The organism is Georgenia sp. Marseille-Q6866 (assembly GCF_965111665.1).
The window spans coordinates 1-57,671 of the sequence record NZ_CBCOOR010000018.1 but is presented as its reverse complement, the minus strand read 5'-3'; the positions used below and the strand labels follow the sequence as shown (position 1 = coordinate 57,671).

Below are 57,671 nucleotides of genomic sequence, written 5' to 3'. Positions count from 1 at the left end.
CGGGCTCGCCAACGTCGTCAGCGTGCAGTCGCTCGCCATCGACGACCCCAGCTTCGCCGCGCTCGCCTCCTGGAGCATCCAGTTCGGAGAGGGCAGCAGCCTCTGGCGGATCAACTCGAGCATGGTCGTCGCCGTCGTCGTCCTGCTCCTCGCGTTCTACCTGCTCCACTACACGCGCTTCGGCCGCACCGTCTACGGACTGGGCAGCGGGGACGACGGCTCCGCGGTCCGGCTCATGGGGCTGCGCGGTGAGCGGACGCGGATCCTCGTCTACGTCATCAGCGGTACGTGCGCGGGCATCGCCGGCGTCCTGTTCGCCTTTTACACCCGCTCCGGGTTCAACCTCACCGGCATCGGGATGGAGCTGGACGCGATCGCCGCTGTCGTCATCGGTGGCACGCTCCTCGCCGGCGGCGTGGGCTTCGTGCTCGGCACCGGCGTCGGCGTGCTCGTCTACGGCCTCATCCAGGTGCTCATCGCCCGCGAGGGGCTCGACTCGTGGTGGACCCGCGTGTTCATCGGGATCGTCCTGCTCGCCTTCGTCATCCTGCAGCGCGCGATCTCGGTGCGACGCAAGAGCTGACCCCACCCAGTAGGTACGCGGAAGGGGCCGGCCCACCTGGGCCGGCCCCTTCCGTGTGGTCTAGTCAGAGCGCCTCGACGGCGGCCCCCACGGCCGCGAGCCCGGCGCGGTAGCGCTCGAGGAAGGCCGCGTAGCCGGCGACGTCCTGCGGGTCGGGCTGCGCGGTGTCGAAGGAGGCCTCTGCGAAGACCTGCTCGTCGAGGTACCCGGCGAGGTCGGTGCCGTCCGCCGCGGAGAGGTAGGAGGCGAGGACCGCGATGCCCCAGGCGCCGCCCTCGGACGCCGTCTCCCCGACGGCCACGGGCGCGTCGAGCGCACCGGCGAGGAAGCGCTGGGCGACGCCGGCGGTGCGGAACATGCCGCCGTGGGCGAGCATCCGGTCGATCGCCACACCCTCCCCGGCGAGCACCTGCATCCCCATGCTCAGCGTGCCGAAGACGCCGTAGACCTGGGCGCGGACGAAGTTCGCCAGGGTGAGGCGGCTGTCGGGCGTCCGCACCACCAGCGGGCGACCCTCGGTGAGCCCGCCGATCGGCTCCCCGGCGAGGTAGTTGTAGGCGAGCAGCCCGCCCGCGTCCGCCTCGCCCTCGAGCGCCTCGGACAGGAGCGTGGCGAAGACGGCGTCGCCGCTCATCGGGGTGCCGGCGGCCTCCGCGAAGCGCCCGAACAGGCCCGCCCACGCGCCGAGCTCGCTGGCGCCGTTGTTGCAGTGGACCATCGCGACCGGGTCGCCCGCCGGGGTGGTGACGAGGTCGATCTCGTGGTGCATCCCCTCCAGCGGCCGCTCGAGGACGACCATCGCGAAGATGCTCGTGCCGGCGCTGACGTTGCCGGTCCGGGGGGCGACGGCGTTCGTCGCGACCATCCCGGTGCCGGCGTCGCCCTCGGGCGGGCACAGCGGGACCCCGGCCTGCAGGGTCCCGGACGGGTCGAGGAGCGCGGCGCCCTCGGCGGTGAGCTCACCGGCCGGCCGGCCGGCGGCGAGCACCTCGGGGAGGAGGTCGACGGCGTGGTCGATCGGCAGCCGCCCGGCGAGCCGCGTGTCGAGACGCTCGAGCATGCCGGCGTCGTAGGTGCCGGTGGCCGGGTCGATGGGGAACATGCCCGAGGCGTCGCCGACGCCGAGCACGCGCTGCCCGGTGAGACGCCAGTGGACGTACCCGGCCAGGGTGGTGAGGAAGCGGATCTGCGGGACGTGCTCCTCGCCGTCGAGCACGGCCTGGTGGAGGTGCGCGACCGACCAGCGCAGCGGGATGTTGACGCCGAGCAGCTCGGAGAGCTCGGCGGCGGCCGGGCCGGTGGTCGTGTTGCGCCACGTGCGGAAGGGGACGAGGAGCTCGTCGTCGCCGTCGAAGGCGAGGTAGCCGTGCATCATCGCCGAGACGCCCATCGCGCCGAAGGTCGTGGGACGCACGCCGTAGCGGCGCTCGACGTCGGCGGCGAGGTCGGCGTAGGCGGCCTGCAGGCCCGCCCACACCGACTCCAGCGAGTAGGTCCACGTGCGGCCCGAGAACTCGTTCTCCCACTCGTGGGAGCCGACGGCCAGCACCTGGGTCGGGTCGGGGCCCACGAGGCAGGCCTTGATCCGGGTCGAGCCGAGCTCGATGCCGAGCGAGGTGCGGCCCTCACGGATCGTGTCGGCCAGGTCCTGGGAGTGGTCCATCGGTGGTCCTTCCATGCGTACGGGGGCGGAAACTGCGACGAGGGGCCGCCCGGGTGGACGGCCCCTCGTGTGCGCGCGGGCTCAGCGGGCCCCGGCGCGGCGCTTGTTGTAGACGTCGAAGGCCACGGCGAGGAGGAGCACGAGACCCTTGACGATCTGCTGGGTGGAGGTGGGCACGCCCATGAGCTGCATGCCGTTGGTCATGACGGCCATGATCAGCGCGCCGATCATCGCTCCGGTCACGCGACCGACACCACCGGTGACGGCGGCGCCACCGATGAAGCAGGCGGCGATCGCGTCGAGCTCGAACATGTTGCCCGCAGCAGGCTGCGCGCTGTTCATGCGCGAGGAGTACACGACGCCGGCGATGCCGGAGAGCAGGCCCATGTTGACGAAGATCATGAAGTTGACCTTCTTGACCTTGACGCCCGACAGCTGCGCGGCCGGCAGGTTGCCACCGATCGCGTAGACGTGACGGCCGAAGACCGAGCGCTGCGTGATCACCGTGTAGACGATGATGAGGATCGCCAGGATGACGAGGACGTTCGGCAGGCCGCGGTTCGTGGCCAGCTGGTAGCCGAACCACATGACGACCGCGCCGACGACGACGATCTTGAGGATGAACAGCGGGAACGCCTCGACGGCCTGCTTGTAGCGCAGGGCGCCCTGGCGGGCACGGACCTGGGTGAAGGCGTAGCCCGCCACGGCCAGGCCGAAAACGATGAGCGTGAGCGCGTCGTAGCCGTAGCCGCCGAGGAGACCGTTCTGGAAGCCGTTGGCGATCTGGTAGTACGTGCCACCGAACGGGGACAGGGAGACGTTGTCGAGCACCTGGTAGGTCATGCCGCGGAAGAGCAGCATGCCGGCCAGGGTGACGATGAACGCCGGGATCCCGATGTAGGCGACCCAGAAGCCCTGCCACACGCCGACCGCCAGGCCGACGCCGATCGCGGCGAGGACGCCCACCCACCACGGCATCCCGTTCTTGACGACGAGCACCGCGGCGACGGCGCCCGCGAGGGCGACGACCGAGCCGACCGACAGGTCGATGTGGCCACCGATGATGACGATGACCATGCCGATGGCGAGGATGAGGATGTAGGAGTACTGCAGGACGATGTTCGTGAGGTTGCCCGGGCTGAGGAAGCTCGGGTTGAGGATGGTGAACAGCGCCACGAGCGCCACCAGGGCGATGAGGATGCCGCTCTGTCGGATGTTCCGGGACATGAGTTCCCGGATGTTCGTGATGCCGGTCATTTCGCCGTTTCCTTCTCCATGGTCATGAGTGCCATGAGCTCTTCCTGCGTCGCCTGCTCGACCGGGAGCTGCCCGGTGATGCGGCCGAAGGCCAGGGTGTAGACGCGGTCGCAGATCCCGAGGAGCTCGGGCAGCTCGGAGGAGATGACGACGACCGCCTTCCCCGCCGCGACCATGCGGTTGATGATGGTGTAGATCTCGTACTTGGCGCCGACGTCGATGCCTCGGGTCGGCTCGTCGAGGATGAGGACCTCCGGCTCGGTGTAGAGCCACTTCGACAGCGCGACCTTCTGCTGGTTGCCGCCGGAGAGGTTGCCGACGGTGGCGAGCACGGACGGCGTCTTGATGTTGAGGTTGGTCCGGTACTCCTCGGCGACCTTGAGCTCCTCGTTCGCGTCCACCCAGCCGCGGGGCGCCAGCTTGCGCAGGCCCGCGACGGAGATGTTGCGGCGGATGTTCTCGATGAGGTTGAGCCCGAAGCGCTTGCGGTCCTCGCTCACGTAGGCGATGCCGTTCTCGATCGCCTCGCTCACCGTGCGGACCTTGATCTCCTTGCCGTGGAGGAAGACCCGCCCGGAGATGTCGCGCCCGTAGCTGCGCCCGAACAGGCTCATCGCCAGCTCGGTGCGCCCCGCACCCATGAGGCCGGCGATGCCGACGACCTCACCGGCCCGGACGTCGAAGCTCGCGTTGTCGACGACGACGCGTCCCGCCTGCGTGGGGTGGTGCACGGTCCAGTCCTCCACCCGCAGCACCTCCTCGCCGATCTCCAGCGTGCGCTCGGGGTAGCGGTGCTCGAGGTCCCGGCCCACCATGCTGCGGATGATCCGGTCCTGCGTGGCCTCGGGGGAGGCCATGTCGAGGGTCTCGATCGTGCGGCCGTCACGGATGACCGTGGTGCGGTGCGCGATGTCGGCGATCTCGCCCAGCTTGTGGGAGATCATGATGCAGCTCATGCCCTGGGCGTTGAGCTGGCGCAGCAGCCCGAGCAGGTGCTCGGAGTCGGTGTCGTTGAGCGCCGCCGTCGGCTCGTCGAGGATGAGCAGGCGGACGTCCTTGGACAGCGCCTTGGCGATCTCGACGAGCTGCTGCTTGCCGACGCCGAGCTGGCCGACGGGGGTGGTCGGATTCTCGGCAAGGCCGACGCGGTCGAGGAGCTCGGCCGCCCGGGAGTTCGTCTCGTTCCAGTCGATCAGCCCGGCCCTGCCGCGCTCCTCGTTGCCGAGGAAGATGTTCTCGGCGACGGACAGGTGCGGGACGAGGGCCAGCTCCTGGTGGATGATGACGACGCCGTGCGCCTCGGAGTCGTTGATCGACCCGAACTGCACCTCCGCGCCGTCGTAGTAGATCTCGCCCTCGTAGGTGCCGTGGGGGTAGACGCCCGAGAGGACCTTCATCAGCGTCGACTTGCCGGCGCCGTTCTCCCCGCAGATCGCGTGGATCTCACCGCGCCGGACCTCCAGGGTGACGTCCTGGAGCGCCTTGACACCGGGGAACGTCTTGGTGATGGAGCGCATCTCCAAGATGTTGTCGGTCATGCCGCCTCACTTCTCGTGGTTGTGCGGTGTGGAGGGGTGTGCGGGGCCGGGCGCAGCGCCCGGCCCCGCACCGTCAGGTCAGGAGCCCTGCTCGACCTGCTCGGCGGTGTAGTAGCCGGTGTCCACGAGGAGCTCGGTGATGTTGTCGGCGTAGACGATGTCCGACTCGAGGAGGTAGGACGGGACGACCTTGACGCCGTTGTCGTACGTGTCGGTGTCGTTCGCCTCGGGCTCGCTGCCCTCGAGGAACGCCTGCGCGGCGCGGACGGACTCGGTGGCGAGCTTGCGGGTGTCCTTGAAGATCGTCGCGAACTGCACGCCCTGGTCGATGAGGGAGACCGAGGCGATCTCGGCGTCCTGGCCGGAGACGACCGGCAGGCCCTCCTCGAGGGTCGGGCCGTAGCCCGCACCCTGGAGGGCGGTGATGATGCCGCGGGAGATGCCGTCGAAGGGCGAGAGCACCCCGTGCAGCTCCTCGCCACCGGTGTAGGTGGAGGTGAGGAGGTCCTCCATGCGGCGCTGGGCGGCCTCCTGGCTCCAGCGGAGCGTGGCGACGGTGTCGAAGTCCGTCTGGCCGGAGGGCACGACGAGCGTGCCGGCGTCGATGAAGGGCTTGAGCGTGTCCATCGCGCCGTTGAAGAAGAACCCGGCGTTGTTGTCGTCCGGCGAGCCGGCGAAGAGCTCGATGTTGAACGGGCCCTCGGGGGCGTCGGGGTTCTCCGAGCCGTCCGCGTTGAGGAGACCCAGGCCCACGAGGAGCGAGGTGGCCTGCTGGACGCCCACGTTGTAGTTGTCGAAGGTGACGTAGAAGTCGACGTTCTCGCTGCCGTTGATGAGGCGGTCGTAGGCGATGACCGGGATGCCCGCGGCGCCGGCGGCGTCGAGCTGGCTGGTGAGCGCGGTGCCGTCGATCGAGGCGATGATGAGGAGGTCGACCTCCTGCAGGATCATCTGGTCGATCTGCTGGGTCTGCGTGGGGATGTCGTCGTTGGCGAACTGCAGGTCGACCGTGTAGCCGGCCTCCTCGAGCTGGCTCTGGACGGCCTCGCCGTCGGCGATCCAGCGCTCGGACGTCTGCGTGGGCATGGCGACGCCGATGGTCTGGTCGCCGGCGGCGGCGGTGTCGCCGCCGTTGCCCGCGGGCTCGGTGGTCTCGTCGCCGCTACCGGCCCCGCCGCCACCGCAGGCAGCCAGGGCGAAGGTCATGGTGAGCCCCGCTGCTACTGCTGCGAACTTCCGTGTGCGCAATGTTCTCTCCTTCGAGAGTGGAGGTTGTTCTGGCCCGCCGGACGGCGGGCCCTGTCTGTGCCCGACTGCGTAGTCGGGCGGTGAGGCCGCTGCGCCCTCAGGTGCCGCTGGTGCGGCGAATGTTCACGCTAACATTCTCATCCCAGATGGCGCTGGATGTCACATCCTTGGTCCTAGGCCGGGTTGCGATTAGGTAACACCGGCGACTGGCTGTGGCTCGTCCGGCAGGCCGGCTCGCGGCCCGCCGGGGCTGTCGAGAGCGGGGTCCGGGCGGCTTCGGCGCCGGCGTCCGCTCTCGTCGTCGCGCCACCGTAGCCGCCTCACGCGCTCGATCACAAGCCCCCACACTCGCGCGGCTGGTCCAGCGGGGTTGGGCGCCGCCGTCACGCTGCTCGCGAGGCGGGCTGCCGGTGCTCGCGGGGTGCCGGGCGAGGGTGACCGGCGGCGGGGGACCTTGGGCCCTGGCCGCCTGCACGGCAGGGGGTCAACCTTGAGGGAAGGGGAGGTGGGACGACGTCACCCGCGCCACCGTGCCGGTTGTCCACGTCACCCAGGGCACTGCGAACGTCGACCCCCGCGACCTCATCCTGCCGGCGGTCGAGGCGCTGGCGGACCGCGACGTGCTCGTCGTCGTCGGGCTCGGCCACCGCACGCCGCCGCTGCCCGGGCGCCTGCCGGCGAACGTGCGCGTCGCGCCGATGGTCCCTTACCCGCACCTCCTGCCGCTCACCGACGTCATGGTGACGAACGGCGGGTTCGGCGGGGTGCTGCAGGCGCTGCGGCACGGGGTCCCGCTCGTCGTCGCCGGTGGCGACCTCGACAAGCCGGAGATCGCCGCCCGGATCGGCTGGCACGGCGCCGGCGTCAACCTCCGGACGGGGCGTCCGCGTCCCGCCGCGATCGCCGCGGCCTGCGACGCGGTGAGCGCCGACCCGCGGTACCGGGCGACGGCGGGCCGACTCGGCGCCGAGCTGCGTGCGCTCTGCGGCACCCGCGCCGCCGCCGACCTCCTCGAGGGGCACCCCGGAGCAGGTCGGCTGACACCCCCCTCCCCACCGTGCGCCCGAGTCGCCGGTGCCGCCTCAGGCGTCGCGCCGGCGCAGCACGACGGCACCGGCGAGGAGCGGGACGACGGCGTAGGCGGCGACGACGAGGACACCGGTCCACGCGGTGAGGTCGCTCGACTCGGTGAGCGTGGAGTCGCTGACGGTGACGAAGGCGGCCGCCGCCGGCATCGGGAGGTGGGCGACGATCGCCTCCACCCAGTCCAGGGTGATGAAGCCGAGGAAGCCGGGCAGGAGCAGCAGGACGGTCAGTGCGATGGTGACCGTCGCCGCGGTCGAGCGGACCAGGGTGCCGATGCCGAGCGCGAAGAGGGCCGCGACGACGAGGACGTAGGTGACGCCGCCGTAGATCTGCCACGTCCGGGGGTCGTCCAGGGCCGGGACGAGGTCGTGCCCGGCGAGCAGCGACCGGGTGACGAGCGAGGCCAGCACGAGGCTCAGCGCCGAGGTCCCGACGGTCAGCACGACGAGGGCGATGGCCTTGGCCGCCAGCACGGGCCACCTCGTGGGCACCGCGGTCAGGGAGGAGCGGATCATCCCGGTGGAGTACTCCCCGGTGATGAGCAGGGCACCGAGCACGGCGATCGTCACCATGCCGAGCGGGTATCCGCCCGAGACGATCTCGGCACCGTGGATCATGCCGAGCGCGGCCGCCTCGGGGGAGTCGGCCAGCATGTCCAGCGACATGGACTGGCCGAGGGCGAAGAGGGTCATGAGCGCGACGGCGAGGGCCAGCACCCACCACGTCGAGCGCAGCGAGAGCAGCTTGATCCACTCCCCGCGCATCGCGCCGGTGAAGCTGAGGTGGGCGCCCGCCGCGGGAGCAGTGGCCGGCTCGGATGAGATCGGCACGAGCGTGGTGGGCTCGGGGGTGCCCGGCTCGGTGCGCAGGACGGTACTCATGGGGTGCCGGCTCTCTGGCTGGTGTGCGGGGTGGTGTCGGAGTGGTACTCCACCGCGTCCTGGGTGAGCCTCATGTAGGCGTCCTCCAGGCTCGCGGACCGTGGGCTGAGCTCGTGCAGGACGATGCCGTGCGCGCCGGCCGTCTCCCCGACCTGCTCGGCTGACAGCCCCTGCACCTCCAGCCGCCCCGCCTCCGTGGCGGTGAGGACGACGCCGTCGGCGCGGAGGAGGTCTGCGAGCTCTGACAGACGCGGGGAGCGCACGCGGACGGTCGAGCCGGTCACCGACTCGATGACCTCCATGACCGGCCCGGCGGCGATGATCCTGCCGCGGCCGATGACGAGGAGCTGGTCGGCGGTCAGGGCCATCTCGCTCATGAGGTGTGAGGACAGGAAGACCGTCCGTCCCTCGGCCGCGAGCTCTCTGACGAGGTGGCGCACCCACTGCACGCCCTCCGGGTCGAGCCCGTTGACCGGTTCGTCGAGGATGAGGGTGCGCGGGTCGCCCAGCATCGCGGCGGCGATCCCCAGGCGCTGCCCCATGCCCAGGGAGAACCCGCCGACGCGCTTGCCCGCCACTCCGGCGAGCCCGGTCATCTCGATGACCTCGTCCACCCGCCTCCTGGGGAGGTGGTGGGTGGCGGCCATGGTGCGCAGGTGCGAGCGGGCGGTGCGCCCCGAGTGGAAGGCCTTGGCGTCCAGCAGCACGCCGACCTCGCGCAGCGGTGAGCGGTGGCTGGCGTACGGCTTGCCGTTGACCGTCACCGTCCCGGCCGTCGGCCGGTCCAGCCCCACGACCATCCGCATCGTGGTGGACTTCCCGGCCCCGTTGGGACCGAGGAACCCGGTCACGGATCCCGGGGCGATCGTGAAGTTGACGTCGTCGACGGCGGTCTTCTCGCCGTAGCGCTTGGTGAGCCCGAGTGCCTCGATCATGGCCGTGCCCCTTCCGGGTCTGTGCTGGCCGGTGTGCGGGCTGCTGGCTCGCCGAGCAGGGGTGAGGGCCGGAAACCCTTGACGACCAGATAGACGCCGAGCGAGAGCTCCCACGCGAAGATGAGCAGGATCGCGAGCAGCGCGACCAGACCGGACCGGTCGATGACGCCGAACACCGTCAGAGTGACGGCGGTGAGGTGCAGCGGAGCTCCGACCAGCCCCATGACGGGCAGCACCCGGGGGACGAGGCCGGACCGGTACAGCAGGGTTCCTAGCAGGATGGCGTTGAGCCCCGGCACGAGACTCTGGCCGAGGGTGAACGCCCAGTCGTAGGTCGCCACGTGTGACGCGCCCGTGGCGAGCAGCGCCGCGGCGTCGCCCCCGGCCGCAGTGCCGCTCCGGTGAAGTGTCACGAGCGAGAGGATGCTCGCGACACCGACGAGGATCATCGCGGCCTCGAGCGTGCGGGCGGCCACGAAGCCCAGCGCCAAGGTCTCGTTCTGCCGCTTGACGACGGGGAACAGGACGATGGCCGTGCCGATGCCTGCCAGCGCGACGATCACCTCGAGGAACGCGGCGACGAGGATGCCGGTGTCGCTGCCGCCGCCGGTGAGGTAGCCGGCCTCCCGCACCGGGCCGTAGAGGATGAGGGACGGGATCGAGACGAAGGTGAGGAGGTAGCAGACTCCTGCAACGAGGGCGGTCTTGCGTGACGGGTCCATCGGGACCCCGCGTGCTGCGGGGGTGGTTCGGACGGTGGTGCTCATGTCGATCTCTCTCGGTGGAGGGTGGAACATCGACCTGGAGCGGGCTAGGACGACGGTTGTGCGGGTGGGGGCGGGGCGCCCGGAGGTGGTTCGGCGGACAGCGTGAGGCTCTCGTGCTCGCCCATGTCGAGTCGGAAGGGCGGGTAGACGTCGGTCATGAGGCCGGCGTAGGCGGCCACCCGGATGACCCACCGGTTGAGCCCGAGAAGGAGGTCGAAGAGTCCGCGCGGGTACGTGCCGGTGAAGAGCAGGACGACGCCGACGACGAGGACGAGGAGGCCGATGAGGCCACCGTCCCAGCGCGCGTCGTCGTTCGTCACCTGGTGGGTCGCCGTGGCCGCTCCGCCGACGAGGATCCCGACGACGATGTAGTGCGGGATGGCCAGCAGCCACCACTTCACCAGGGCGAGGCCGCGGGAGAGGTGCTCGGGGTAGTCGACGTGCAGGCGGGCCGGGTAGTCGACCACCTCGTCGAGGGTGAAGGGTGGGTAGCGGTCCGTGGCCAGGGCGCCGTAGGCGTAGTAGCTCACCCGCCAGTTCCAGCGGAGCACGCCGACGTTGAAGTCGAAGAGCGCGCGGGGGTACCGGCCGGTGATGACGATGGCCACGAGCGCGACGATGCTGACCGCGACGAACGCGACCCACAAGGCGGCCAGCACGAGGAAGTGCGGGATGGCCAGCACCCACTTCACCAGCCAGAGCCAGCGGGAGAGTGCCGGTGCTCGGACGCCGTCGACGTGGACGGGGAAGGGGCGGGGCGTGAGTGGGGCTGCGGTGGTCATGACGACCGCCTGTTCCGCTCCGGTCTCCCGAAGCTGTGCTCGGTGAAACGGTGTGGTGCGGGGGTCCGGCGTCGCGGCGCTCAGATGGTGACGGCGACCTTTCCTCGGACGTCGCCCGCCTCCAGGCGGCGCATGGCGTCGGGCGCGTGCTCGAGCGGGTAGGTGCGGTCCAGGGCCGGCGTCAGCGTGCCGGCCTCGATGTACTCGGTGAGCTGCTCGAGCTCTGCGGAGCGCACGGTGCCGACGAACGTCGTGAGCCGCTGGCGGAGGAAGGGGGAGAGGGCGACCGCGCGCAGCTGCCGACCCATGCCGGTGAGCCGGCCGCCGTCCTCACCACCGGTGATCACGGCCGTCCCGGTGGGGGTCAGCGCGCGGCGCAGGCGCGCGATCGACGGGTTGCCGGCGATGTCGAGAATGAGGTCGTAGCGCTGCGGGGCGTCGGCGAAGTCCTCGCGCGTGTAGTCCACGACGTGGTCGGCGCCCAACGAGCGCACGAGGTCGAGCTTGGCGGTGCTCGCGACGGCGGTGACCTCGGCCCCGAGGGCCTTGGCGAGCTGGACGGCGTAGCTGCCCACGCCGCCGGACGCCCCGGTGACGAGCACGTGCTGACCCGCGCGCAGCTTCCCGGCATCGCGCAGGCCCTTGAGGGCGGTGACGGCTGAGACGGGGACGACGGCGGCCTGCGCGAAGGACAGGGTCGAGGGCTTGGGCGCGAGGCTGCGTTCCGGCACGACGGCGTACTCGGCGAAGGTGCCCTTGCCGAAGCCGTACACGTCGTCACCCACGGCGAAGCGTGTCACCGCGGGGCCGACGGCGACGACGGTACCGGTGACGTCGAAGCCGAGGACCGCGTTCCGCGGGCGCCGTAGTCCGAACGCGAGGCGGCCGGCGTACGGCAGTCCTCGCATGACGTGCCACACGCCGCGGTCCAGGCCCGCGGCCCGCACCCGGACGAGCACCTCACGGTCGGCCACCTCCGGGCGTGGGACGTGCGCCAGGTGGAGCACCTCCGCGTCGCCGTAGCGGTCGTGCGCGATCGCGCGCATCGTGCCGGTGTCCGGAGCCGTGACCGACACGTGCTGGCCCTCAGTGGCCATGAGCGTTCCTTCCGAGCAGGGGAAGCGGTGTCGTACTTAGTACGGTAAGATTAGCGTACTAAGTACGGGAGCGGAAGGGGCGGGGAGTGGCGGAGGTCGGGCGAACGAGCGAGGTGGATCGTGCTCCGCTGAGCAGGGAACGTGTGCTGGACCGTGCCATCGCGGTGGCGGACGCGGGAGGCCTGGGGTCGCTCACCATGCGCTCGCTGGCCACGGAGCTCGGGGTCAAGCCCATGGCGCTCTACCACTACGTGGCGAACAAGGACGAGATCCTCGACGGCATCGTCGACCGCGTCTTCGGGGAGATCGAGCTCCCTGCGGCTGGCGGTCACTGGCGGGAGGAGGTCACCCGCCGGGCGGAGTCCGCACGCGGGGTCCTGCGGCGCCACCCCTGGGCGATCTCGCTCATGGAGTCGCGGTCCGCCCCCGGCCCCGCCACCCTGCGGCACCACGAGGCCATGCTCGACACCCTCCGTAGTGCGGGCTTCTCCCTGGCGATGACCGGGCACGCCTACGCCCTCCTGGACGCCTTCGTCTACGGGTTTGCGATCCAGGAGGCGGCGCTGCCCTTCGACCGGGACGCCGCTCCCGAGGTTGTGGCGGACATCGCGGCACAGCTCCCGGCCGAGGAGTACCCGCGCCTGCACGAGTACGCCCACGGGCGGGTAATGGCCCCGGGCTACGACTTCGGCAACGAGTTCACCTACGGCCTCGGGGTCGTCCTCGACGCCCTCGAGCGTTCGCTCGGCGACGGCGACGGCGACGGCGACGGCGATGGCGAGGTGCCGACCCCCGGGATGTCGCCGGCGCGATGACCCGGGCGCTCGGTCGGCTCAGCCGCCGAGGGTGATGCCCAGCTCGCGAGCCAGCGCGGGCAGGAGGGCGATCGCGTCCTCCTCGGCGACGCGGGCGCCGCGCAGCCCGCTCACCCCGCCGACGCCGTCGAGCCGGCAGCCGCGCAGCTGGACGTCGCGGCAGCGCAGGCCGGACAGCTGGGCGCCGCTGAGAGTGCAGTCCTCGAGGAGGACGACGTCCATGACCGTGTCGGTGAAGGTCGCCTCGCGCAGGTCGCAGCCGCGCAGGACGACCCCGCGCAGCTGGGCGCCGTGCCAGCTCGTCAGCGTGCCCTGCACCCCCTCGAGGAGCACCGAGCGCAGCCGCACCCCGGCCAGCAGGGCACCGGTCATCCGGGCCTCGCGCAGCGAGCAGCGCAGCAGCGAGCCGTCGCGCCACACGAGGTTGGCGAGGTCCGCGCCGTCGAGCCGGCAGTCGGCGAGCGTCACCCGCTCCCACTGGCCACCGCCCGCCCGCATGCGGGACAGGTCGCTGTTCTCCACCTGCGCCTCGTGCAGGCCGGGCAGGACGGCGCCGGTGAGGTCGACGCCGGCGGTGGTCGCGTCGTCGAGCGTGGTGACGTCGCCCGCTTCGAGGTGCGGGGGGACGTCGGGCTCGGGCACGGTGTGCCGGGCGCGGCTCACGGCCGTCCCACCCGCGCGGTCGTGGCGCCGGTGAGGGCGACGAGGTCCGCCGGGGCGAGCTCGACGTCGGCACCGCGGCGGCCGGCGCTGACGAGCACCGTCCCGTGCGCCAGGGCCGACTCGTCGACGACGGTGGGGAGCCGGCGGCGCTGCCCCAGCGGGGAGATGCCCCCGACGACGTACCCGGTGGCGCGCTCGGCGGCCGCCGGGTCCGCCATGGTGGCGCGCTTGCCACCGACGGCGGCGGCGAGGGCCTTGAGGTCGAGCTCGCCGGTGACCGGGACGACGGCGACGACGAGCGCGCCGTCCACCTCGGCCAGCAGCGTCTTGAGGACGCGCGCGGGGTCGACGTCGAGCGCCTGGGCCGCCTCCATCCCGAAGGACAGCTCGCTGCGCGGGTCGTGGACGTACTCGCGCACGGTGTGGACCACCCCGGCCTCCTGGAGGACCCGCAGGGCGGGCGTGCCGGACGGCGCGGCCCGGCGGCTCACCGCGGCCCCACCCCGAGCACCCGGACGACCGCGCCCTGCGCCGCGTCGCTCGCGTCGAGGTCGACGACGGCCCAGATGCCCCAGTCGTGCTCGCCCTCGGGGTCGTCCAGGGTCTGGCGCACGAGCCACAGGCGACCGTCGCCCGCCAGCGCGAGGGCGGCGTCGTCGTCCTCGGGCAGGCCGGCGCGGAGGAGGTCCTCGCGGGAGGGGCGCTCGTCGATGGTGACGAGCGAGGCGGCGCGGGCGGCGTTGTCGGTGCCGAGCCAGTCGTAGTCCTGCCAGTACGGGTCCATCGCCTGCGCCCAGCGCTCGGCGTCCCAGCCGTCGGCGCCGTGCATGGCGCCGAGCGGCTCGTAGTGCTCGCGGGCGAGGAGCTCGACGCGCGTGAACAGTGCCTTGCGGATCGTGACCCGGAAGCCGTGGCGGTTGCGGGTGAAGGCGACCGGCTCGCCGTCCTCGCCCTCCCCGAAGCGGCGCTCCACGCCGTCGGCGGAGTCGGCCGGCGCGACGGGCTCGCCGGCGCCCATGAGGGACTCCCACTCGTCGAGGAGGCTGGAGTCGACCGAGCGGATGTGGTCCCCGAGCCAGCCGATGATCTCCTCGACCTCCTCGGTGCGGGCGCGGTCGGGCACGACCTGGCGCAGCGCCCGGTAGGCGTCGGTGAGGTAGCGCAGGACCACGCCCTCGCTGCGCCCGACGTCGTAGCGGGAGACGAGCTCGGAGAAGGTCATCGCGCTCTCGACCATCTCGCGCACGACGGACTTCGGCTTGAGCTCCTGGTCGCCGACCCACGGGTTGGTCTGGCGGTAGGTGGCGAGCGCCGGCTCGAGCATCTCGGCGAGGGGGCGCGGCCAGGTGACCTGCTCCAGCGCCTCCATCCGCTCCTCGTACTCCATGCCCTCGGCCTTCATCGCGCCGATCGCCTCGCCGCGCGCGTGGCGCTGCTGTCCGTACAGGAGCGGGCGCGGGTCCTCGAGGGTGGCCTCGATGACGGAGACGACGTCGAGGGCGAAGTCGGGGGAGTCCTCGTCGAGGAGGTCGATGGCGGCCAGCGCAAAGGGGGACAGCGGGGCGTTGAGGGCGAACTCGCGCGGCAGGTCCACGGTGAGGTGGACGTAGGGCTCTCCGGGGTGGGCGCGGCGCCAGGCGGCGTCGCGGTGCTCGACGACGCCCGCGGTGCGCAGCGACCGGTAGATCTCCGCGGCGCGGCGCAGGTGGGAGTTCCAGGTGGTGGGCGGCTCGTGGTTGTCGGTGAGCAGCCGGTACATCGCCGTGACGGGGTCGCCCGGGCGGGCGAGCACCGAGAGCACCATCGTGTGCGTCACGGAGAACTGGCTGGTCAGCGGCTCCGGCTCGGCGTCGCGGAGGCGCTCGAAGGTCTTGTCGGTCCAGTTGACGACGCCGGACGGCGCCTTCTTGCGGACGATCTTGCGGCGCTTCTTCTCGTCGTCGCCGGCCTTGGCCAGCGCCTTGGCGTTCTCGATGACGTGCTCGGGGGCCTGGACGACGACCTCGCCGGTGGTGTCGTAGCCGGCCCGCCCGGCGCGGCCGGCGATCTGGTGGAACTCCCGGGCCGTGAGGTGACGGGAGCGCTCGCCGTCGAACTTCGTCAGCGAGGTGAGGACGACGGTGCGGATCGGCACGTTGATCCCCACCCCCAGGGTGTCGGTGCCGCACACGACGGCGAGCAGGCCGGCCTGGGTGAGGCGCTCGACGAGCCGCCGGTAGCGCGGCAGCATGCCGGCGTGGTGGACGCCGATGCCCAGGCGCAGGAGACGGGACAGGGTCTGGCCGAAGCCCTTGGCGAAACGGAAGTCGCCGATCGCCGTCGCGATCTGGTCGCGGCGCTCGCGGGTGGCGACGGTGACGGACGTCAGCGACTGCGCGCGCTCGACGGCGTCCTTCTGCGCGAAGTGGACGACGTAGACGGGGGAGCGGCTCTGCTCGACGAGCCGCTGGAGGAGGTCCTGGATCGGCTCGAGGGAGTAGTCGAAGGTGAGCGGGACGGGCCGTTCGGCGCCCGAGACGACGGCGACCTCCCGGCCCGTGCGCCGGCTGAGGTCACGCTCGAAGAAGGAGACGTCCCCGAGCGTGCCGGACATGAGGACGAACTGGGTGTTCGTCAGCTCGAGCAGGGGCACCTGCCAGGCCCAGCCGCGCTGCGGGTCGGCGTAGAAGTGGAACTCGTCCATGACGACGACGCCGACGTCCAGCCCGGCGCCCTCGCGCAGCGCCTGGTTGGCGAGGATCTCCGCGGTGCAGCAGATGATCGGCGCCTCGGGGTTGATCGCGGAGTCCCCGGTGACCATGCCGACGTTGTGGGAGCCGAAGAGCGCGACGAGGTCGAAGAACTTCTCGGAGACGAGCGCCTTGAGCGGGGCGGTGTAGTAGGTGCGCTCGCCGCGGGCCAGGGCGACGGTGTGCGCGGCGAGCGCGATCATCGTCTTCCCCGAGCCGGTGGGCGTGGAGACGATGACGTGCGAGCCGGTGGTGATCTCGAGCAGCGCCTCCTCCTGGTGCGGGTAGAGCACGCGGCCGGTGCCCTCGGCCCAGGTGGTGAAGCCCTCGTAGAGCGCGTCGGCGTCGAGCGCGCCGTCGGCGGCCGCCTCGTCCTCGAGGCGGTCCAGCAGGGCGTTGAGCTCGTGGGTGGTCACGCCGTCAGTCTCGCAGAGAGGTCTGACTCAGTCGGCGGCCGGCGTCTCCGCCATGAGGTCGCGCCACGACCACTGCCCCTCGCCCACCCGGGTGCCGACGACGTGGTCCTCGAGGGTCGGCTCGAGCTCGTGCTCGGCGCACCCGGTGACGCCGAAGCACCGGATGCGCAGCTCACCGGGCCGGGAGTCGATGCGCAGGAAGCTCTTGAACAGCGGAGGGTCGGGCAGGTCCCAGTCGAGGTACTCGGAGAAGAGGCGGTAGAAGAGCCCGCGCGGCTGCGGCAGGACGAACCGGGCGGCGAGACGGGCCCGGAGGCTGACCCTGGCGGCCTGGTCCTCCTCCCGGGTCGGCTGGACAGTCCCGCCGAGATGCTCGGACATGAGAGCCGGAGCCTGCTCGCGAGGCACGACGAACACCCCCTTGCCGCGGCCGAACCTCCGGTCGAAGAGGACGGAGTAGGTGGCCAGGGAGTCACCGCGCCGCGGGTAGCACCTGAAGTGCGACTCCGTGCAGCCGCTGTTCTCCGGGGTGACGAGCGGGATGGTGTGGGTGGCCTTGGTGTAGGCGCCCCCGGCGCCGCTCACGATGTACTGCACGGTCCGGCCGTCGTCGGAGACCTCGTAGCGCTGGTAATTGTGGATGTCACCGCCGATGACGGCGATGTACCGGTTCTCAGCGTTCTCGACGAGCGCGTTGACGGTCCTGTCCGGCCCGTCCATCGGCACCTCCTTGCGGCGGGCGTTGGCGATGAGCGGCTTGCCGGTGAGCAGGATCTTGTCCTTGTCGAGTGCGGAGACCGTCCGCAGCCAGGCGGCCTGCTCGGCGTCCAGGGCGCCGTCGATCCCCGTGTCGATCCCCACGAGGAGCAGGTCGTGGAGCTCGATCGCGAAGTAGGGGCCCGGCTGGTTCGAGACGTGTGGCCGCAGGGTGCGCAGACGCTCCAGCTCGTCCTGGGCGGTCTCGGACGCCTGGCGCCAGAGGAAGCGGTGCAGCAGCCGCTTCCACAGGTTCGGCTCCTGACGTGCCGGTGGCCGCATGTCGGGGTCGGCGCCGCAGAGCAGCGTCATGAACCCGTGCAGGCCGTCGTACCAGTCGTGGTTGCCGGGGACCGCGTAGATCGGGCCGGGCAGGCCCTGGTAGGGGTGGAGGAACTTGTCCTCGTAGTCGCTGACGTCGCCGGCCGGGTAGATGACGTCGCTGACGATGTAGGTGAAGGAGGTGCCCTCGGAGGTGGCGAGGAGCGGCCGGACGACGTGGTACTGCGAGTTGTCCCCCTCGCCGGTGTCGCCCAGGACGAGGAACGACACCTCCTCGCGGTCGGCGAAGCTCCCCACCGTGAGGTTCTCCTCGACGCCGTCGCGTCGCCGCTGCGCCTGGACCCAGCGATGGCGTTCCGCCGCGACGACATCGGTGAGCACGCGGGAGAGGCGGTCGTTGCGGGACAGCCACAGGGGCCGCGGGGAGAACCACGAGAAGCGGCCCGGCACGTACCCCTCCCGGTACAGGTCGCTGATCTCGGCGCGCTCGCCGCAGCCCCACCCCGCAGCGGCGGCGGAGGTGCGGGAGGAGAGTGGGGCCGGCATGACGGGACCTTTCTCGCGTCGTCGTTCACAACCCTCTGGGGGCGTCCGCCGGGCTGACGTACACGTCCCAGACCTGGCCGAGGAAGAGCCGCCCGAAGCGGGCGAGGGCGGCCCAGCGCTGGACGGCCGAGTCGCCCCGTGCGCGGAAGGTGGTCAGCTGACGCGCGAGCGCCGGGGGAGTGATGCGGAGGATCCCGGCGGCCACGGTCTCGGCGTCCTCGGCGTCGTCCCAGCCGACGTGACCGCGCAGCAGCCGGGTGTACAGCGTCGTCGTGTCGGCCCACATGTCGGGCCCGGGGTCGTCCTGCACCACCTTGTGCCCGAGCAGGGTGAGCGGGAACCCGCCCGAGTCGGTGAAGTGCAGCCGGTAGAGCATCCGTTTGCGCGCCGGGTCGGACTGGTCGACGAAGAGGTTGAAGGTGCCGCGCTCGACGGGGAAGCGTCCCCCCAGGGGCGCGTACTCCACCCAGCCGTGCGCCGTCGCCTCGTGCTCGGGGGAGGCGACGAAGCGGTCGAGGTCCCGGACGACGATCGTCAGCTTGAAGCGGAGCCGCTCCTTCTCCCGGGCGCCGACCACCGCGCCGTCGCGGGGGTCCTCGACGCCCCAGGCGGCGAAGCCCGTCATCACCTCGGTGAATCGGACGCCCGTGCTGGACGGGCGGTTCAGCGCGTCACCCGCCGGGCGGGTGGGGATGCCCCGTTCGGCACACCAGCGGCGGCCGGCGGCGACGCCCAGCTCGACGGCCATGCGCATCCGGTCCCGGCGGAAGTTGAAGAGGTAGTGGACGGGAACCTCGGCCTGCAGCAGCTTGACCTCGATGTGACGCCCGAACTCGCCCCCGCCCGTGGCCGCCCAGGCGGCGTTGCTGCGCTCGATCCGGTCGAGGTCCGAGCTCAACCGGCTGTTCGCCGCGGCCTCGATGACCTGGAAGTACTGCGAGACGAGGCCCGCCCGCCACGTGCCGCGGCGGCTCACCGTCCAGATCACCCACAGCTCGTCCGCGCCGCGGCGCGCCGCCTCGACGAGGTTCGCGTCGGTGGCGAAGACGGCGTCGATGTAGGTGTGGCCGTCGATCGTGACGGGCGGGAACCACATGGGCAGGGACACCGCCGACACCAACCGGTCCTCGTCCATCTCGGCGGCCTCGGCAACGACGAGCTCGTGGGTGGTGAAGTCGTAGAGGTTGAACGTGGCCTCCCGCGGCGTTGCCCGGATGGCGTTCCAGTCCAGTCCCCAGCCACCCAGGACGTTGCGCCGGAAGCGCTCGAACTTGAGCACCGAGGGGGCGAACGGCCCGCGGAGCAGCCCGCGCACGTTCGGCTCCACGGCGCCCATGGGGGCGTAGCGCCGCCAGCCGTCCGCGATCTGGCGTCCCGTCATGCCCTGCGCCCACATGGCGAGGTTGAAGACCCCGCCGCTCGCGCCGTCGGCGTGGTCGAACTCCAGACCGGCCTCGTCGAGCCAGACCTGCAGCACACCGGCTTGGAAGGCGACCTTGGTGCCGCCCCCGGCGAGCACGAGGGAGCGCCGGGGCGAAGGGGCGGGCTGGTTCATCATGCGCTCCGTTCGATCATCCGGGCGCTGAACCGTTCGGCCAGCGCGGCGATGGTGAGGGCCGGGTTGGCGCCGACCGGGCCGGGCATCACCGACCCGTCCGCGACGAAGAGCCCGGGATGGCCGAAGACCTCGCCGTGGTCGTCCACGACTCCCTCGCGGGCGTCGCGCCCCATCGGGCAGCCGCCCAGCGGGTGCACGGTGACCACCCGCCCCAGGCGCCAGGTCGGGTTGAGCTTGAGGCGGGCGTCCAGGGCGGTGGCAATCGCGGACATCGTCGCGACGAGGCGGGCGAAGTAGCGTGCCGAGGTCGCCGTTGTCCAGTCGACGTCGAGCCAGCCGTCGCGCAGGCGCATCCGCCCGTCCGGGACGTCGCGACCCATGCCCAGCAGCGGCAGGGTGGCCGCCGAGGCCTTCGTGCTGCCCAGCAGGGCGGCCATGCGCGCGGACAGCTGGCTGCGTGGTGAGGCCGTCACCGCGTCCAGCGCCCGGTTGAGCAGGAGCCACGCCCCCCGGCGCGCCGGCCCCCAGGCGTGGGCGGTCTCCAGCATCCAGCCGACGAACTCGGGGTACCCGCCGTCCTGGACGAAGTGCCCCCGGCCCTCCTCGCCGTCGAGGGAGTCACCCACCCGCACGGTGCTCGTGATGACGGGTCCACGTGAGGGGTCGACGAGTCGGGACCTGTTGCCGGTGACGAACCCGAGCAGGTCCCCGTTCCCGCAGAAACGGCTCCCCAGGCGCGGGCTCAGGCGGGGCAGGCCGGTGCGGCTCCTGAGCAGGAGGTAGGTGCTGCCCAGTGAGCCGGCGGACACGACCACCACCTTGCTGCGCCACTTCTCGACCGGCAGCGCGGCGGTGTCCCACGGCACGCCCTCCTGCTCGGGCCGGTGCCGGACGACGTCCACCACGTAGTGGTCGTCCTCCCAGGCGATGCGGCGGACCTCGCACCGGTCCTCGATGCGGGCGCCGGCCCGCTGTGCCGCGGAGAGGTAGGTGTAGTCGGTGGTGTTCTTGCTGCCGAAGTTGCAGCCGGTGTCGCACTCGCCGCACAGGCGGCAGGCGTAGCGCTGGGCGTGGTGCAGGTTGTCCTGCGGGTCACCGACCGGGATGCCCGGCACCGGCTCCGGGTCGCCGAAGGAGACGGCGAGGTTGGGCAGGGACCAGGACAGGCCCGCGCGCCGGGCAGCGGACTGCATCGCGAGCGTCTTGGCGGTCCGGTCGTAGGGCGCCCGGTCGAAGGGGTAGGGCGTGGCGCCGAGCATCTGCTCGGCCTTCTCGTAGTGGGGGACGAGGTCGTCGTAGGTGACCGGCCAGTGCTCGGACCGCCCGGCCCCGGTGGCATCCTGGGCGAACCACGCGGGCGGTTTGCGCAGGAGCACGTTGGCGTAGATGAGCGAACCGCCGCCAAGGCCGCTCGCGACGACCGCCTCCAGGCCGCGGAAGGACCAGAGGTCGAAGAGCCCGTGCAGGCCCTCGCTCGGGTCCCAGAAGTTGGTCGCCAGCTCGCGCGGGCTCCGGGCGAAGGACCCGGGCGGGTAGCGCTTGCCGCGCTCGAGGACCGCCACGCTGCGTCCGGCCTGCGCGAGCCGGCAGGCACTGACGGCGCCGCCGAAGCCGGAGCCGATGACGACGGCGTCGAGGATCTCCGCCCCGCGGAGCGTTGCGAACGACATCGGACCGTCCCCCCTTCCCCGCGCGGTGGACGGCCTCGGCCACCGCTGGGCGATGTGACGTAGATCATAGCCGGGCCGGTGGAGAAGGGGAAGGCGGGGCGACCGGGAGCCCGCCCGCGCCGGTGTCAGTGGGCACTCCTACGCTCGTCACAGGCACCGACCTGAGGGGGCAGCCATGGCGACGACGACCGGTCGCGACTTCCCGGAGCGCGTCTACGCGCTCTGCCAGCCGGGCGGGGCCGCGGCCACGCTCTTCGAGCCGGGGCAGGTGGTGACGGCCCAGACGGTGGAGCGGTTCTACGCCACCGAGGCGGACGTCGCCCGCACCGTCGCCGCGCTGACGGAGGCGGGCTTCGAGGTGCTCCACACCTCCCGGCTCCTCGTCAACGTCGCCGGGCCGCCGGAGCTCTTCGAGGAGGTCTTCGGGCGGCGGCTCTACACGGAGGAGCGGGAGGTCATCAAGCCCGGGTCCGTGCGGGACACGGGCACCTTCATCGACTCCGAGGGCGGCGCGGTCGCCGGCCTGCTGGAGACGGCGGGCTCCGCGCTCGCCGACGTCGTCGCGGCCGTGGCGATCGAGGAGCCGTACTACCCGGCGTCCGTGCTGCCCGGGCCGGTGCCGTCGGCCGACCCTCCCGCGGCGGACTACTGGCACCTCACGCTGCCGGACCAGCTCGCCACCGCGCTGCGGGCCGACGGGCCGCACCGCGACGGCGTGACCGGTGCGGGCGTGCGCGTGGCGATGGTGGACACCGGCTTCCAGTCCCACCCCTTCTTCACCTCCCGCGGCTACCGGGTGGAGCCCACGGTCCTGGGCCCCGGCACGGCCGACCCGGAGGTCGACGAGAACGGGCACGGCACCGGCGAGGCGGCGAACGTCTTCGCCGCTTCCCCCGACGTCACGCTGCTGCCGGTCAAGGCGGCCACGGCCTCCGGCGCGCTCGTCAACGTCACGGCCGCGTTCACGGCCGCGGTGGCCCTGCGGCCGGACGTCCTGACGAACAGCTGGGGCTCCGACCAGCCCGGCCCGCCCCTCAGCGCCGCAAACCAGGCGCTGGCGGCGGCGGTCGCGGCGGCGGTGGCCGGCGGCGTCGTCGTCGTCTTCTCCGCGGGCAACGGCTCGTGGGGCTTCCCAGGGCAGCACCCTGACGTCATCTCCGCAGGCGGGGTCTACCAGGGCCCCGGCGGCGAGCTGCGCGCCTCCGACTACTCCAGCGGCTTCGTCTCCCGTGTCTACCCGGGCCGGCGGGTGCCGGACGTCAGCGGATTGGTCGGCCTGCTCCCCGCGGCGATGTACCTCATGCTCCCCGTGCCGCCGGGCTGCGCCATCGACCGCGGCCTCGCCGGCGGCGCCCACCCCGAGGGCGACGAGACTGGTCCCGACGACGGGTGGGCGGCCTTCAGCGGCACCTCCGCGGCCGCCCCGCAGCTCGCCGGGGTGTGCGCACTGCTCGCCCAGGCGGCCCCCGGCACCGCGCCGGACCGGGTGCGGGAGGTGCTCGCCGCGACGGCGCGTGACGTCACCGCCGGGACCAACCACCCCGAGTTCGGCGAGCCCGCCGGGCCGGGGCCGGACCTCGCCACCGGGCCGGGGCTCGTGGACGCGGCCGCGGCGCTCGCCGCGCTGGGGGACGGCTCCGCGGGGGGTGAGACGGCTGTGGCGCTCGTCATGCTCCGGTCGCCGTCGGGTGAGGAGCCGGCCTCCTTCAGCGCCGCGACGAGCAGCGAGTGGGTGCCCGCTGCTGGCACCGTCCGGGAGGTGGCTGCCGCGCTCGGGCAGGCCGGGTTCACGGTCGGCCCGGCCTCGGGACCCACCCTCTCGATCGCCGCGCCGCCGGCCGTCTTCGCGCGGGTCTTCGCCACCGAGCCGGTACGCGCGGACGACGGCGGGTGGACAAGCGAGCGGGGCGACTCGCTGCCGCTGGACGCGCTACCCGAGCCGCTGAGGGAGGTGGTGCGCGCCGTCGTCCTCGAGCGGCCGGCCGAGCTCCACACCGGCCCGTGAGCGGCGGCGCCCCGCGCGCCGTCGTCCGTGACGGGGAGTAACGTGCCCGCGTCGCGTCGCCCGCCCGGGTGACCATCGCCGTGGGGAGTGGAACGTCGACTCGCTCAACAGCGTGCTGGGAGACGTCAGCAACGGCCTGTACACCTACGTGCTCGTCGCCCTGCTCATCGGGGCCGGCATCTACTTCACCGTCCGCACCCGGGCGGTCCAGGCGCGGCTCTTCCCGCGATCGATCGCCGTCATCGCGCGGTCGCGCGGCGAGAGCCACGGTGGCATCAGCTCCTTCCAGGCCTTCGCCATCGGGCTCAGCTCGCGGGTGGGCACCGGCAACATCGCCGGTGTGGCCATCGCGCTCGCCCTCGGCGGGCCCGGTGCGATCTTCTGGATGTGGATGGTCGCGCTCGTCGGCATGGCCACCGCCTTCATCGAGGCGACGCTCGCCCAGATGTACAAGGTGCGCTGGCGCGACGGCACCTTCCGCGGCGGGCCCGCCTTCTACATCGAGCGCGGCCTCGGCTCGCGGACGTGGGGCGCCGTCTTTGCCGTCCTGCTCATCTTCGTCTTCGGGTTCGCCTTCGAGATGGTCCAGGCCAACACGATCGCGGCCACGCTCGAGTCCGGGCACGGCGTCCCCGCGTGGGTCTCCGCCGTCCTCCTCGTCCTCCTCACCGCGCCCGTCGTCTTCGGCGGGATCCGGGCCGTGGCGCGGGTGGCTGAGCTCATGGCGCCGCTCATGGCCGTCGTCTACATCGTCATGGCGCTCGCCGTCATCATCCTCAACCTCGGGGCGCTGCCCGACGTGATCGGGATGATCATCCGCGGGGCCTTCGGGCTGGACGAGGCGCTCGCCGGCACGGGTGGCGGGCTGCTCGCCGCCGTCCTCAACGGCGCCCGCCGCGGCTTGTTCTCCAACGAGGCAGGCATGGGCTCGGCGCCCAACGCCGCGGCCACGGCCACGGTGCGCCACCCGGCGCAGCAGGGCCTCATCCAGTCCCTCGGTGTCTTCGTCGACACGATCCTCGTCTGCTCGGCGACGGCCTTCATCGTCCTGCTCGCCGGCCCCTCGGTCTACACGCCCGGCGAGACGGGCGAGGAGCAGGGCGCGGCCCTCACCCAGGAGGCCGCGGCGGCCTCGCTCGGGGACTGGGTGACGCTGCCCATGACGGTCCTCATCTTCGTCTTCGCCTTCTCCTCGATCCTCGGCAACTTCTCCTACGCGGAGTGCAACGTCGACTTCCTCACCCGCCGGCGCTGGGCTCCGTTCGCGCTGCGCACGCTCGTCACCCTCGCCGTCCTCGTCGGGGCGCTCGCCGAGCTCGCCCTCGTGTGGACGGTGGCGGACATCGCCATGGGGCTCATGGCGATCGTCAACCTCGTCGCGATCCTCCTCCTCGGGAAGTGGGCGCTCGGCGCGCTGCGGGACTTCGAGCAGTTCCGCAGCGGCAGGACGCGGGTCTTCCTCGGGCGAGACAACCCGCTGCTGCCCGGCGACCTGCCAGGCGACGTGTGGGTCTCGCGCGAGGAGGTCCCGACGGCGGACCGCGTGAGCTAGCCCTCGGTGGGCTTCATCATGGCGAGCTGGATGAGGTTGCCGCACGTGTCGTCGAGGACGGCGACGACGACCGGCCCGTAGTCGGTCGCCTCCTGGGTGAACTGCACCCCGAGGGCCTTGAGGCGCTCGACCTCGGCGTGGACGTCGTCGACGGCGAACTGGGTCCAGGGGATGCCGTCGGCGACGAGCGCCTCCTTGAAGACCTTCGACGCCGGGTGGCCGTCCGGCTCGAGCAGGACCTCCACGCCGTCGGGGTCGGCGGGGGAGACGACCGTCAGCCAGCGGGCCTCGCCGGCGGGGACGTCGGTCTTCTTCGTGAAGCCGAGCTTCTCGGTGTAGAACTTCAGGGCCTTGGCCTGGTCGTCGACCAGCACGCTCGTGACAATCACACGGATCATGGGACGGGTTCCTCTCGGGTGGGCCAGCGCTCGGTGATCGAGCGCAGCGGCCGGGTGTCGATGTGGTGGAACTTGTACCGGCCCTCCCGCCGGGTGCGGAGCAGGCCCGCGTCCTCCAGCGCCGCGAGGTGCTGGGAGATGGCCTGCCGCGAGGAGGTCGAGCCGTGCTTCATGGCCAGCCGGCCGCAGATCTCGAAGAGGGTCTGCCCGTCGCGCTCGGTCAGCTCGTCGAGGATCGTGCGCCGGGTGGCGTCACTGAGTGCCCTGAACAGGACGGCGTCGTCGTCCACCACTCCTTTATAGGCAAGTCGCGACTTGCGTGTCAAGACCTTTCGGCCGTGCTCCCGCGGTGCGCGTGCACCGCCGACTCGGCCAGCCGGCGGCCGACGGCGACGGCGGAGGTCGGGGCGCCGCGGAGGAAGCTCGCGAGGGTCCCGTTGTAGACGAGGAGGACCTCGTCGGCCAGCTCCTGTGCCGTCGCGCCGGCGACGGGGCGGGCAAGGTGGAGGAGGCGCTCGGCGAGCAGGGCGGTGTCGGCCGCGACGGCGTCGGCGATCTCGCCCTCTGTCGCGGTGTGCTCGGCGGCGGTCGCGAGGAAGGCGCACCAGCGGGTCGTGCGGTCCTCGCGGTAGGCCGCGAGGGCGTCGAAGAGTGCCAGCAGCCGCGACGTGTCGTCGCCCGCCGCGAGGACGTGCGCGTCCCACACCCGCTGCCAGTCCGCGAGGCGCCGGCGCAGCGCCTGCGCGACGAGCGCGTCCTTGCTGCCGAAGTGGGCGTACATCGTGGCGGGGGAGACCTCGGCCTGGCGGAGCAGCTCGTCGACGGGGGTGGCGCGGATGCCGCTGCTGAACAGGACGGACTCCGCGGCGTCCAGGAGGCGGTCGCGGGCGGACGGGCGAGTGGGCATTGTCCTACCGTAACGACCGTTTCGCCTGAACGCCAGTTTCGGCATACGGTAACGACCGTTACGAACCGAGGAGGTGCGGGGATGGCACGTGTGGTGCTCAGCGGCATGGCTCTCATCGCGGCGACGTACGGGCTCGCGCGCTTCGGCTACGGGCTCTTCCTCCCGCGGCTCGAGGAGGCCTTCACGCTCGGGCCGGCCGTGTCGGGGACGGTCCAGGCCGACAGCTTCCTCTCCTACTGCCTGTGCGCGCTGCTCGCCTCACGGATGGGGGCGCGGCCGCGGACTGTCGTGGCGTGGGCGGGCGTCACGGCGTGCGTGGGGAGCCTCGGAGTGGCGCTCGCGCCGAGCGCCGTGACTCTCGCGCTCAGCGTCGTCGTCGCCGGTGCGGGTGCAGGGTTCGCGACGCCGGGTCTCGTCTCGGTCGTCGAGCGCGACGTGGCCCCGGAGCGCCAGGAGACCGCGCAGACGGTCGTCAACGCCGGCACCGGGGCGGGGATCGTGCTCGCCGGAGGGCTGGCGCTCGTCGCCGGGAGCCAGTGGCGCCTCGCCTGGGTGGCCATCGCCGCCGTCTCGGCGGTCGCGACGGTCGCCAGCCTGCGCGCCGACCGGGCCGACCGCGGGGAGCGGAGGCACCCCTCGGGCCTCACCCGCGGCGCTCTCGGGCAGCTCGCGAGGCCGCTCGCGGCCGCCGCGCTGGCGGGGTGCTCGAGTGCCGCGGTGTGGACCTTCGGCCGCTCGCTCATGGCCGGGTCGACGTCCGACGGCGGGTCGATCGCCGCGTGGATGGTGCTCGGCGCGTGCGGCGTGCTCGGCGCCGTCGCCGGCCCGCTCGTCCAGACCTGGGACCTGCGCACCGCGTGGGCTCTCACGTGCGGGGCGATGGCGGCCTCCACCGTGACCCTCGGCCTCATGCCGTCCGGGGTGCCCGCCGTCGTCGCCGTCGGCGTCTTCGGCGCGAGCTACACCGCGATGTCCGGCGTCCTCATCGTCTGGGCCGTCCGCGTCCTGCCGGAGTCCTCGGCGGCGGGCACGGTCGTCCTGTTCATCGCGCTGGCGCTCGGCCAGGCGGCGGGGTCGGTGCTCGTCGGCTCACTCCTCGGTGCGACGTCCGCGGCTCTCGCCTTCCCGGTCGCCGGTGCGGTCGGCGTGGTCGCGACCCTCGTCGTCGTCATGCAGCCTGAGCGACGTGACACAGCGGCGGTGAGCTGATCAAGGGCCCAGGGTGCGCACGGTGTCGAGGGTGTCGGCCTCGGCCGGGGTCTTGTCGTCGCGGTAGCGCAGCACGCGCGCGAAGCGCAGCGCGACGCCGCCCGGGTAGCGGGGGGAGCGCTGCACGCCGTCGATGGCGATCTCGACGACCTGCTCGGGCCGGACGTGGACGACGTGGCCCTCGCGGTGCGTCTCGAGCGCGAGGAAGCGCTCGGTCTGCCACTCGAGCATCTCGTCGGTCATGCCCTTGAAGGTCTTGCCGAGCATGACGAAGCCGTCGCCGTCGCGGGCGCCGAGGTGGATGTTGGAGAGCTTGCCCTGGCGCCGCCCGCTGCCCCACTCGACGGCGAGGACGACGAGGTCGAGGGTGTGGCGCGGCTTGACCTTGACCCATGCGGCGCCACGGCGGCCGGCGTCGTAGGGAGCGGTGAGGTCCTTGAGGACGAGGCCCTCGTGGCCGAGCGCGAGGATCTCGCGGAAGAAGGCGTCGAGCTCGGCCTGGTCCGCGGTGACCCGGCGGGGGACGAGCGCGGAGGCCGGGACGACCTCCTCCAGCGCGGCGAGGCGCTCGCGGGCGGGCGCGGTGACGAGCGTGGTGCCGTCGCGGTGGAGGAGGTCGAAGAAGAAGACGGTGAGCGGGGTGGTGCCGGCGGCGCCGTCGTGGCTCCCGGTGCGCGAGGCCGTCTCCTGGAAGGGGCGGGGCCGGCCGGACGGGCCCAGGGCGATCGCCTCGCCGTCGAGGATGAGCTCCTCGGCGGGCAGCGCGCGGACGACGTCGACGATCTCCGGGACCCGCTCGGTGATGTCGTCCAGCGAGCGGGTGAAGACGGCGACCTCGTCACCGGCTTTGTGGACCTGGACCCGGATCCCGTCGATCTTGCCGTCGGCGGCGACGGTGCCGCCGTCGTCGTCGCGGAGCTTGGCGAGCGCGGCGGCGAGGTCGGGGCGGCGGAGGCGAGCATGGGGCGGACCGGCTGGAGCACCGCGGGGCGGAAGTCTTCGAGCGCGTCGACGCCACCGGTGAGGGCAGCGCGGGCGACCGGTCCGGTGAACGCGCTGAACATCGCGGCGCGGCGGACGGCGGTGACGGGCACGGCGGTGGCGTCGGCGATGGCCTCGATGAGGAGGGAGTCGAGCGCGCCCTGGCGCACCTCGCCGAGGATGAGGGCGCGCAGGAAGAGCTGCTCGGCCTCGGTGAGCGCGCCGAAGAGGGTCGCGACGGCGGTGGCGCGCCCGGCCTGGGAGCCGGTGCCGGCGAGGGCGGAGACCGCCTTGAGCTGCGCGTCGACGTCGGTGGGCGTGAGGGAGGGAGCCGGTGCGGGTTCGGGGAGCTCGGCGAGGCTGCGCCACCCGACGCCGGTGCGGCGCTGGCGCACGCGGCCGGAGAGATAGGTGGCGACGACGTCGATCTCGTCCTCCTCGGCCTCCCGCAGCGTCGCCGCGAGAAGAGCACGCTTCTCCAGGCGGGAGCGCGTGGCGGCGACGGCCGTGGAGGTCTCGGCGAGGCGCGCGAAGAGCATGCGCCGAGTGTGGCAGCGCGGCTGGGCTGCCGCGCGGTGTCCGCGGGCGGCGTCCTGGTGTGCGCGGACTCGAGCACCTCGACGGTGCCCTGGTCAGCCGCGCGCCGGCGTTGAACCCTCCAGCCGACGGATCGCCGTCCGGCGGACGAAGTAGCGGCGGGCGGTGACGCCTTCGCGCCAGGGGATGTCGCTGATCTTCCACTCCTCGGCCGCGAGGTCTGCCTCCGTGGCGCCGCGCTCCGCGAGCCAGCCGGCCCAGGCCGCGTCGGCCGCCTCGGGCAGCGCCGGGGGGACGACGCAGGCGAAGAAGTTGTTCTCCCGCGACGTGACGCTTCCGAGGAGGTCCTCGCAGGCCTCCGCCTCGGTCGGCCACACCCGCCGAGAGGTCTCCTGCCCGCGCTCGAGGTAGGCGACGACCCAGCCCTCGGCTCGCTTCTCGATGAGGTGGATGTCGTCGGGGAAGCCGCCACCGAGGTTGTGCCCGGCTGCGCCAAGTGAGTCGAGAAGCCGGGTCAGGGACTCGACGGTCAGCGGCTCCTCGTGCGTGGTCACCGGGCCAAGGTACCTAGCCGGCGCTGGGCCACCGGCTCAGCGTCAGGGCGCCGTCGCGGGGAGGAGTCCGGCTGGCGGCGGGAGGGACGGGGGGAAGCCGGCTCTCAGTACCAAGGCAGCTGTCGGCGCTGAGGGGGCTGCGGAGGGAGGGGGCCGGGCGTCACCCGGCTGTCGGTAACACGTCAGCTGTCGGCGCGTGGGGGGCTATTCGGCGTCGGCGTAGGACTTCACGACGGAGACGTCGAGGGGGAAGTCGACGGGGAAGTCGCCGAAGAGGAGCCGGCCGGCGCCGGCGGCGGACTCGCGGACCGCCGTCGTGACGTCGTCGGCCAGGGCGACGGGGGTGTGGACGATGACCTCGTCGTGGAGGAAGAAGACGAGGTGCGGGCTGCGGCCGGCCCCGCCGGCGCCGCCGATCGCGCGCAGGCGGGCGCGCAGGTCGGCGAGCCAGCCCCGTGCCCACTCCGCGGCGGTGCCCTGGACGACGAAGTTGCGGGTGAAGCGGCCCCAGTCGCGGGCCAGGCGGCGGGCGCGACGGCGGTCGTCGTCGGTCGCCTCGCCCTCGTGCTGCCTGTCCTGCACCGCCTTCCACGCCGGCGGGGGAGCGGGGGAGGTGCGGCCCAGCCAGGTGCGGACGGTGCCGCCCACCTCCCCGCGCATCGCGGCGCCCTCGACCACCGCAGTGGCGCGCGGGAAGGCGCGCAGCAGGCGGGGCGCGAGGTCCCCGGCGGCCCCGGTGGTCGCGCCGTACAGCGCGCCGAGCATGGCGACCTTCGCGTGCGCGCGGGTGTCGATGACGCCCTGGTCGACGAGGCCCTGGTACAGGTCCCCGCCGCGGGCGGCCCGCGCCATCGCCTCGTCCCGGGCCATCGCCGCGAGGACGCGCGGCTCGAGCTGGGCGACGTCGGCGACGACGAGCGTCCAGCCCGGGTCCGCGACGACGGCGCCGCGCACCTGCTTGGGCAGCTGCAGCGCCCCGCCGCCGCGGGTGGCCCAGCGGCCGGTGACGACGCCACCGGGGACGTAGTCCGGGTGGAAGCGCTCGCGGCCCGCGCCCGGGGGACCGGGCCGCACCCACTCGTCGGCCCAGACCCAGCCGTTGGCGCTGTGGAGGCGGGACAGCTTCTTGTACTCGAGCAGCGGCGGGACGGCGGGGTGGTCGACCTGCTCGAGCTCCCACTTGCGGGTGGTCTGCACGGAGATCCCCGCGCTGTGCAGCGCGCGCAGCAGCGCCTGACCGGACTCCGGGTTGAGCTTCGGTGCGTCGAGCGCACGGCGGACGTCCTCGGCGAGCGCCTCGAGCACCGGCGGCCGCGCGCCGAGCGGCGGGCGCGGGCCGAGCACCTCGGTGAGCAGGTGGTCGTGGGCCGCGCGGTCCCACGGCAGGCCGTCGTGGCGCATCTCGGCGGCGACCAGCGCCCCGGCGGACTCGGCCGCGAGCAGGGTGGCGAGCCGCCCGGGCTCGCGGCTCGCAGTCACGGCCTCGCGCTGGCGCAGCCGCTCGGCGAGGACCTCCTCGGCGGGCAGGGTGAGGGACTCGAAGAGGGTGGGTGGGGCGTCGGGCCGGTCCTCCGGCTCTCGACGTCGTCCCACAGGTCCGACGGCGGTGGCGCGTCGACCGCGCGGCGCAGGATGGTGCGGCACAGGCGCAGGTCGAAGCAGCGCTCCACCCGCGCGCCGCCGCGCAGCAGCCGGGCGTAGGTGGTCGACGTGTCGGCCCACACCCAGCGCGGGCGCGAGGCGGCCTCGAGCTCGGCCACCCTGGCGGCCAGCGCGTCAGTGGGCACGACGGACGCGGCCGGGGCGGCGCCGTCGTCGAGGACGGTGAGCCGGACCCCGCCGGTCTCCTCGGCCACGACGATCTCCACGCCCCGAGCCTACGGCGGCGCACCGACACGGGGCGCCGCGTGTGGGCCGCTCTGGACATGTCAGCGTGTGCTGTATGGTCAGCGCATGCTGACCATTGCCTCGCGGCTGGACGTGATGAACCGGTTGGGCCGCGCGATGGCCGACCCGACCCGCTCCCGGATTCTCATGACCCTGCTCGACGGCCCCAGCTACCCCGCGGTGCTTGCCCGTGACCTGGGCCTGACCCGGTCGAACGTGTCGAACCACCTCACGTGTCTGCGGGACTGCGGGATCGTCGTGGCCGAGCCCGAAGGCCGCCAGACGCGGTACGAGATCGCCGACCCCCACCTGACGGCGGCGATGACCGCTCTGGTCGAGATCACCCTGGCCGTCGACGAGAACGCTCCGTGCGCGGATGCCACGTGCACGGTGCCCGGCTGCTGCCCGAGCGGGACCGTGGCATGAGTGCCACCACCCACGCCCCCGTGGAGCAGCACGAGAGCGACGACGAGCACGACGCTCCCTGGTGGCGTGACCGCGCCGTCATGATCCCTGTCGCCTCGGGCGCGGCGTTCGTCGCGGGCGTGGCCTGCGAGTGGTCCGGCGCCCCGACCGCGGCGCTGGTCCTCTACTGGGTCGGCCTGCTGCTCGGGGCCTCCACGTTCGTCCCCGGTGCGTTGCGCAAGCTCGCCACCGGCAGGCTCGGCATCGCCCTGCTGATGACGATGAGCGCCACCGGCGCCGTCATCCTCGGCCACGTGGAGGAGGCCGCGGCCCTGGCCTTCCTCTACTCCATCGCCGAGGCCCTCGAGGACCGGGCGATGGACCGCGCACGCGCCGGGCTGCGCGCACTGCTCAGGCTCGTGCCGCAGAGCGCCTCCGTCCTCACCGACGGCCACACCCTCACCGTCCCGGCTCGTGACCTGGTGCCCGGGCAGGTCATGGTCGTCCGGCCCGGGGAGCGCGTCGCCACCGACGGCACCATCCGGACCGGGCACAGCAGCCTGGACACCTCGGCGATCACGGGTGAGTCCATTCCCGTCGAGGTCGGCCCGGGCGAGGCGGTGTCCGCCGGTGCGATCAACACCACGGGGGTTCTGCAGGTCGAGGTGACCGCGGCCGGCACGGACAACTCCCTCACCACGATCGTGGCTCTGGTCGAGCAGGCCCAGGCCGAGAAGGGGCAACGCGCCCGGCTGGCCGACCGCATCGCCCGGCCCCTGGTACCCGGCGTCCTGGTCCTGGCGGTGCTCGTCGCGCTCATCGGCTCGCTGGCCGGTGACCCGCAGACGTGGATCACCCGCGCCCTGGTGGTGCTCGTGGCCGCCTCCCCGTGCGCGCTGGCCATCGCGGTGCCCATCACCGTGGTCTCCGCGGTCGGCTCGGCCACCAGGTTCGGCGTCATCATCAAGAGCGGGGCGGCCTTCGAGAGGTTCGGCGACGTCGAGCACGTCGCCCTCGACAAGACCGGGACCCTCACGAGGAACCGGCCCACCGTCACCGCCGTCGTCCCCACCGCCGACGTCACCGAGGGGCAGGTCCTCGCCTGGGCCGCCGCGCTCGAGCAGCACAGCACCCACCCGCTCGCCGCCGCGATCACCCACGCCGCCCCCGCGACCCCCGCCGGCCAGGGCGTCGCCGAGGAGGCCGGGCACGGCATCCGCGGCACCGTCGACGGCCACCAGGTACGGGTCGGCAGCCCCCGCTGGGTCGACCCCCGCCACCTCACCGAGCGGGTCCGCGACCTCGAGGCCCAGGGCATGACCGTCGTCGTCGTCCACCGTGACGGCACGGTCGCCGGGGCGATCGGGGTGCGTGACGAGCTGCGCCCCGAGGTTGCCCAGGTCGTCGAGACCCTGGCCGGCCGCGGGATCGCCGTCACGATGCTCACCGGGGACAACGAGCGCACCGCGCGTGCCCTCGCCGCGCAGGCCGGTATCGACGACGTGCGCGCGGAGCTGCGCCCCGAGGAGAAGTCCGCCTCCGTGCGCGAGCTCAGCGCCCACCGGCCCACCGCGATGATCGGTGACGGGATCAACGACACCCCCGCCCTGGCTGCGGCCGACGTCGGGATCGCCATGGGAGCCACCGGCTCCGACGCCGCGATCGAGTCCGCCGACATCGCCTTCACCGGCGAGGACCTGCGCCTCCTGCCCCAGGCCATCGCCCACGCCCGCCGCGGTCGGCGCATCGTCAACCAGAACATCGCCCTGTCGCTCGTCATCATCGCCGTCCTCCCGCCGCTGGCCGTCACCGGTGTCCTCGGCCTGGCCGCCGTCGTGCTCGTCCACGAGCTCGCCGAGGTGCTGGTCATCCTCAACGGCCTGCGTGCGGCACGGACCCACCACGCCAGCACGCTCGCAGACCGCCGCGACTAGGGTGTGCCGCATGCTGCAGCGGCGTTTCCTCCAGGTGGACGTGTTCGGGGCCGAGCCCTACGAGGGCAACCCGGTCGCCGTCGTCGTCGACGGGCAGGGCCTGTCCACCGAGCGGATGCAGCGCTTCGCGGCATGGACCAACCTCTCCGAGACCACCTTCCTCCTCCCGCCCACCGACCCCGCCGCGGACTACCGGGTGCGGATCTTCACCCCCGGCACCGAGCTTCCCTTCGCCGGCCACCCGACCCTCGGCTCCGCGCACGCGTGGCTCGCCTCGGGCGGGACCGCGGCGACGGCGGGGCGGCTCGTCCAGGAGTGCGGCGTCGGGCTCGTCGAGCTGCGCGAGTCGGGCGGGCGCTGGTCCTTCGCCGCGCCCGCGCTGCGCCGGTACGAGGCGCCCGACGACGAGACCCTCGCCCGCGCCACCGACGCCCTCGGGCTGGACCCGCGCGACGTCGTCGCCGCGTCCTGGCTCGACAACGGCCCGCCCTGGCTGGCGCTGCGGCTGCACTCGCGCGAGGCCGTCCTCGCCGCCAGGCCCCGCTACGACCGCTTCGGCGACCTCCACCTCGGCGTCGTCGCCGCGCCCGGCGGTGAGGGGACCGCCGTCGAGGTCCGCGCCTTCGGCGCCGACTTCACCGAGGACCCGGTCACCGGCAGCCTCAACGCCGGCCTCGCGCAGTGGCTCACCGACACCGGCGTGGTCACCGTCCCCTACGTCGCCGCGCAGGGCACCGCGCTCGGCCGCGCCGGCCGGGTCCACGTCACCGCCCCCGACGGCGCGCTGTGGGTGGGCGGGCGGACGACGACGGCGATCGCCGGCACCGTCGCGCTCTGACGGCGGGTGGACATGGACTCCTGGCCACTGTGGGTGCAGTGGATAGTGCTGCTCGTCGTCGGAGGGACCTTCCTCGCCAGCTCCTGGTGGCTGGCGCTCGCCCGAGCGCGGGCCGCCGGCGTCGAGCCCGCGACGTGGGGTGAGAGGACCCGGACGCTCGTCGGGGCGCTGCGCCTGGCCGACTGGGCGGTGCTCGTCCTCCTCGTCGTGTTCCTCGTCCCGCTCGTGGTCCGGACCGTCGCGCTCTGAGCTCAGCGCCGCCGCAGCGCCTTGTCCACCTCGACGACGGCGAACACCACCACCCCGACGCCCAGCGGCACCAGCCAGTCGGTGAGCCCCACCGCGGTGGAGCCGAAGGCCGTGTGCATGAAGGGCGCGTAGACGAAGAGCAGCTGCAGCGCGAGCATGACGGCCACGCACACCCACGAGACCGGGTTGGTCGTGAGGAGCTCGCGGCGCAGGCTCGTGGTGCGGCTGAAGCGGCTGGCGAAGAGGTAGCAGATCTGCGCGACGACGAGGGTGTTGACGGCAACCGTCCGCGACTCCGCCACACCGCGCCCGGCCTCCTGGCCGAGGAGGAAGACCGCGATCGTCGCGCCGCCGATGAGCACCGAGACGTAGCCGATCCGCAGCAGCCCCGAGCGCGGCAGGATCGAGCCGCCCGGCGTGCGCGGCGGCCGGCGCATGATGTCCGGCTCGGAGGGCTCGAAGGCCAGCGCGAGGGCGAGGGTGACCGCGGTGATCGTGTTGACCCACAGCACCTGGACCGGCGTGAGCGGCAGCGTGAGCCCGAGGACGACCGCGACGAGGATGACCAGCCCCTGCGCGCCGTTGGTCGGCAGGATGAAGACGATCGCCTTGCGGAGGTTGTCGTAGATCGTGCGGCCCATCTCGACGGCCGACTCGATCGAGGCGAAGTTGTCGTCGGCGAGGACGACGTCGGCCGCCTCCTTCGTCGCCTCCGTCCCCTTGATCCCCATGGCGACCCCGACGTCGGCCCGCTTGAGCGACGGCGCGTCGTTGACGCCGTCGCCGGTCATCGACACGACCTCGCCGTTCGCCTGCAGGGCCTGGACGAGCCGGAGCTTGTGCTCGGGGCTCGTGCGGGCGAAGACGTCGTGCTCGGTCGCGAGGACGCGCAGCTCCTCGTCGGTGGCGGTCTCGAGCTCGGCGCCGGTGACGGTCGAGTCCCCGATCCCCATCTCCCGCGCGATGGCGGTGGCGGTGCCGGCGTGGTCACCGGTGATCATCTTGACGCGGATGCCGGCCTGCCGGCAGGCGCGGATGGCGGCGACGGCCTCCTCGCGGGGCGGGTCGATGATGCCGTAGAGACCGAGGAGGACGAAGCCGCCGGCGTCGACGTCCTCGGTGCTCACCGAGGTGGCGTCGTCGTCGGCGCGGCGGGTCGCGGCGGCCAGCACCCGCAGCCCGCGGGCACCGAGCTCCTCGACCTGCGCCTGCCAGAATGCCCTGTCCAGCGGCGCGGCGCCCTCCGGCCCCGTGCCCTGGGAGTCGCAGCGGTCCAGCAGCCGGTCCGGCGCGCCCTTGAGGTGGATGACCGTGCCCTGCGCGGTGCGGTCCAGGGTGGCCATGTACTTGTAGGCGGAGTCGAAGGGGACGGCGTCCAGCCGGGCGTCGTCGTCGCCGTCCACGCCGGCCTTGAGCGCGAAGGTGCGCAGCCCGCCGTCGGTCGGCTCGCCGGACAGCACCCACTCCTCACCGCGGCGGGAGACGGTCGAGTCGTTGGCCCGCGCCGCCACCTCCGCGAGGGCGAGGACGTGCTGGGCCGTCGTCGTCGTGCCGGTGGCCGGGAGGATCTCGCCCTCGGGCGCGTACCCGGTGCCGGTGACGTCGAAGCGGCCGGCGGGCGTGACGACCGTGCGGACCGTCATCTCGTTGCGGGTGAGCGTGCCGGTCTTGTCGCTGCAGATGACGGTGACCGAGCCGAGGGTCTCCACCGAGCTCATCCGCCGGGTGATCGCGTTGCGCCGCGCCATCGTCTGCACTCCCAGGGCGAGGGTGATGGTGAGGACGGCGGGCAGGCCCTCGGGGATCGCGGCGACCGCGAAGCCGATCGCCGCGAGGGTGAGCTCGCCGAGCGTGTCGTCGTACAGCAGCGCGCCCAGCGCGAACATCACGACGGCGAGGACGACGACGACGAGCGACAGCGCCCGCCCGAAGGCGTTCATCTGCCGGGTCAGGGGCGTCTCGAGGGACTCGACCTCCTCGAGCATCGTCGTGATGTGCCCGATCTCGGTGTCCTGCCCGGTGGCCGTCACGACCCCGGCGCCCGAGCCCGCGGCGACGACGGTGCCCGAGAAGGCCATCGAGGTGCGGTCCCCGATGCCCGCGTCCGGGGCGACCGGGTCGGTGCCCTTGTCCACCGGGACGGACTCACCGGTGAGCGCCGACTCCTCGATGCGCAGCGTGCTCGCGCGGGTGAGCCGGACGTCGGCGGGCACGCGGTCCCCGGAGGAGAGGCGCACGAGGTCGCCGGGGACGAGGTCCTCGGCGGGGACGGTCTGCCACGCGCCGTCGCGCCGCACCTGCGCGTCCAGCGAGAGCATCTGGCGGATGCCCTCGAGGGCGTCCTCCGCCTTACCCTCCTGGACGTAGCCGATGACAGCGTTGGTGAGGACGACGGCGGCGATGACGATCGTGTCCACCCACTCGCCGAGCACCGCGGTGAGCACGGCGGCGGCGATGAGGACGTAGATCATCGGGTCGCGGAGTTGGCGCAGCAGCCGCCGCAGCGCGGACTCACGCTCGGCCGCGGGCAGGGCGTTGGGACCGTGGCGCTCGAGCCGCGCTGCCGCCTCGCCCGGGCTCAGGCCGCCGCGGTCGGTTCCGAGAGCCGCGAGGACGTCGTCGACGGCGCGGGCGTGCGCGGGGGCGTCCGGGGGCTGCTCGGTCGTGTGCGTCATGGTCCTGCTGGGTGCGGTGGGGACAGGGAACGCCGCGGCGTCGACTGCCAGTCTCGTCTGCACGGCCCATCCTGTCCTGCCGTCGTCCGGCAACCACGGGACGTTCGTCTCCCGTTCACACGCCGTGCTCCGACGTGACATCTCCCCTCCGTACCGTCCGCGACGGCAGTCGACGACGAGGAGTGAGATGAAGGTCAGCAGGTCCACGGCGGGGCGCACCCGCACGGCGGCGGTCCTCGCGGGAGCATCGCTCCTCGCGGGCGGCATCGTCGCCATCCCGAGCCAGGCTGCTCCGGCCGACGAGGTGTCCCGGCAGGAGGACCTGCCGGCCGACACCCACCCGCCCGTGCCGCCGGTCGACCCGCTGGCCATCGGTGCCACGGCCGGCGAGCACGACCACGACGAGGAGCACGGCCGCGACGACGAGCACGACCACGCCGACGATGCCGCCGACGCCGCGTCCGCCACGGCCGCGGCCGTCCCCCTCGCCGCGACCGACCGCCCGGAGTATCTCGGCAGGTCCCACTACCGCGCCGAGGTCCACTCCCACACCGCGATCAGCGACGGCCAAGGCCTCCCGACCGACGCCTTCGAGCACGTCGCGCAGAGCACCAACGCCGACTTCTTCGCCGTCACCGACCACGACGTCGTCCTCGACCTGCGCAACGCCGACCACTTCACCGAGGACCGGCACGCGTCCCACTCCGAGGAGTGGAGCTACAGCCACCGGGCCGCCGAGGAGTTCAACGCGAGCAGTGAGCACCTCCAGACCCTCATCGGCGAGGAGGTGACCTGGTACGACGGCAGCGGCCACATGAATATCTTCAACACCGACTGGTTCCTCACCGCGAACAGCGCCGGCGGCGGCACCTGGGGCACCGGCCACATCATGTACGACGTCGCGACCGTGCTTGCCCGCATCACGCTGGACCCCGGCGCGATCGGCCAGTTCAACCACCCTGCCTCCAGCCACGGCCACTTCGGCTTCGCCCACCTCACCCCCGAGGTGGACGCGCAGGTCCCGCTCTTCGAGTACAAGTCCCCGGGCTACCACGACACCTTCGTCGACGCGCTGGACGGCGGTTGGCACCTTGCGCCCGTGTGGTCCGGCGACGAGCACCGCGGTGCCTGGGTCAGCGGTAACCCGGCGCACACCGGCGTGTGGGCCGAGGAGCACAGCCTCGACGGCCTCTACCAGGCCATGCGCGAGCGCAGCATGTACACGACCTTCGACGTCGACGCGACGCTCCAGCTCGGCGCCAACGACCACCAGATGGGCTCGATCCTCCCGGCCGACACCACCGAGCTCACCCTCGACCTCGTTCTCGCCGACGACAGCCCGGACGACTCCTTCGTCTCCGCCGTCGTCCACACCAACGGTGGCGAGGTCGCCCACGAGTTCTCCGGCGTCGAGGGCCGCGAGGTCGAGCTCAGCACGACCCTCGACGTCGCCGACGGCGAGTACTACTGGGTCAAGGCCACCCAGGCCGACGGCGAGGAGCTGATCTCCGCGCCCGTGTGGATCGGCGAGCGGGTCGCCGGGGCGGACTACGCCCCGGACCTCACCGTCGCCGCCGTCCCCGAGACCGCCGCCTACGGTGAGCAGATCGACATCCCGCAGGCCACCGCCACCGACGACGGCGGAGGGGACCCGGCCGTGGCCGTCACCGTCTACGACGCCGCCGGCGAGGTCGACGTCGTCGACGGTGCCTTCACCGTGGGCAGCTACGGTGACCACTACGTCGTGACGAGGGCGGCCGACGACGCCGGCAACGTCGCCGCCGACCTCCAGCGCGTCGTCGTGAACCAGGACGTGCTCGACCCGGCCGGTGTCTTCCAGTACTTCGGCACCGTCGCGACCGTCGGCGCCCAGGCCGACGAGGCTGGCCTGTCGGTGCTCACCGACATCGAGGTCGAGGACGCGTGGGCGCAGGTGCTGCCTGCCGGCAGCGACGACTGGTCCCAGGCGGTGACCATCGCCGCGGGCGCCAGCCAGGTCTTCGAGGTCGACACCGTCGCCACCGAGGACGCCGACACCTACCAGGACTCGATCACCGGCCAGCCGCTGCGCGCCCACGAGTTCGACGTCGCCGGGCTCGAGGCCGGCGAGCGCTACCAGTACCGCTTCGGTACGAGCGCCGAGGGTGGCTGGACCGACGTCCAGGGCGAGCTCCTCGCCGGCGCCACCGGGAACGAGCCGATCTACGTGCTCGGTGACCTCCAGGTCAGCAGCGGGCTCGAGGAGGATCACGCGCTCTTCACCGAGATGCTCGCCGAGGTCCGCGAGCAGCGGCCCGGCGGCAGCCTGCTCGTCCAGGTCGGCGACCTCGTCGACAACGCCGGGCGCGGACAGTACTGGCAGCAGGCGTTCGACTGGGTGCTCGACGACCTCGACCTCCAGCTCGCCACCATGGTCGGCAACCACGAGACCTACGGGGACAAGGAGTTCAACGTCCTCTCCTCGGAGCGCAACGCGATCTTCCGCGGCATGTTCAACCACCCGAAGAACGGCAGCGAGATCGGGGAGTCGAACTACTCCTTCGACCGCGGTGACGTCCACGTCGCCGTCATCAACTCCAACTACGACCTGCAGACCCAGCTCGACTGGCTGGTCGAGGACATGCGCACCACGGACAAGCCGTGGAAGGTCGTCACGGGCCACTTCTCCTACTTCGGCGGAAGCCACGCCGACGACGCCGGCATGTCCAACGACCGCGCGCTCGTCGCCCAGACCCTCGACCAGCTCGGCGTCGACCTCTACGTCGGCGGCCACGACCACGTCTACAAACGCTCCACCATCACCGGTGACGCGCTCGCGACGACGCCCGAGGAGGAGGCCGCCGGCACCACCTGGGTGACGATGGGCTCCTCCGGGCCGAAGTTCTACGAGAACCAGGAGTTCTGGTGGGACGACGTCGTCTATGACGAGAACACGCAGGTCGGCGCGGTCCTCGAGGTGACCGACGCGGGCCTGACGATGACCGCCTACACCGTCGACGGCGAGGTCGTCGACGAGTTCACCGTCACCCAGCCCGAGGGCACGTGGCGGCTGAGCTCGGCGACGATGGAGGACCGTGAGCTGCCCGGCGTCGGCCTCCTCAGCTACCCGGGCGCGCGGGAGGACCTCACCGTCGCCGTCGCCGCGTACGACTACGCCGGGGAGGAGCTCGTCGACCTGCGCGTGGAGGACGTCGAGCTCGACCACCGCGGCGCCGAGCAGTTCATCGAGTTCGCCGAGCCGCTGCCCATCGACTCCAGCCAGACCGTGCGCCTGTTGGTGTGGGACGGCCTGGGCAGCGGTGTGCCGCTGCAGGCTCCGGTCGAGCTGCGGCAAGGCATGCTGGGCGGCGGGACCGCCGAGGACCCCTACGAGATCCGCACCTGGCAGGACGTCGAGAACATCCAGTGGGAGCCCGCGGGCCACTACGCGCTGATGAACGACCTAGAGCTCGACGGCGAGCCGCGCGCCCAGATAGGCGCCGGCGCCACCCCGTTCGCGGGTGTGCTCGACGGCCAGGGCTTCACGGTCAGCGGGTACGTCGCCCCGGACACCGGGGGAGCGGGTCTGTTCGCCACGAACGCCGGCACTGTCCGCGACCTCGCGGTGGTCGACGCGCAGATCGACTCCCCGCAGGGCACCATCGGCATCCTCGCCGACTACAACACCGGCACGATCGAGGGCTCGTGGACCTCGGGCACCATCACCGGCGAGGGACGGGTGGGCGGGCTCGTCGGTGACTCCGAGGGCGTTGTGCGCGACTCCTACTCCACGGCCGACGTCCGCTCCCGGACGACGGAGGCGGGCGGCGTCGTCGGGGTCGCGCTGGGCGGCTCGACCACCGAGCGCGTCTACTCCAGCGGAAACGTCACCTCCGACACCCGCAACGTCGGTGGGGTCGTCGGCTACGGCTACGCGGGCACCGTCGTCGAGGACGTCATCTCCCTCAACGAGTCGGTGACGGCGCCGTCCTACGCGCACGCCGTCGTCGGGCGCGTCCTCTCGGGGCAGACCGCAGACCTCGCCGGCAACCTCGCCAGCGACGCGTCCTTCGTCAGCGTCGAGTCGCTGGCCGACGCACCCGCCGAGGACAACCTCAAGGGCGGCGTCGTGCCGGCCGCAGAGACCCGCCAGGAGGCGCTCTACGCCGAGGACCTCGGCTGGGACCTCACCGGCACGTGGGTCGTCGACGCTACCGCGCAGCGCCCCGTGCTCCGCGCGAACACCGAGGAGTATGTCCCGCCCCGCCCCGCCGGTGAGCCGAACGCTGACGGGTACTACGAGATCACCACGGCCACCGAGCTGGGGCAGGTCACCCGCTTCCCGGCCGAGAAGTTCGTCCTCACCGCCGACATCGACCTCTCCGGGGCCGAGGGCTGGCAGCCGCTGGGCGGTCTGCGGCCCTTCACCGGCGAGCTCGACGGTGCCGGCCACGTCATCACCGGCCTCAGCTCGGTGCGCGGCGGGCTGGTCAACATCAACAACGGCACGATCCGCGACCTCGGGATCGTCGATGCCACCGTCGACCTCGACGGCGGGCGGGTCGGCATCCTCGCGAACGTGAGCAACGGGACGGTGGAGAACGTCTTCACCACCGGCACCGTCAGCGGCGGCTCGCGCGTGGGTGGCGTGCTCGGTGACTCCGGCGGCGTGGTGCGCAACGCGTACTCGACGGCGGAGGTCCACGCCCGGGCGACCGAGGCCGGCGGCGTCGTCGGCGTCGCGTTGGCCGGCTCCGTGACGGAGAACGTCTACGCGGCCGGGAGCGTCTCGGCGGGCGCCCGCAACATCGGCGGCGTGGTCGGCTACGGCTACACCGGCACCGAGATCCGCGACGTCATCGCTCTGAACCCGAGCGTCACCGCGTCCAGCTACGCCCACCGCGTGCTCGGCCGGGTGCTGGCCGGGAACACCGCGACGCTCGAGAACCTCTGGGCGAGCGAGGGACTAGTCGCCGAGACCGTCTCGACCACCGACCCGCTCGGGCCCACCTCGTGGATGGGCGCCACCGCCACGCTCCGGCGGCTGCGGGACGCCGGTTTCTACGCCGAGACCCTCGGCTGGGACCTGGAGTCCGTGTGGAGCTGGCACAAGGACGCCGGGCGGCCGGTGCTGCGGGCCGTGGAGGAGGAGTACACCGGTGAGCCGGTCGCCCCTCTCCCGGACCCCGCTCCGGAGCTCGAGCAGGCCGACGACGGCGCGTACCTCGTCACCGCTCCGGCCGACCTCGCACAGGTGGCGGCCTTCCCAGCGGCCGACTTCAGGCTCACGGCCCCGCTCGACCTCACCGGCGTGGAGCAGGCGCAGATCGAGGCCTTCTCCGGCACCTTCGACGGTGCCGGCCACACGATCAGCGGCTACACCTCCGCGGCCGGCGGGCTGTTCGCGGTCAACAACGGCACCATCACCCGCCTCGGCGTCGCCGACGCGACCGTGACGACGACGGCGAGCAACGTCGGTCTGCTGGTCGACACGAACAACGGTGAGCTGAGCCAGGTGTGGACCGCCGGGTCCGTCACCGGGACCGCGACCGTCGGCGGCGTCGTCGGCTACTCCTACGGGCAGCTGCGCGACGCCTACTCGACGGCGGACGTCACCGCCGACGGCGGGCGGCAGTCGGGCGGCGTCGTCGGGATCACCGGTCGCGGCAGCGTGACCGAGCGGGTCTACGCGACCGGTGCCGTCGAGACCGTCGATGACCAGAACGCCGGTGGCATCACGGGCTACGCCTACACCGGCACGACCGTGCGCGACAGCGTCGCGCTCAATACCTCGGTGACGGCCTTCAGTCAGGCGAGCCGGGTGGTCGGCCGGGTGCTGAACGGGGACACCGCGACGCTGGTCAACAACTACGCCTCGGAGGCGCTCGTCGTCGGGGTGGAGACCGAGACGGCCGAGGGGCCGGACACGCAGCGCGGTGAGACGAGGACCGCCGCGGAGCTCGCGGACGTCACCACCTGGCGCGACGGCCTGGGCTGGGACTTCGCCGGGGTGTGGCAGTGGGACGCCGAGACGGGCCGGCCGATGCTCGCCAACGCGCCGGAAGGACAGAACTGAGATGGGAAACCGACAGATGCGACACGTGTGTGCAACGGCCAGCGGCGTGCTGCTGCTCGGCGCGATGGTGGCGACGCCCGCGGTGGCTGCCGTGGAGCTCGGCCACGAGGCGACGCTGGCCGAGGGCGGGTACGCCGACATCCGCGTGACCAGCGGCGCCGAGCTGGCCCGTGAGCAGCTGAGCGTCCTCGTCCTGGAGGAGGGCGCCTCGCTCGACGCGCCCGCAGCCGGGGACGTCGTCCACCTCGACCAGCGGGTCGCGGACGAGGACGGCGCCGTGTCGCTGCGGGTGGCACTGCCCTCGGGCGAGCTCGACGGGTACTGGCTGGCCGTGAACACGACCGGTGGCACCGAGCGCTACGTCGCTCCGCTCGACGGGGAGGCCGAGGAGCCGACCGAGGAGCCCACGAACGGGCCGACCGACCGGCCCACGGACGAGCCGACGGACGGGCCGACCGAGGAGCCCACGGACGCACCGACGGACGGGCCGATCGACGGCACCCCGGGCGAGGGCCCGACCGACGGTGGGGCCGGCGACGGCTCCGGGGACGGTGGCCCTGGTTCCGGTGACGGTGAGGGTGGCGCTGGTTCCGGTGACGGTGACGGTGGCACCGGGTCCGGTGACGGGGGAGCGGACGCTGGTGACGGGGCCGCCGGGAGCAGCGACTCGGGCCGCGGTGGGTCCCTGAGCCGGACCGGTGCGCAGGTGGCGCTCGCGGCGGGGCTCGCGCTCGCCGCCGTCGCCGTGGGCGGCGGTGTGCTCCACCTGCGCCGTCGGGCGGCCTGACCGGAGGTCGCGCCCCGGGCGCCGAGGGCCCCGCCACGCGGCGGGGCCCTCGCACGTCACCAGCGGTGGGCGACGTCGATGACGAGCCGCGAGCCGGAGCCCGGGCCGTCGAGGACGAGCACCCGGAAGGGCAGCCGGGCACGCACGCCCAGGCCGATCGTCGTCTGGCCCTCGAAGCTGCCGCCGGAGGCGATCTGGCGGAAGGTCGAGTAGCCGCTGACGTTGCGCAGCTCCCTGGGGTTGGAGGGGGCGTACGTGCTGCGCCCCGTCACGGGGTTGTAGGTCGGGGCGTGCGCCACAACCTCGAGCTTGGCGCCGCCGCGCAGCGGGACACGCGCCCCGCTGCCCTCGGCGTACACCTGGTTGACGTAGCGGACCGAGTAGCCACGCACGTCACCGCGGACGTCGATGACCATGCGGTCGTAGCAGGAGTGCTCGCCCGCGCGCACGTTGGTGATGGACGTGGAGGAAGAGCCGGGGCTCTGCGTCTTGGCGAGCGAGCCCCAGGAGATGCCGCAGTACGGCGCGGCCTGTGCCGAGGCGCCCATCGGGACGACGAGCGCGAACCCGAGAACGAGTCCGAGGAGGATGCTGACAAGTCGTTTCATCGCGATCTCCTTGAGGAGTGACCGCGGGCGGCAGCGTGCTGCTCGCGTGGTGCCGCGCAACCTACTCCCGACGCGCGCCCGCCGGAAGGGCCGAAAGGGCAGCGTGTGCCGCACTGCACAGCGGGCAAAGTTGCACGGTGTGCACGTGAGGCGGAGACTTGACGGTATGTCCGAAACGGCCGGCCGGCGCGAGCTCAACAAGGCGCGTACCCGTCAGGCCATGATCGACGCCGCCCGCGGCCTGGCGCGCGAGCGCGGCCTCGAGGACGTCACGGCGGAGGACATCGCCGACCGTGCCGGCGTCTCCCGCCGGACCTTCTTCAACTACTTCGCCGGCATCGAGGCCGTGGTCGCCGCGGGGCTGGCCGACCCGCTCGAGCGGATGGCGGACGCGCTGCGCCGGCGCCCCGCCCGCGAGGAGCCGCTCGTCGCGATCCGCGCGGCCCTCCGCGAGGAGCCCATCGGCGCCGAGATCCTCCTCGCCTGGCTCCCGACCGACCCGCGGGCCTCCCTGCGTGGACGCGAGCTCCACCTGCGGGTGTGGCAGCACCACGAGGAGTGGCTCGTGGACGTGCTCCGCGACCGGCTGGGCGGCGAGGACGACCTGCGGGTGCGGTCCCTGGCCGCCTCCGTCATGGCGATGTTCGAGATGGTCCAGAAGGCGTGGGTGCCCGTCGCGACCGCGCTTCCCGCGGACGACGCCGTCGCCTCCTTCAACGACACCCTCCAGCGGGTCCTCGACCATGCCGGCGCCGGGTGGCGCCGGCCCGGTTCCTGACGTCCCCTTTTCCCTGCATCACCACATCCCGGAAGGACCCCCTGTGGCTTCACTCCTGCACCGCCTCGGACGATGGAGCGCCCGGCACCGTTGGGCGACCGTCATCACGTGGCTCGTCGTCATCGCGCTCGCCGCGACCGGTGCCGCCACGCTCAGTGAGCCGCTGAGCGACGAGTTCAGCATCCCCGGCAGCCGGTTCCAGGTGGTGCTCGACGACCTCCAGGAGGAGATCCCCGAGGCCGCCGCGGGCATCGGCACCGTGACCTTCTCCGCCGAGGACGGCTTCACCGACGAGCAGCAGGCCGCCGTCGCCGACGTCACCGAGCAGTGGAGCGCGCTCGACGGCGTCGTCGGGTCGATGGACCCATTCGCCACCCAGGAGCAGCTCGACGGCAGCCTCGACGAGATCGAGGCCGGCCGGGCCGAGCTCGAGGCCGGCCGCGCGCAGCTCGACGAGGGCCGCACCGAGCTCGACGCCGGGCGCGAGCAGCTCGAGGCCGCCGAGGCAGAGCTCGCCGCGGGCCGGGAGCAGCTCGAGGCCCAGCGCGCCGAGCTCGAGGCCTCCATCGACATGTTGCCGCCGGCCATGGCCGCCGGGGCCGAGGAGCAGCTCGCCGCCGCCGAGGCCGAGCTGGCCGCCGGCGAGGAGCAGCTCGCCGCCAGCCGCGCCGAGCTCGAGGCGGGCGAGGAGGAGCTCGCCGCCGCCGAGGCGGAGATCGCCGCGGGGGAGACCCAGCTCGACCAGGGCGAGCGGCTCGCCGAGCTCACCTCCGGGCTGCGCCAGGTCTCCGAGGACGGCACCGTCGCCATGACGCAGGTGCAGTTCGAGTCCTCGGGCGGCCAGCTCGACCCCGAGGTCACCGCCCAGGTGCAGGAGATCGGTGACACGCTCACCGACGAGGGCATCGAGGTGAACTACAGCGCGGAGATCGTCTCCGACATCTCCTCCATCCTCGGCCCGGCCGAGGTCGTGGGCGTCGTCGTCGCCGTCGTCGTCCTCCTCGTCCTGCTCGGCTCCCTGCTCGCCGCGGGCCTGCCGCTCCTCACCGCGCTCGTCGGCGTCGGTGTCGGCGTCGGGGCGTCGCTCGCGCTGAGCGGCGTGGTCGAGATGACCAGCGTGACCCCCGCCCTCGCGCTCATGCTCGGCATGGCCGTGGGCATCGACTACTCCCTGTTCATCCTCAACCGCCACCGGATGCAGCTCGCCGACGGCATGGGCGTGCGGGACTCGATCGCCCTCGCCACCGGCACCGCCGGCAACGCGGTCACCTTCGCCGGTGCGACGGTCGTCATCGCGCTCGCCGCGCTCGGCCTCACCGGCATCCCGTTCCTCGGCGTCATGGGCTACGTCGCCGCGGGCACCGTCGTCGTCGCCGTCCTCGCGGCCGTCACGCTCACCCCCGCGCTGCTGTCCTTCCTCGGGGAGCGGGTCCTGCCGGCCAAGCAGCGCACGCGCCTCGAGCGCAAGAACGGCGCGGACTCCCGCGGCTGGGCCTACAAGGTCCAGCAGCACCCGTGGCTCGCGATCATCGGCGTCGTCGCCGTCACCGGCCTCCTCGCCATCCCCACCACCCAGCTCCGCCTCGGGCTGCCTGACGGCAGCCAGGAGCCGGCCGGCTCGACCGCCTACCGCACCTACGACCTCATCCGGGACAACTTCGGGGCGGGCGCGAACGGCCCGATCATCGGCGTCGCCACGCTCGCGGAGCCGACGCAGGACGAGGCGGCCCTCACCGAGACCCAGCTCGACATCGCCGAGGACCTCCTCGCCGTCGACGGCGTCCAGTACGTCGTGCCCTTCGGGACGAGCGAGGACGGCGACACCCTCGCCTTCCAGATCATGCCCGCCGACGGCCCCTCCGAGGAGTCGACGGTCGCGCTGGTCAACACGCTTCTCGACGGCGAGGACGAGCTCGGGGCCGCGCACGACGTCGAGGTGGGCTACACCGGGCAGACGGTCGCGAACATCGACATCTCCGACCAGCTGGCCGACGCGCTGCCGATCTACCTGCTCGTCGTCGTCGGCCTCTCGCTCGTGCTCCTGCTCCTCGTGTTCCGCTCGATCTGGGTGCCGCTGCTCGCCTCCGTGGGCTTCCTCCTCACCGTGGTCGCGTCCTTCGGTGCCGTCGTCGCGGTGTACCAGCTCGGGTTCCTCTCCGACCTCTTCGGGGTCAACGAGGCCGGGCCGATCCTCAGCTTCCTGCCCGTGCTCCTCATCGGGGTGCTGTTCGGCCTGGCGATGGACTACCAGGTCTTCCTCGTCTCGGGCATGCGGGAGGCGCACGTCCACGGTGCCGACGCGCGGGTCGCCGTCGTGCGTGGCTTCAACGTGAGCGCGCGGGTGGTGACGGCCGCGGCGATCATCATGGTCTCCGTCTTCGGCGGCTTCATCTTCGCCCACCTCGCGATGATCCGGCCGATCGGCTTCGGCCTCGCCTTCGGTGTCCTCATCGACGCCTTCCTCGTGCGGATGACGCTCACCCCGGCGGTCCTCAGCCTGCTCGGGGAGAAGGCGTGGTGGCTGCCGCGCTGGCTCGACAAGATCCTGCCGAACGTCGACGTCGAGGGCGCCAAGCTCGAGCGTCAGGTGGTGCGCGAGGAGCGCGAGACCGCCGGCGCGTAGGACCGCGGGGCGCGCTGGGCGCCCCGCTGCGGCGAGAGCGCAGGTCCCGCCCGGGGCCTGCGCTCTCGGCGTCCCCCCCCCAGCCTCGCCGAGAGCTGAGTTGTTACGTGACATCACGGAACAACTCAGCTCTCGGCGGAAGGGAGGGCAGGGACGGGCCGGTCAGGTGCCGCCGAGCTCCTCGAGGACGGCGGGCAGCACGTCGAGGAGCTCGCGGGCGAGGTAGCCGACGCCGCCCACGGTGCCGGCCAGGCGGTCCCCGGCCGTGGAGTGGAGGTGGGTGCCCCAGGCGGCGGCCTGCCCCGGCTCGGCGCCGCGGGCGAGCAGCCCGGCGACGGCGCCGGCGAGGACGTCACCGCTGCCCGAGGTGCCGAGCCCGCGGTTGCCCGCCACCTTGCGCCACAGCCGCCCGTCGGCGGCGACGACGTCCTCGCAGGTCACCGCGGCGCCGTAGCGCTCGGCGACGGTGAGGACGGCGCCGGGGAGGTCGCCGTCGGGGACGTCGTCGACGTCGAGGAGGTGGGCGATCTCGTCGGCGTTCGGCGTGAGGACGAGCCGGCCGCGCAGGGTCGGGGCGAGGTCCTCCAGGCGCGGCAGGACCCCGACGGCGAAGGCGTCAAGGACGAGGGGGACGTCGTCGTCCACGCGCTCGAGCACCCCGGTGAGCAGGGTGACCGTGCTGTCCGGGTCGCTGAGGCCCGGGCCGACGAGGACGGCGGACGCGCGGGCGAGCTTGCGCTCCAGCGGGTCGAGCCCGCCGCCGGTGAGCGTCCCGCCGTCGTCCTCCTCGAGCGCGGTCACCCCCGCCTCGGGGACGGCGACGGCGAGGGCCGGCGCCACTGAGGCGGCGACGGCGACCGAGAGCTTGCCGGCGCCCACGCGCAGGGCAGCGAGCCCGGACAGGAGGACGGCGCCGGGGGAGCCGGGCGACCCGCCGACGACGACGACCGCGCCGCGGGCGTACTTGCCGTGCCCGGGCTCGGGCAGCGGCCAGCCGCGCAGGACGTCGGGCGTGAGGTCGGTCGTCACCGGACCTCGCCCGCCTCGTGCTCGACGGCCTGCTCGTCCGACGGCGAGTGCTGGGCCGTCACCGGGACGCCCTGGTCGCGGAGGTGGTCGGCGGAGTTGAACTCGGCGAGCGTCCAGCCGTCCTCGTCCTCCTCGCGGACGAGGCGGGTGACCGCAGCGTTGCGCACGGACTGGGTGCGGCTGATCTCGAGGATGCTCGCCTCGTCCATCTCCTCGCAGACGTAGCGGAAGACGAGGAGCACGGCGTCGTGGCAGGTGATGAGCACGCGGCGGTGGCGGCGCTGGCGCTCGAGGTCGGCGAGGAGCGAGCGCACGCGCAGGGCGATGTCGGCCCACGACTCCCCGCCCGAGGGGCGATAGTAGAACTTCCCGTGCCACTCGCGGCGCTCGGCCTCCTCCGGGTAGCGCCGCCGGATGCCGGCGGTGGTGAGGGTGTCGGTGATGCCGAGGTCCCGGTCACGCAGCCGCTCGTCCAGGCGTACGGGCACGTCGAGGCCGGCGACGTCGAGCGCGGTGAGCGCCGTGTCGTGGGCCCGGCGGAAGGGGGAGGACCACACGGCGTCGGGGCGGTCCGCGGCGGGGAGCTCGGCGAGCCAGCGGCCCAGCGCCTGCGCCTGCTCGACGCCGGTGGGGGAGAGCTCGACGTCGGCGTCCCTGGCCGGGACATCGATGACCTCGGCCCCTGACTGCCGGGCCTGCGCGGCGGCGACGTTCCCCAGGCTCTCCCCGTGGCGGACGAGTATCAGCTCGGTAGCACCCATGGGCGGCAACGTAACCGAGCCGCCCGCCGCCCGCTCGCGGTGGTGCGCGAGGGGCGAGCCTCAAGGGGAGCCGGTGGTGGCCGAGAGGTGGATGGGGCGGCGCCGGGACCTCCCTAGTCTGGTGCCCGATCCCCGCACGAAGGAGCCCCTGTGCCCGAGCCCGTCACCCCCGTCCCCGACGACGGCGCGCCCCGCCCGCCGCGCTACCGCGTCGCCCCGCGCGCACGCACCTACTGGCTGCTCTCGCGCGCGACCGCCCTCGTCGTCGTCTGGGTCCTCACCCTCGTCCCGGCTGCGCTGTGGGAGGGCGGGCGGACGTGGCTGCTCGTCGCGGCCGGCGCGCTCACGGTCCTGCTGCTCCCCGCCGTCGTCCTCGCGCCGTGGCTGCGGTACCGCACCCACCGGTGGGAGGCGACCAGCACCGCCGTCTACTCCCGCACCGGGTGGCTGGGCCGGGAGTGGCGGATCGCGCCGCTCTCCCGCGTGCAGACCGTCGAGGCCAAGCGCAACCTCCTGCACCGGGCGCTCGGGCTGGCCGCCGTCTCGGTGACGACCGGGTCCGCGCAGGGCGCCGTCGAGATCCAGGGGCTCCAGGCGGAGGTGGCCGAGGAGCTCGTCACCCAGCTCACCGACGCCGTCGCCCGCACCCAGGGGGACGCGACATGACCGGTGCCCTCATCGACGAGGGCGTCGTCGACGACGACGGCGCCACCGACGTCCCGTGGCAGCGGCTCAGCCTGCGGATCGTCCCGGCCGCGCTGCTGCGGATGCTCGTGCGGCTCGTCCCGGCCGCCGCCGGCTGGTGGTTCTTCAACACCGACAACGACACCGCGCGGTACACCGTCATCGCGCTCGCCGTCCTCGCGGTGCTCAACCCGCTGAACCAGGCGCTCAACTACCTCAAGGTCCGCTACCGGCTCACCGGGGAGGAGCTGCAGCACACGACCGGGCTGCTCGTGCGCCGCAGCAACCGGATCGCCCTGCACCGCATCCGCACCGTCGACATCACCGCGCCGCTGAGCAACCGGCTCTTCGGGCTGGCCGTGCTGCGCGTGGGGACCGGCGGCAACGCCTTCACGAGCGAGGGCACGGTCGCGCTCGACGGGCTGCCGCGGGCGACGGCGCTGCGCCTGCGCGCCGAACTGCTGCGCCGCAGCGGGCAGGACGTCGCCTCCACCGTGGACCCGCGCCTGGCGGAGGCCGGCGGCGAGGAGGTGCAGGCGCTGCGCTGGCGCTGGGTCGTCTACCAGATGGTCGGGGTGTGGCTCTTCGCCGGGCCGATCTCGGTGATCGGCACCGTCTACGGCTTCGCCTCCCTCTTCGGCCGGGAGGAGTGGATCGGGGAGCAGGCGATGAGCGTCGTCGACCGGGTGCCGTGGGGCGCTTGGGCCGCCACCTCGCTCGTCCTCGTCGTGCTCCTGGGGATCGCGGCCGGTGCCGTCACCTTCGCCGAGGCGTGGTGGGGCTACCGGCTCGTCCGCGAGCCGGGCGGCCGCTTCCTCGCCACCCGCGGGCTCCTCACCACCCGCTCCTTCACCGCCGACCAGGAGCGCCTGCGTGGCGTCACCGTGTCCCGGGGCCTGCTCACGCGACTGCTCGGCGGTGCCCGGCTCGCCCCGGTGATGACCGGCGTGAGCCTCGCGCAGATGATGAGCGAGAGCTCCTCGATGCTGCCGACGACCACGCGTGACGTCGCCGTGCGGGTCGCCAACGTCCTGCTCGGCCGCCCCGTCCTGGACGACGACGTCGCCCCGGCGAGCGGGCCGCTGCTCGCTCACCCGCCCGTCGCCCGCCGTCGGGCCGTCGTGCGGTACCTGCTGGCGACGGCGGCGGTGGCCGCCGGGCTCGGTGCCGGGGTCGTGTGGGCCGGGTGGAGCGCGTGGCTGCTCCTCGTGCCGGCGGCGCTCGTGCCGGTCGCGGTGGTCGCGGGCCGCGGGTACTACCGGGCGCTGGGGCACCGCCTCGACGGTGAGTACCTCTACCTCCAGCGCGGGTGGTTCAGCCGCCGCACCGACGTCGTCCAGGTGCGCGGGATCAACGGCGCGCACGTGAGCCAGTCGCCCGTCCAGCGGCTGCTCGGGCTGGCGACCCTCCGGGTGACGACCGCCGCGGGGGAGCAGGGCTACCTCGGGGTGGACATGGCCCTCGGCGACGCCGCGGCGCTCGCGGAGGCGGTGACGGAGGAGGACGTCACCCCCACGCTCGCCGAGCGCTGAGTTGTTACCCGCCCGCCCACGCACGCGCCGTGCCACACTCCCAGGACGAGCCCCGAGGAGGAGCCATGGCCCTGCGCTGGTACAGCGTCGTCGTCGACTGCCGGGACCCGCGCGCGCTCGCGGCGTGGTGGGCCCAGGTGCTCGGCTGGCGCACCGCGTACGAGGCCGACGACGAGGTCGTCATCATCCCGCCGCACATGGTCGAGGACGGGTTCGCCGACCGCGTCCCGGCGCGTGAGCGCGGCCAGGGCCTGGTCTTCGTCCCTGTGCCCGAGGGCAAGACGGTGAAGAACCGTCTCCACATCGACCTTGCGCCCGAGGCCGACGACGACCAGGACGCCGAGGTGCAGCGGCTGCTGGACGTCGGCGCCCGGCGCGTGGACGTGGGGCAGGGCCCGGACGTCACGTGGGTCGTGCTCGCCGACCCCGAGGGCAACGAGTTCTGCGTCCTCAGCCCGCGGGACCTCTGACGACGACGGCGGCCGGCCGGCCGTGGCACGCCGTGCGGCGATGCGCGCGCATCGGCGCGGCGGGGCCGTCGTGGCACGCTGCCCGGCGTGAGCGGCCGGCTCAGCCGACCGGCAGCGCCTCCCGGGTGAGGGCGAGGACCTGCGCGGCCGCCCGGTCCGCGCCCGCGATGAGCGGTGAAGGGACGCCCGGTGTCGCGCCGATCGCGGAGCCGGGCTGGACGTCCCCGGCCGGGATGCCGATGACGACGACCTGCGGGTCCGGCCGGCCCGCGGCGTCGAGGAGGTGGAACTCCTCCGGCGTGACGTCCAGGGTTCGCGTCGCAGCCACCGTGCCGTCCGGGCCGGTGCGCGCGTGGAGGCGGGCACGGCCGGAGTCGAGCAGGGAGCGCAGCAGCGGGTCGTCGGTGACGTCGGCGTGGCCCTTGGACATGCGCGTCTCGACGAAGGCGCCTACCCGGTGCTCGCGCCCGATCACCTGGGAGCGGGCGACGAAGCGGCCGCGCTCCACCGTGACGGACAGGCCCTCACCGAGGAGCTCGACGACGCCGGCCCGCACGAGGGCGAGCAGCGGCGCGGTGCGCTCCGGCGGCGGGCCGGAGGCGAGCGCGAGGCCGAGCGCGCCGAACCAGCCGTTGACGTCGCGGACGGCCGACGCCGGGTGGATCGCTCCGGCGCGCACGAGCCCGGCGACCTGCCCGCGCAGCAGCGCCATCGCCCGGTTGACCTCCGCGCGCGGGCTGGCCAGCGGCCGGGTGATCGACTCGTGCTCGGCGGCCACCCAGCGCTCGGTCCACGCCCGCCACGCCTCGGGCGAGGGCAGGCGGACGTCGGGCCGGTCGAGACGCTCGACGTCGAGGTAGCGGGCGGGGTCGACGACGACGTCACGGACCAGGCCGTCGAGCTCGCCCACGTCCGCGGCCGAGATGCGGGCGAGCAGGCCCGCGGGGAGCTCGCCGTCGTCGTCGGCGGTGAGGGACGGGACGGTGGCGGGGTGGTGGCGCAGGAGCGTGGTGAGGTGGGCGGCGACGAGCTCGCGGGCGAGCTGCGGCCAGACGTCGCGGCGGAAGTCCTGGTCGGGGATCGTCGCGGCGGCCGCGAACCACTCGCGGGTGGCGAGGCGCGGGGTGTAGCGCGGCGGGAAGCCGCCGTACCAGGACTTCGAGCGGTACGGCAGGCCGCGGCGGGAGCCGACGAGCAGGCGCGGCTCGCGTCCGGAGGGCAGGTAGGTGAGGTCGAAGGGGGAGTCGCCGGGGACGAAGCGGCCGCCGCGGCCGGCGGTGAGGACAGCGACGACGTCGAAGAAGTTCGCCCCGAGCCCCGCGACGACGACGTCCTCGCCGCCCGGCACGGCGTCCCAGTCCCGCTCGGCCGGCATGCCCGGCTCGACGTAGACGAGCCCGTGGTCCTCCGCGGCCGCGACTCGCTCCGCGGTCTCCCGCGACCGCTGCGCCTGGACCATCCCCTGCGCGAGCACGACCGCGCGGGCGGAGAACACCCGCCCGTCGGAGAGCCGCACCAGGCGCCGACCCCCACCCCCCGCCGACAGCTCACGTGCTACTGGCTCGATCTCGACGACGGTGCCCACCGCTGCGGTCAGCTCCACGCCGCCGCGCGCGAGGATCGCCTCGAGCTGCTCGCGGAAGTACACGCCCTGCAGACGCCGGGTCGGGTAGGACCACGGCTGGACGGCCGCTGCCTCCTCGGCCACCCAGTCGGGGCGAGGTCCTGCGCTCCAGCCGGCGGACGCGGGCGCCGTCGCGCGCGGGACGCCGGCGACGACGTCGCGCGCCCACTGCACGAGGTCGGGCCCAGGCGTCACGGGCCCGGACATCGGGGTGGAGTCGTCGGGATAGATCGTCGTGTGCGCGCTGTAGGTGTTGTTGAGGAGCTGCGGGCTCTGGCCGGCGTCGTGGAGGACCTCGACCGGGAGGCCGTAGACCTCACCGAGGAGCGCGGCGTCGTAGGCCTCGGGCGCGGGCCCGTCGGCCACCAGGCGCCCACCGCTGAGGAGCACCACCTGCTGGCAGAAGGTCGCCGCGTGGTTGAGGTCGTGGATCGCGATGAGCGCCGCGACGCCCTCCTCACGCGCCACCTGGCGCACGATCTGCAGCGTCTCCACCTGGTAGCGCAGGTCGAGCGCGGAGGTCGGCTCGTCGAGGAGGAGCACCCGCGGCCGCTGGGCCAGGGCCCGGGCGATGAGCACGCGCTGGGCCTGCCCGCCGGACATGTCCGAGAGCCGCCGCTCGGCCAGCTCGGCCAGCCCGAGGCGCTCGATCGCGTCCTCCACCACCGCGACGTCCTCCGCGCCCGGCCGCATCCCCATGTGCGGGGTGCGCCCCAGCGTCACGGCCTCGCGGACCGTCAGCTCGAAGGGCACCTCGCTCGACTGCGGCACGTAGGCCACGACCTTGGCGCGCTCGCGCGGCTTCATCGACAGCAGGTCGCGGCCCCCGAGCCGCACCGTGCCCTGCCTGGTGCGCAGCACGCCCGCGAGGATCTTCGTGAGCGTCGACTTGCCGGAGCCGTTGGGCCCGAGCAGTGCGCACAGCGTTCCCGCCGCGACGTCGAGGTCGATGCCGCGCAGCACCTGGTGCTTGCCGTAGGCGAACTCGACGTCGCGGATGCTCAGCGCCGCGGGCGGTGCCGCCGCCGCGGTGGCCGCTCCCGCCGTCGTCGCCCGTTCCTGGACTGCAGTCACTTCGAGGCCCTCCGCGTCATGATGAGGTAGATGAAGACGGGCGCGCCGAGCATCGCGACGACGATGCCCACCGGCACGACCGACGGCGCGACCACGGTGCGGCCGATGGTGTCCGCCGCGACGAGCAGCACGCCGCCCGACAGCGCCGACATCGGCAGCAGGTACTGGTGGTTGGCGCCGATGATGAGCCGCGCGATGTGCGGCCCGACGAGCCCGACGAAGCCGATGACCCCGCACAGCGACACCGCCACGGACGCGAGCAGCACCGACACGAGGATGAGCCCCACCCGGACCACGGTGACGTTGACGCCGAGGGAGCGGGCGGCGTCGTCGCCGGCGAAGGCGATCGCGTTCATGTCCTTGGCGAACCACAGGAGCAGCGGCAGGAGCACGACGACGACGGCGCCCATGACCCGCACCTCGGTCCACGACGCGTCGTTGACCGAGCCGAGGGTCCAGCGCACGATCGCCTGCAGGGTGTTCTCGTTGGCGACGTACTGCAGGCCCGCGGTCAGTGCCTCGAAGAGCTGGGTGACGGCGATGCCGAGGAGCAGCAGCGTCGCGACCGCCATCTTCCGCGCGGACGCGAGGCCGAGGACGAGCATCGTCACCACCCCGGCGCAGGCGAGCGCGGAGAGGATGACGAGCGGGTTGGACGAGGCGACCCCGCCGCCGCCGAGCAGGATCGCCAGCGACGCCCCGAAGGCCGCCGCGGGGGAGACGCCGAGGGTGAAGGGGCTGACGAGCGGGTTGCGCAGCAGCCCCTGCATGACGGCGCCGGCCACCGACAGCGCCGCGCCCGCGGCGAGCGCGAGCAGCGCGCGCGGCAGGCGCAGGTCGGCGACGATCGCGTAGGACTGGACGAACTCCGGCTCGATCGTCCCGCCGGCCACGCGCAGCCACAGGATGCGCATCGCGTCGGCGAAGGTCACCCCGGACGTGCCCACCGCCGTCGAGCCCGCGACGACGACGACGGTCACCACCGCCGACACGACGAGCACGAGCAGCCGGTGGTTGCCCAGCGCGCGCCGCAGTCCGCGGGGCTGCGCGACCTCGGGGGCGGGTGCGGTGCGGGCGGCGTCGGGGCGCGCGGGTGCCTCGGTGGTCACTGCGCGCTCCCGACGGTGACGTAGGCGTCCTCACCCGCATAGTCCGTGACGCCCTGGAACTCGGTGGCCCAGCGCTCGAGGTAGCCGGCCGGGTCGAGGTCCGCCGTCTCCTCCGGGTGCAGCCAGGTGGCGAGGTAGGCGGTGGCGATCGCCTTGGCGAGCCCCGACGTCGCCCACCCGTTCGTCACGTACACCTCACCGTTCTCGACGGCGCTGATCCCGGACCAGCCCGGCCGCGCGGGGATCCCGGCGACGATCTCGTCGACCTCCGCGGCCGCGTAGGGCTCGGCCGACGGGGGCTGCTCGTGGACGACGACGGCCGGGTCGCGCTCGACGACGGCGGCCGGGTCGACGGTGATCTCGTGCTGGGCGTCGCCGCCGGTGATGTCGCCGAAGACGTTCGTGCCGCCGGCGCCGGTGATGACCTGGTCGAAGCCCGAGCCGGGCAGCGCGGTGATGTAGGGCTGGTCGGTCTCCCAGTAGACGGGGACCGGCTCGGTGCCGGCGACGGCGTCCTCGACGGCGGTGACGATCTCGTCGTGGAAGTCACGCACGGCCTGGGCACCCTCGGGCTCGTCGAAGACCTCCCCGAGGAGGTCGATCGTCTCCTCGAAGACGTCGACGTCCCACGAGGTGACGACGACGACCGGGATGTCGAACTCCGCCAGCCGCTCCGAGGCCTCCTGCCAGGCGCCGTTGCGCGGGATGATCGCGACGTCCGGGTCCAGCGCGACGATCGCCTCGTAGTTGAGCTCGCCGATGCTCTCCCCGACGACGTCCTCCTCGGTGAGCCCGAGGTAGGGCGCGCGCTGCACGGTGCCGCGGTCGACGCCGACGACGCGGTCGCCCGCGCCGATCGCCTCGACGAACTCGTTGTTGTAGGAGAGGGCGACGACGGCGCGCTCGACCGGGCCCTCGATCGTCACCTCGCGGTCCTGGTCGTCGACGACGGTGATCTCGCCGGCCGCGTCGGTGGCGGCGGCGACGTCGTCGGGATCGCTCGACTCGGCGACCTCGACCTGGCCGCAGGCCGCCAGGGTGAGAGCCGAGGCGAGGAGGGCGGCGGCGGTGAGGGTGGTGCGTGTCATCGGGTCTCTCCGGAGGGGGTGGTCGGTGCGGTGGTCGCGGGGGTGT

Annotated in this window: 44 protein-coding genes and 2 pseudogenes (1 of these 46 running past the window's edge); 17 read left to right on the top strand and 29 right to left on the bottom strand. The window is 73.2% G+C overall.

Annotation, left to right across the window (positions count from 1 at the left end; all coding sequences use genetic code 11):
- On the top strand, positions 1-583 hold the 3' portion of the coding sequence (locus tag ACWPXV_RS14395; protein WP_454085876.1) for an ABC transporter permease subunit. The gene continues 401 nt to the left of window position 1, outside the view; only the last 583 of its 984 coding nucleotides appear in the window; its start codon lies beyond the left edge, outside the window; the stop codon is at positions 581-583.
- Positions 584-647: 64 nt separating this feature from the next.
- Here ACWPXV_RS14395 and ACWPXV_RS14390 read toward each other — a convergent pair whose 3' ends face one another.
- The 4 genes from ACWPXV_RS14390 to chvE all read right to left on the bottom strand — a co-directional run bounded on the left by ACWPXV_RS14390 (position 648) and on the right by chvE (position 6,247).
- Positions 648-2,246, bottom strand: coding sequence for a xylulokinase (locus ACWPXV_RS14390; protein ID WP_454085855.1), 1,599 nt, complete (start codon positions 2,244-2,246; stop codon positions 648-650).
- An 81-nt stretch (positions 2,247-2,327) separates the two neighbouring features.
- Positions 2,328-3,503, bottom strand: a complete 1,176-nt coding sequence (gene mmsB / locus ACWPXV_RS14385; RefSeq protein ID WP_251840357.1) for a multiple monosaccharide ABC transporter permease — start codon at positions 3,501-3,503, stop codon at positions 2,328-2,330.
- On the bottom strand, positions 3,500-5,041 hold the full coding sequence (gene mmsA, locus ACWPXV_RS14380; RefSeq protein WP_454085854.1) for a multiple monosaccharide ABC transporter ATP-binding protein: 1,542 nt from the start codon (positions 5,039-5,041) through the stop codon (positions 3,500-3,502). Before mmsA ends, mmsB begins: the two co-directional genes overlap by 4 nt.
- A gap of 78 nt (positions 5,042-5,119) precedes the next feature.
- Complete coding sequence (gene chvE, locus ACWPXV_RS14375) at positions 5,120-6,247, bottom strand: multiple monosaccharide ABC transporter substrate-binding protein (RefSeq protein ID WP_454085875.1); 1,128 nt, start codon at positions 6,245-6,247, stop codon at positions 5,120-5,122.
- 572 nt (positions 6,248-6,819) lie between these two features.
- On the opposite strand from chvE, the pseudogene ACWPXV_RS14370 reads away from it, so the two are divergent.
- Positions 6,820-7,251: pseudogene (locus tag ACWPXV_RS14370) on the top strand (glycosyltransferase); the annotation flags it as partial.
- 120 nt (positions 7,252-7,371) lie between these two features.
- Here the strand turns inward: ACWPXV_RS14370 and ACWPXV_RS14365 are convergent.
- The 5 genes from ACWPXV_RS14365 to ACWPXV_RS14345 form a co-directional block, all read right to left on the bottom strand.
- Positions 7,372-8,256, bottom strand: coding sequence for an ABC transporter permease subunit (locus tag ACWPXV_RS14365; RefSeq protein WP_454085853.1), 885 nt, complete (start codon positions 8,254-8,256; stop codon positions 7,372-7,374).
- Positions 8,253-9,191 carry an ABC transporter ATP-binding protein gene (locus ACWPXV_RS14360; RefSeq protein WP_454085852.1) on the bottom strand — a complete coding sequence of 313 codons (939 nt, stop codon included), beginning with the start codon at positions 9,189-9,191 and terminating at the stop codon, positions 8,253-8,255. The genes ACWPXV_RS14365 and ACWPXV_RS14360 overlap by 4 nt, the downstream gene beginning before the upstream one ends.
- Positions 9,188-9,958, bottom strand: coding sequence for a DUF4386 domain-containing protein (locus tag ACWPXV_RS14355; RefSeq protein ID WP_454085851.1), 771 nt, complete (start codon positions 9,956-9,958; stop codon positions 9,188-9,190). Before ACWPXV_RS14355 ends, ACWPXV_RS14360 begins: the two co-directional genes overlap by 4 nt.
- A gap of 44 nt (positions 9,959-10,002) precedes the next feature.
- Positions 10,003-10,740 carry a DUF4389 domain-containing protein gene (locus tag ACWPXV_RS14350; protein ID WP_454085850.1) on the bottom strand — a complete coding sequence of 246 codons (738 nt, stop codon included), beginning with the start codon at positions 10,738-10,740 and terminating at the stop codon, positions 10,003-10,005.
- Between the two features lie 80 nt (positions 10,741-10,820).
- Positions 10,821-11,786 carry an NAD(P)-dependent alcohol dehydrogenase gene (locus ACWPXV_RS14345; RefSeq protein ID WP_454085874.1) on the bottom strand — a complete coding sequence of 322 codons (966 nt, stop codon included), beginning with the start codon at positions 11,784-11,786 and terminating at the stop codon, positions 10,821-10,823.
- 194 nt (positions 11,787-11,980) lie between these two features.
- Between ACWPXV_RS14345 and ACWPXV_RS14340 the strand changes: the two genes are divergently transcribed.
- Positions 11,981-12,652: a TetR/AcrR family transcriptional regulator C-terminal domain-containing protein gene (locus ACWPXV_RS14340; protein ID WP_454085849.1), complete on the top strand. Its 672-nt coding sequence runs from the start codon at positions 11,981-11,983 to the stop codon at positions 12,650-12,652.
- 18 nt (positions 12,653-12,670) lie between these two features.
- On the opposite strand, the gene ACWPXV_RS14335 is transcribed toward ACWPXV_RS14340, so the two are convergent.
- The 6 genes from ACWPXV_RS14335 to ACWPXV_RS14310 are packed head-to-tail and all read right to left on the bottom strand — an operon-like array spanning position 12,671 to position 21,272.
- Positions 12,671-13,315: a pentapeptide repeat-containing protein gene (locus ACWPXV_RS14335; protein ID WP_454085848.1), complete on the bottom strand. Its 645-nt coding sequence runs from the start codon at positions 13,313-13,315 to the stop codon at positions 12,671-12,673.
- A complete protein-coding gene (gene ybaK / locus ACWPXV_RS14330; RefSeq protein ID WP_454085847.1) occupies positions 13,312-13,806 on the bottom strand; it encodes a Cys-tRNA(Pro) deacylase in 495 nt (164 codons plus the stop codon). Before ybaK ends, ACWPXV_RS14335 begins: the two co-directional genes overlap by 4 nt.
- Positions 13,803-16,460, bottom strand: a complete 2,658-nt coding sequence (locus ACWPXV_RS14325) for a DEAD/DEAH box helicase (RefSeq protein ID WP_454085846.1) — start codon at positions 16,458-16,460, stop codon at positions 13,803-13,805. The genes ybaK and ACWPXV_RS14325 overlap by 4 nt, the downstream gene beginning before the upstream one ends.
- Before the next feature lie 27 nt (positions 16,461-16,487).
- Positions 16,488-18,044, bottom strand: a complete 1,557-nt coding sequence (locus tag ACWPXV_RS14320) for a metallophosphoesterase family protein (protein WP_454085845.1) — start codon at positions 18,042-18,044, stop codon at positions 16,488-16,490.
- A 25-nt stretch (positions 18,045-18,069) separates the two neighbouring features.
- Entirely contained in the window at positions 18,070-19,602 is a 1,533-nt protein-coding gene (locus ACWPXV_RS14315) for a patatin-like phospholipase family protein (RefSeq protein ID WP_454085844.1), read from the bottom strand.
- On the bottom strand, positions 19,599-21,272 hold the full coding sequence (locus ACWPXV_RS14310; protein WP_454085843.1) for a GMC oxidoreductase: 1,674 nt from the start codon (positions 21,270-21,272) through the stop codon (positions 19,599-19,601). Before ACWPXV_RS14310 ends, ACWPXV_RS14315 begins: the two co-directional genes overlap by 4 nt.
- A 175-nt stretch (positions 21,273-21,447) precedes the next feature.
- Between ACWPXV_RS14310 and ACWPXV_RS14305 the strand changes: the two genes are divergently transcribed.
- Together ACWPXV_RS14305 and ACWPXV_RS14300 are read left to right on the top strand one after the other, a co-directional pair.
- A complete protein-coding gene (locus ACWPXV_RS14305) occupies positions 21,448-23,277 on the top strand; it encodes a S8 family serine peptidase (protein ID WP_454085842.1) in 1,830 nt (609 codons plus the stop codon).
- A gap of 112 nt (positions 23,278-23,389) precedes the next feature.
- Positions 23,390-24,829, top strand: coding sequence for an alanine/glycine:cation symporter family protein (locus ACWPXV_RS14300; protein WP_454085841.1), 1,440 nt, complete (start codon positions 23,390-23,392; stop codon positions 24,827-24,829).
- Here the strand turns inward: ACWPXV_RS14300 and ACWPXV_RS14295 are convergent.
- From ACWPXV_RS14295 to ACWPXV_RS14285, 3 genes are read right to left on the bottom strand one after another with little or no spacing between them, the layout of a single operon-like run.
- Positions 24,826-25,227, bottom strand: coding sequence for a VOC family protein (locus tag ACWPXV_RS14295; protein WP_454085840.1), 402 nt, complete (start codon positions 25,225-25,227; stop codon positions 24,826-24,828). The genes ACWPXV_RS14300 and ACWPXV_RS14295 overlap by 4 nt on opposite strands.
- Positions 25,224-25,517, bottom strand: a complete 294-nt coding sequence (locus ACWPXV_RS14290; protein ID WP_454085839.1) for an ArsR/SmtB family transcription factor — start codon at positions 25,515-25,517, stop codon at positions 25,224-25,226. The genes ACWPXV_RS14295 and ACWPXV_RS14290 overlap by 4 nt, the downstream gene beginning before the upstream one ends.
- 32 nt (positions 25,518-25,549) lie before the next feature.
- Positions 25,550-26,134, bottom strand: coding sequence for a TetR/AcrR family transcriptional regulator (locus tag ACWPXV_RS14285; protein WP_454085838.1), 585 nt, complete (start codon positions 26,132-26,134; stop codon positions 25,550-25,552).
- 81 nt (positions 26,135-26,215) lie between these two features.
- Here ACWPXV_RS14285 and ACWPXV_RS14280 point away from each other — a divergent pair, with 81 nt between their 5' ends.
- The gene (locus ACWPXV_RS14280; protein WP_454085837.1) at positions 26,216-27,343 is read left to right on the top strand and encodes an MFS transporter; all 1,128 of its coding nucleotides are present in this window, start codon (positions 26,216-26,218) and stop codon (positions 27,341-27,343) included.
- Here the strand turns inward: ACWPXV_RS14280 and ACWPXV_RS14275 are convergent.
- From ACWPXV_RS14275 to ACWPXV_RS14260, 4 genes and pseudogenes are all read right to left on the bottom strand, one after another.
- Positions 27,344-28,863 (bottom strand): annotated as a pseudogene (locus ACWPXV_RS14275) (ATP-dependent DNA ligase). It lies immediately after the preceding gene.
- Positions 28,864-28,956: 93 nt separating this feature from the next.
- Positions 28,957-29,415 (bottom strand): hypothetical protein, encoded by a 459-nt coding sequence (locus ACWPXV_RS14270; protein ID WP_454085836.1) that lies wholly within the window; start codon positions 29,413-29,415, stop codon positions 28,957-28,959.
- Positions 29,416-29,619: 204 nt separating this feature from the next.
- The gene (locus ACWPXV_RS14265; RefSeq protein ID WP_454085835.1) at positions 29,620-31,008 is read right to left on the bottom strand and encodes a bifunctional 3'-5' exonuclease/DNA polymerase; all 1,389 of its coding nucleotides are present in this window, start codon (positions 31,006-31,008) and stop codon (positions 29,620-29,622) included.
- A complete protein-coding gene (locus ACWPXV_RS14260) occupies positions 30,891-31,283 on the bottom strand; it encodes a hypothetical protein (RefSeq protein ID WP_454085834.1) in 393 nt (130 codons plus the stop codon). The genes ACWPXV_RS14265 and ACWPXV_RS14260 overlap by 118 nt, the downstream gene beginning before the upstream one ends.
- 85 nt (positions 31,284-31,368) lie before the next feature.
- Between ACWPXV_RS14260 and cmtR the strand changes: the two genes are divergently transcribed.
- Genes cmtR through ACWPXV_RS14240 form a run of 4 tightly spaced genes read left to right on the top strand, consistent with a single transcriptional unit; the run spans position 31,369 to position 34,728 of the window.
- Complete coding sequence (cmtR, locus tag ACWPXV_RS14255; RefSeq protein ID WP_454085833.1) at positions 31,369-31,728, top strand: Cd(II)/Pb(II)-sensing metalloregulatory transcriptional regulator CmtR; 360 nt, start codon at positions 31,369-31,371, stop codon at positions 31,726-31,728.
- The gene (locus tag ACWPXV_RS14250; protein WP_454085832.1) at positions 31,725-33,641 is read left to right on the top strand and encodes a heavy metal translocating P-type ATPase; all 1,917 of its coding nucleotides are present in this window, start codon (positions 31,725-31,727) and stop codon (positions 33,639-33,641) included. Before cmtR ends, ACWPXV_RS14250 begins: the two co-directional genes overlap by 4 nt.
- A gap of 13 nt (positions 33,642-33,654) precedes the next feature.
- Positions 33,655-34,479 (top strand): PhzF family phenazine biosynthesis protein, encoded by an 825-nt coding sequence (locus ACWPXV_RS14245; RefSeq protein WP_454085873.1) that lies wholly within the window; start codon positions 33,655-33,657, stop codon positions 34,477-34,479.
- Between the two features lie 12 nt (positions 34,480-34,491).
- Entirely contained in the window at positions 34,492-34,728 is a 237-nt protein-coding gene (locus ACWPXV_RS14240; protein ID WP_454085831.1) for a hypothetical protein, read from the top strand.
- A gap of 2 nt (positions 34,729-34,730) precedes the next feature.
- Here the strand turns inward: ACWPXV_RS14240 and ACWPXV_RS14235 are convergent, their stop codons facing one another.
- On the bottom strand, positions 34,731-37,403 hold the full coding sequence (locus tag ACWPXV_RS14235; protein ID WP_454085830.1) for an HAD-IC family P-type ATPase: 2,673 nt from the start codon (positions 37,401-37,403) through the stop codon (positions 34,731-34,733).
- A gap of 187 nt (positions 37,404-37,590) precedes the next feature.
- Between ACWPXV_RS14235 and ACWPXV_RS14230 the strand changes: the two genes are divergently transcribed.
- Positions 37,591-43,458, top strand: coding sequence for a metallophosphoesterase (locus tag ACWPXV_RS14230; protein ID WP_454085829.1), 5,868 nt, complete (start codon positions 37,591-37,593; stop codon positions 43,456-43,458).
- A 25-nt stretch (positions 43,459-43,483) separates the two neighbouring features.
- Positions 43,484-44,245, top strand: a complete 762-nt coding sequence (locus ACWPXV_RS14225; protein ID WP_454085828.1) for a PT domain-containing protein — start codon at positions 43,484-43,486, stop codon at positions 44,243-44,245.
- 56 nt (positions 44,246-44,301) lie between these two features.
- On the opposite strand, the gene ACWPXV_RS14220 is transcribed toward ACWPXV_RS14225, so the two are convergent.
- Entirely contained in the window at positions 44,302-44,853 is a 552-nt protein-coding gene (locus ACWPXV_RS14220; protein ID WP_454085827.1) for an AMIN-like domain-containing (lipo)protein, read from the bottom strand.
- A 166-nt stretch (positions 44,854-45,019) separates the two neighbouring features.
- Between ACWPXV_RS14220 and ACWPXV_RS14215 the strand changes: the two genes are divergently transcribed.
- Entirely contained in the window at positions 45,020-45,631 is a 612-nt protein-coding gene (locus ACWPXV_RS14215) for a TetR/AcrR family transcriptional regulator (RefSeq protein ID WP_454085826.1), read from the top strand.
- Between the two features lie 43 nt (positions 45,632-45,674).
- Positions 45,675-48,254, top strand: coding sequence for an MMPL family transporter (locus ACWPXV_RS14210; RefSeq protein WP_454085825.1), 2,580 nt, complete (start codon positions 45,675-45,677; stop codon positions 48,252-48,254).
- A gap of 162 nt (positions 48,255-48,416) precedes the next feature.
- On the opposite strand, the gene ACWPXV_RS14205 is transcribed toward ACWPXV_RS14210, so the two are convergent.
- Positions 48,417-49,283, bottom strand: a complete 867-nt coding sequence (locus ACWPXV_RS14205) for an NAD(P)H-hydrate dehydratase (RefSeq protein ID WP_454085824.1) — start codon at positions 49,281-49,283, stop codon at positions 48,417-48,419.
- Positions 49,280-50,044: a histidine phosphatase family protein gene (locus ACWPXV_RS14200; protein ID WP_454085823.1), complete on the bottom strand. Its 765-nt coding sequence runs from the start codon at positions 50,042-50,044 to the stop codon at positions 49,280-49,282. The genes ACWPXV_RS14205 and ACWPXV_RS14200 overlap by 4 nt, the downstream gene beginning before the upstream one ends.
- Before the next feature lie 150 nt (positions 50,045-50,194).
- On the opposite strand from ACWPXV_RS14200, the gene ACWPXV_RS14195 reads away from it, so the two are divergent.
- The 3 genes from ACWPXV_RS14195 (at position 50,195) to ACWPXV_RS14185 (ending at position 52,730) form a co-directional block, all read left to right on the top strand.
- Positions 50,195-50,710, top strand: a complete 516-nt coding sequence (locus ACWPXV_RS14195) for a PH domain-containing protein (RefSeq protein ID WP_454085822.1) — start codon at positions 50,195-50,197, stop codon at positions 50,708-50,710.
- Positions 50,707-52,260 carry a PH domain-containing protein gene (locus tag ACWPXV_RS14190; RefSeq protein WP_454085821.1) on the top strand — a complete coding sequence of 518 codons (1,554 nt, stop codon included), beginning with the start codon at positions 50,707-50,709 and terminating at the stop codon, positions 52,258-52,260. The genes ACWPXV_RS14195 and ACWPXV_RS14190 overlap by 4 nt, the downstream gene beginning before the upstream one ends.
- Positions 52,261-52,325: 65 nt before the next feature.
- Positions 52,326-52,730: a VOC family protein gene (locus ACWPXV_RS14185; protein ID WP_454085820.1), complete on the top strand. Its 405-nt coding sequence runs from the start codon at positions 52,326-52,328 to the stop codon at positions 52,728-52,730.
- Positions 52,731-52,830: 100 nt separating this feature from the next.
- Here the strand turns inward: ACWPXV_RS14185 and ACWPXV_RS14180 are convergent, their stop codons facing one another.
- Genes ACWPXV_RS14180 through ACWPXV_RS14170 form a run of 3 tightly spaced genes read right to left on the bottom strand, consistent with a single transcriptional unit; the run spans position 52,831 to position 57,625 of the window.
- Positions 52,831-55,428, bottom strand: a complete 2,598-nt coding sequence (locus ACWPXV_RS14180) for an ATP-binding cassette domain-containing protein (protein WP_454085819.1) — start codon at positions 55,426-55,428, stop codon at positions 52,831-52,833.
- Positions 55,425-56,537, bottom strand: coding sequence for a FecCD family ABC transporter permease (locus ACWPXV_RS14175; protein WP_454085818.1), 1,113 nt, complete (start codon positions 56,535-56,537; stop codon positions 55,425-55,427). The genes ACWPXV_RS14180 and ACWPXV_RS14175 overlap by 4 nt, the downstream gene beginning before the upstream one ends.
- On the bottom strand, positions 56,534-57,625 hold the full coding sequence (locus tag ACWPXV_RS14170; RefSeq protein WP_454085817.1) for an ABC transporter substrate-binding protein: 1,092 nt from the start codon (positions 57,623-57,625) through the stop codon (positions 56,534-56,536). Before ACWPXV_RS14170 ends, ACWPXV_RS14175 begins: the two co-directional genes overlap by 4 nt.
- Positions 57,626-57,671: the final 46 nt, after the last annotated feature.

Coding starts and splice junctions, on each gene's coding strand:
- ACWPXV_RS14390 (WP_454085855.1), bottom strand. CDS start 2,246: ATGGACCACTCCCAGGACCTGGCCGACACGATCCGTGAGGGCCGCACC.
- mmsB (WP_251840357.1), bottom strand. CDS start 3,503: ATGACCGGCATCACGAACATCCGGGAACTCATGTCCCGGAACATCCGA.
- mmsA (WP_454085854.1), bottom strand. CDS start 5,041: ATGACCGACAACATCTTGGAGATGCGCTCCATCACCAAGACGTTCCCC.
- chvE (WP_454085875.1), bottom strand. CDS start 6,247: ATGACCTTCGCCCTGGCTGCCTGCGGTGGCGGCGGGGCCGGTAGCGGC.
- ACWPXV_RS14365 (WP_454085853.1), bottom strand. CDS start 8,256: ATGAGTACCGTCCTGCGCACCGAGCCGGGCACCCCCGAGCCCACCACG.
- ACWPXV_RS14360 (WP_454085852.1), bottom strand. CDS start 9,191: ATGATCGAGGCACTCGGGCTCACCAAGCGCTACGGCGAGAAGACCGCC.
- ACWPXV_RS14355 (WP_454085851.1), bottom strand. CDS start 9,958: ATGAGCACCACCGTCCGAACCACCCCCGCAGCACGCGGGGTCCCGATG.
- ACWPXV_RS14350 (WP_454085850.1), bottom strand. CDS start 10,740: ATGACCACCGCAGCCCCACTCACGCCCCGCCCCTTCCCCGTCCACGTC.
- ACWPXV_RS14345 (WP_454085874.1), bottom strand. CDS start 11,786: ATGCGCGCGATCGCGCACGACCGCTACGGCGACGCGGAGGTGCTCCAC.
- ACWPXV_RS14320 (WP_454085845.1), bottom strand. CDS start 18,044: ATGCCGGCCCCACTCTCCTCCCGCACCTCCGCCGCCGCTGCGGGGTGG.
- ACWPXV_RS14315 (WP_454085844.1), bottom strand. CDS start 19,602: ATGATGAACCAGCCCGCCCCTTCGCCCCGGCGCTCCCTCGTGCTCGCC.
- ACWPXV_RS14310 (WP_454085843.1), bottom strand. CDS start 21,272: ATGTCGTTCGCAACGCTCCGCGGGGCGGAGATCCTCGACGCCGTCGTC.
- ACWPXV_RS14305 (WP_454085842.1), top strand. CDS start 21,448: ATGGCGACGACGACCGGTCGCGACTTCCCGGAGCGCGTCTACGCGCTC.
- ACWPXV_RS14295 (WP_454085840.1), bottom strand. CDS start 25,227: ATGATCCGTGTGATTGTCACGAGCGTGCTGGTCGACGACCAGGCCAAG.
- ACWPXV_RS14285 (WP_454085838.1), bottom strand. CDS start 26,134: ATGCCCACTCGCCCGTCCGCCCGCGACCGCCTCCTGGACGCCGCGGAG.
- ACWPXV_RS14280 (WP_454085837.1), top strand. CDS start 26,216: ATGGCACGTGTGGTGCTCAGCGGCATGGCTCTCATCGCGGCGACGTAC.
- cmtR (WP_454085833.1), top strand. CDS start 31,369: ATGCTGACCATTGCCTCGCGGCTGGACGTGATGAACCGGTTGGGCCGC.
- ACWPXV_RS14250 (WP_454085832.1), top strand. CDS start 31,725: ATGAGTGCCACCACCCACGCCCCCGTGGAGCAGCACGAGAGCGACGAC.
- ACWPXV_RS14240 (WP_454085831.1), top strand. CDS start 34,492: ATGGACTCCTGGCCACTGTGGGTGCAGTGGATAGTGCTGCTCGTCGTC.
- ACWPXV_RS14235 (WP_454085830.1), bottom strand. CDS start 37,403: ATGACGCACACGACCGAGCAGCCCCCGGACGCCCCCGCGCACGCCCGC.
- ACWPXV_RS14230 (WP_454085829.1), top strand. CDS start 37,591: ATGAAGGTCAGCAGGTCCACGGCGGGGCGCACCCGCACGGCGGCGGTC.
- ACWPXV_RS14220 (WP_454085827.1), bottom strand. CDS start 44,853: ATGAAACGACTTGTCAGCATCCTCCTCGGACTCGTTCTCGGGTTCGCG.
- ACWPXV_RS14215 (WP_454085826.1), top strand. CDS start 45,020: ATGTCCGAAACGGCCGGCCGGCGCGAGCTCAACAAGGCGCGTACCCGT.
- ACWPXV_RS14200 (WP_454085823.1), bottom strand. CDS start 50,044: ATGGGTGCTACCGAGCTGATACTCGTCCGCCACGGGGAGAGCCTGGGG.
- ACWPXV_RS14190 (WP_454085821.1), top strand. CDS start 50,707: ATGACCGGTGCCCTCATCGACGAGGGCGTCGTCGACGACGACGGCGCC.
- ACWPXV_RS14185 (WP_454085820.1), top strand. CDS start 52,326: ATGGCCCTGCGCTGGTACAGCGTCGTCGTCGACTGCCGGGACCCGCGC.
- ACWPXV_RS14170 (WP_454085817.1), bottom strand. CDS start 57,625: ATGACACGCACCACCCTCACCGCCGCCGCCCTCCTCGCCTCGGCTCTC.